This is a genomic window from Gilliamella sp. B2828 (assembly GCF_026537125.1).
Lineage (GTDB): Bacteria > Pseudomonadota > Gammaproteobacteria > Enterobacterales > Orbaceae > Gilliamella.
This window is the reverse complement of record NZ_JAFNMU010000001.1, coordinates 342,026-399,696: the sequence shown is the minus strand read 5'-3', so window position 1 is coordinate 399,696 and position 57,671 is coordinate 342,026. Positions and strand designations below refer to the sequence as shown.

Annotated in this window: 51 protein-coding genes, 1 tRNA gene and 1 other RNA gene (2 of these 53 running past the window's edge); 26 read left to right on the top strand and 27 right to left on the bottom strand. The window is 35.7% G+C overall.

The genetic code is table 11. The features are described 5' to 3' along the window. The 4 genes in view from J3U19_RS01765 to J3U19_RS01750 are tightly spaced (at most 14 nt apart) and all read left to right on the top strand, a layout consistent with a single transcriptional unit that may run on beyond the window. Positions 1-535, top strand: partial view of a metal ABC transporter substrate-binding protein gene (locus tag J3U19_RS01765; RefSeq protein WP_267345292.1) — the 3' portion only. The gene continues 311 nt to the left of window position 1, outside the view; 535 of the gene's 846 nt are visible here — the last part of the coding sequence; its start codon lies beyond the left edge, outside the window; its stop codon occupies positions 533-535. Further along, positions 532-1,410 (top strand): manganese/iron ABC transporter ATP-binding protein, encoded by an 879-nt coding sequence (locus tag J3U19_RS01760; RefSeq protein WP_267339362.1) that lies wholly within the window; start codon positions 532-534, stop codon positions 1,408-1,410. The genes J3U19_RS01765 and J3U19_RS01760 overlap by 4 nt, the downstream gene beginning before the upstream one ends. Positions 1,411-1,424: 14 nt before the next feature. Continuing rightward, positions 1,425-2,294 (top strand): metal ABC transporter permease, encoded by an 870-nt coding sequence (locus J3U19_RS01755; protein ID WP_416380265.1) that lies wholly within the window; start codon positions 1,425-1,427, stop codon positions 2,292-2,294. Continuing rightward, a complete protein-coding gene (locus J3U19_RS01750; RefSeq protein WP_267345274.1) occupies positions 2,291-3,127 on the top strand; it encodes a metal ABC transporter permease in 837 nt (278 codons plus the stop codon). Before J3U19_RS01755 ends, J3U19_RS01750 begins: the two co-directional genes overlap by 4 nt. A gap of 65 nt (positions 3,128-3,192) precedes the next feature. Here J3U19_RS01750 and dnaB read toward each other — a convergent pair whose 3' ends face one another. From dnaB to J3U19_RS01735, 3 genes are read right to left on the bottom strand one after another with little or no spacing between them, the layout of a single operon-like run. Beyond that, the gene (gene dnaB, locus J3U19_RS01745; RefSeq protein ID WP_267339365.1) at positions 3,193-4,617 is read right to left on the bottom strand and encodes a replicative DNA helicase; all 1,425 of its coding nucleotides are present in this window, start codon (positions 4,615-4,617) and stop codon (positions 3,193-3,195) included. A gap of 43 nt (positions 4,618-4,660) precedes the next feature. Next, positions 4,661-5,452 carry a tRNA pseudouridine(38-40) synthase TruA gene (truA, locus tag J3U19_RS01740; protein ID WP_267339366.1) on the bottom strand — a complete coding sequence of 264 codons (792 nt, stop codon included), beginning with the start codon at positions 5,450-5,452 and terminating at the stop codon, positions 4,661-4,663. Beyond that, positions 5,439-6,473: an aspartate-semialdehyde dehydrogenase gene (locus J3U19_RS01735; RefSeq protein ID WP_267339367.1), complete on the bottom strand. Its 1,035-nt coding sequence runs from the start codon at positions 6,471-6,473 to the stop codon at positions 5,439-5,441. Before J3U19_RS01735 ends, truA begins: the two co-directional genes overlap by 14 nt. Before the next feature lie 294 nt (positions 6,474-6,767). On the opposite strand from J3U19_RS01735, the gene J3U19_RS01730 reads away from it, so the two are divergent. After that, on the top strand, positions 6,768-7,814 hold the full coding sequence (locus tag J3U19_RS01730; protein WP_267339368.1) for a LacI family DNA-binding transcriptional regulator: 1,047 nt from the start codon (positions 6,768-6,770) through the stop codon (positions 7,812-7,814). A 68-nt stretch (positions 7,815-7,882) separates the two neighbouring features. Here J3U19_RS01730 and truB read toward each other — a convergent pair whose 3' ends face one another. From truB to J3U19_RS01670, 12 genes are all read right to left on the bottom strand, one after another. After that, positions 7,883-8,785 carry a tRNA pseudouridine(55) synthase TruB gene (truB, locus tag J3U19_RS01725; RefSeq protein WP_267345273.1) on the bottom strand — a complete coding sequence of 301 codons (903 nt, stop codon included), beginning with the start codon at positions 8,783-8,785 and terminating at the stop codon, positions 7,883-7,885. Positions 8,786-8,852: 67 nt separating this feature from the next. Beyond that, positions 8,853-9,230, bottom strand: coding sequence for a 30S ribosome-binding factor RbfA (gene rbfA / locus J3U19_RS01720; RefSeq protein WP_267339370.1), 378 nt, complete (start codon positions 9,228-9,230; stop codon positions 8,853-8,855). Between the two features lie 65 nt (positions 9,231-9,295). Then, a complete protein-coding gene (gene infB, locus J3U19_RS01715) occupies positions 9,296-11,989 on the bottom strand; it encodes a translation initiation factor IF-2 (RefSeq protein ID WP_267345271.1) in 2,694 nt (897 codons plus the stop codon). 17 nt (positions 11,990-12,006) lie between these two features. Next, positions 12,007-13,482 (bottom strand): transcription termination factor NusA, encoded by a 1,476-nt coding sequence (gene nusA, locus J3U19_RS01710; RefSeq protein WP_267339372.1) that lies wholly within the window; start codon positions 13,480-13,482, stop codon positions 12,007-12,009. 16 nt (positions 13,483-13,498) lie between these two features. Next, positions 13,499-13,960 (bottom strand): ribosome maturation factor RimP, encoded by a 462-nt coding sequence (rimP, locus tag J3U19_RS01705; protein WP_267345269.1) that lies wholly within the window; start codon positions 13,958-13,960, stop codon positions 13,499-13,501. Positions 13,961-14,152: 192 nt separating this feature from the next. Beyond that, positions 14,153-14,229, bottom strand: a tRNA-Met gene (locus J3U19_RS01700). Positions 14,230-14,437: 208 nt separating this feature from the next. Further along, positions 14,438-15,244, bottom strand: coding sequence for a tryptophan synthase subunit alpha (trpA, locus tag J3U19_RS01695; RefSeq protein WP_267345268.1), 807 nt, complete (start codon positions 15,242-15,244; stop codon positions 14,438-14,440). Beyond that, a complete protein-coding gene (gene trpB, locus J3U19_RS01690; protein WP_267345266.1) occupies positions 15,241-16,434 on the bottom strand; it encodes a tryptophan synthase subunit beta in 1,194 nt (397 codons plus the stop codon). Before trpB ends, trpA begins: the two co-directional genes overlap by 4 nt. 21 nt (positions 16,435-16,455) lie before the next feature. Further along, the gene (gene trpCF, locus J3U19_RS01685) at positions 16,456-17,838 is read right to left on the bottom strand and encodes a bifunctional indole-3-glycerol-phosphate synthase TrpC/phosphoribosylanthranilate isomerase TrpF (RefSeq protein WP_324123810.1); all 1,383 of its coding nucleotides are present in this window, start codon (positions 17,836-17,838) and stop codon (positions 16,456-16,458) included. A gap of 14 nt (positions 17,839-17,852) precedes the next feature. Next, complete coding sequence (gene trpD / locus J3U19_RS01680) at positions 17,853-19,484, bottom strand: bifunctional anthranilate synthase glutamate amidotransferase component TrpG/anthranilate phosphoribosyltransferase TrpD (protein ID WP_267345265.1); 1,632 nt, start codon at positions 19,482-19,484, stop codon at positions 17,853-17,855. After that, complete coding sequence (locus J3U19_RS01675; protein WP_267345263.1) at positions 19,484-21,046, bottom strand: anthranilate synthase component 1; 1,563 nt, start codon at positions 21,044-21,046, stop codon at positions 19,484-19,486. Before J3U19_RS01675 ends, trpD begins: the two co-directional genes overlap by 1 nt. A gap of 343 nt (positions 21,047-21,389) precedes the next feature. Next, positions 21,390-23,690: a tetratricopeptide repeat protein gene (locus J3U19_RS01670; protein ID WP_267345262.1), complete on the bottom strand. Its 2,301-nt coding sequence runs from the start codon at positions 23,688-23,690 to the stop codon at positions 21,390-21,392. 320 nt (positions 23,691-24,010) lie between these two features. On the opposite strand from J3U19_RS01670, the gene J3U19_RS01665 reads away from it, so the two are divergent. Both J3U19_RS01665 and J3U19_RS01660 read left to right on the top strand, forming a co-directional pair. Continuing rightward, positions 24,011-24,919 carry an SPFH domain-containing protein gene (locus J3U19_RS01665; protein WP_267333377.1) on the top strand — a complete coding sequence of 303 codons (909 nt, stop codon included), beginning with the start codon at positions 24,011-24,013 and terminating at the stop codon, positions 24,917-24,919. A 120-nt stretch (positions 24,920-25,039) separates the two neighbouring features. Further along, the gene (locus J3U19_RS01660; RefSeq protein ID WP_267345261.1) at positions 25,040-25,504 is read left to right on the top strand and encodes an NfeD family protein; all 465 of its coding nucleotides are present in this window, start codon (positions 25,040-25,042) and stop codon (positions 25,502-25,504) included. 49 nt (positions 25,505-25,553) lie between these two features. On the opposite strand, the gene yqfB is transcribed toward J3U19_RS01660, so the two are convergent. The 8 genes from yqfB to dapD all read right to left on the bottom strand — a co-directional run bounded on the left by yqfB (position 25,554) and on the right by dapD (position 36,672). Further along, positions 25,554-25,868 carry a N(4)-acetylcytidine aminohydrolase gene (gene yqfB / locus J3U19_RS01655; protein ID WP_324123809.1) on the bottom strand — a complete coding sequence of 105 codons (315 nt, stop codon included), beginning with the start codon at positions 25,866-25,868 and terminating at the stop codon, positions 25,554-25,556. Positions 25,869-25,897: 29 nt separating this feature from the next. Next, entirely contained in the window at positions 25,898-27,565 is a 1,668-nt protein-coding gene (locus J3U19_RS01650; RefSeq protein WP_267345260.1) for a bifunctional metallophosphatase/5'-nucleotidase, read from the bottom strand. 263 nt (positions 27,566-27,828) lie between these two features. Further along, positions 27,829-29,976 (bottom strand): carbon starvation CstA family protein, encoded by a 2,148-nt coding sequence (locus J3U19_RS01645; RefSeq protein ID WP_416380324.1) that lies wholly within the window; start codon positions 29,974-29,976, stop codon positions 27,829-27,831. Between the two features lie 303 nt (positions 29,977-30,279). Further along, the gene (gene btsR, locus J3U19_RS01640) at positions 30,280-30,999 is read right to left on the bottom strand and encodes a two-component system response regulator BtsR (RefSeq protein ID WP_267339381.1); all 720 of its coding nucleotides are present in this window, start codon (positions 30,997-30,999) and stop codon (positions 30,280-30,282) included. Continuing rightward, on the bottom strand, positions 30,993-32,693 hold the full coding sequence (locus J3U19_RS01635; protein ID WP_267339382.1) for a sensor histidine kinase: 1,701 nt from the start codon (positions 32,691-32,693) through the stop codon (positions 30,993-30,995). Before J3U19_RS01635 ends, btsR begins: the two co-directional genes overlap by 7 nt. A gap of 53 nt (positions 32,694-32,746) precedes the next feature. Then, entirely contained in the window at positions 32,747-35,020 is a 2,274-nt protein-coding gene (bglX, locus tag J3U19_RS01630; protein WP_416380333.1) for a beta-glucosidase BglX, read from the bottom strand. 231 nt (positions 35,021-35,251) lie between these two features. Further along, positions 35,252-35,743: a YajQ family cyclic di-GMP-binding protein gene (locus J3U19_RS01625; RefSeq protein ID WP_267339384.1), complete on the bottom strand. Its 492-nt coding sequence runs from the start codon at positions 35,741-35,743 to the stop codon at positions 35,252-35,254. A 104-nt stretch (positions 35,744-35,847) separates the two neighbouring features. Further along, on the bottom strand, positions 35,848-36,672 hold the full coding sequence (gene dapD, locus J3U19_RS01620) for a 2,3,4,5-tetrahydropyridine-2,6-dicarboxylate N-succinyltransferase (protein ID WP_267339385.1): 825 nt from the start codon (positions 36,670-36,672) through the stop codon (positions 35,848-35,850). A gap of 215 nt (positions 36,673-36,887) precedes the next feature. Here dapD and J3U19_RS01615 point away from each other — a divergent pair, with 215 nt between their 5' ends. Genes J3U19_RS01615 through J3U19_RS01600 form a run of 4 tightly spaced genes read left to right on the top strand, consistent with a single transcriptional unit; the run spans position 36,888 to position 38,664 of the window. After that, positions 36,888-37,370: a prepilin-type N-terminal cleavage/methylation domain-containing protein gene (locus J3U19_RS01615; RefSeq protein ID WP_267339386.1), complete on the top strand. Its 483-nt coding sequence runs from the start codon at positions 36,888-36,890 to the stop codon at positions 37,368-37,370. After that, entirely contained in the window at positions 37,328-37,942 is a 615-nt protein-coding gene (locus J3U19_RS01610) for a prepilin peptidase-dependent protein (protein ID WP_267345259.1), read from the top strand. Before J3U19_RS01615 ends, J3U19_RS01610 begins: the two co-directional genes overlap by 43 nt. Continuing rightward, positions 37,911-38,348 (top strand): DUF2509 family protein, encoded by a 438-nt coding sequence (locus J3U19_RS01605; protein ID WP_267339388.1) that lies wholly within the window; start codon positions 37,911-37,913, stop codon positions 38,346-38,348. The genes J3U19_RS01610 and J3U19_RS01605 overlap by 32 nt, the downstream gene beginning before the upstream one ends. Continuing rightward, positions 38,341-38,664: a type IV pilus modification PilV family protein gene (locus J3U19_RS01600; protein ID WP_267339389.1), complete on the top strand. Its 324-nt coding sequence runs from the start codon at positions 38,341-38,343 to the stop codon at positions 38,662-38,664. The genes J3U19_RS01605 and J3U19_RS01600 overlap by 8 nt, the downstream gene beginning before the upstream one ends. 32 nt (positions 38,665-38,696) lie before the next feature. Here J3U19_RS01600 and J3U19_RS01595 read toward each other — a convergent pair whose 3' ends face one another. Continuing rightward, positions 38,697-39,470 carry an alpha/beta fold hydrolase gene (locus J3U19_RS01595; RefSeq protein WP_267345258.1) on the bottom strand — a complete coding sequence of 258 codons (774 nt, stop codon included), beginning with the start codon at positions 39,468-39,470 and terminating at the stop codon, positions 38,697-38,699. A 137-nt stretch (positions 39,471-39,607) separates the two neighbouring features. Between J3U19_RS01595 and J3U19_RS01590 the strand changes: the two genes are divergently transcribed. The 15 genes from J3U19_RS01590 to J3U19_RS01520 all read left to right on the top strand — a co-directional run bounded on the left by J3U19_RS01590 (position 39,608) and on the right by J3U19_RS01520 (position 55,934). Next, the gene (locus J3U19_RS01590; RefSeq protein ID WP_267345257.1) at positions 39,608-41,548 is read left to right on the top strand and encodes an exoribonuclease II; all 1,941 of its coding nucleotides are present in this window, start codon (positions 39,608-39,610) and stop codon (positions 41,546-41,548) included. 190 nt (positions 41,549-41,738) lie between these two features. After that, positions 41,739-41,975: a YecH family metal-binding protein gene (locus tag J3U19_RS01585; protein WP_267339392.1), complete on the top strand. Its 237-nt coding sequence runs from the start codon at positions 41,739-41,741 to the stop codon at positions 41,973-41,975. Positions 41,976-42,129: 154 nt separating this feature from the next. Beyond that, positions 42,130-42,795 (top strand): hypothetical protein, encoded by a 666-nt coding sequence (locus J3U19_RS01580; protein WP_267339393.1) that lies wholly within the window; start codon positions 42,130-42,132, stop codon positions 42,793-42,795. A gap of 17 nt (positions 42,796-42,812) precedes the next feature. Continuing rightward, the gene (locus tag J3U19_RS01575) at positions 42,813-44,375 is read left to right on the top strand and encodes a glucan biosynthesis protein G (protein ID WP_267345256.1); all 1,563 of its coding nucleotides are present in this window, start codon (positions 42,813-42,815) and stop codon (positions 44,373-44,375) included. 18 nt (positions 44,376-44,393) lie between these two features. After that, positions 44,394-46,751, top strand: coding sequence for a glucans biosynthesis glucosyltransferase MdoH (mdoH, locus tag J3U19_RS01570; RefSeq protein ID WP_267345255.1), 2,358 nt, complete (start codon positions 44,394-44,396; stop codon positions 46,749-46,751). A 66-nt stretch (positions 46,752-46,817) separates the two neighbouring features. Further along, on the top strand, positions 46,818-47,792 hold the full coding sequence (epmA, locus tag J3U19_RS01565) for an elongation factor P--(R)-beta-lysine ligase (RefSeq protein WP_267339396.1): 975 nt from the start codon (positions 46,818-46,820) through the stop codon (positions 47,790-47,792). Between the two features lie 2 nt (positions 47,793-47,794). Next, positions 47,795-49,141 (top strand): DNA recombination protein RmuC, encoded by a 1,347-nt coding sequence (gene rmuC / locus J3U19_RS01560; protein WP_267339397.1) that lies wholly within the window; start codon positions 47,795-47,797, stop codon positions 49,139-49,141. Positions 49,142-49,292: 151 nt separating this feature from the next. Continuing rightward, positions 49,293-49,538, top strand: coding sequence for an exodeoxyribonuclease VII small subunit (gene xseB / locus J3U19_RS01555; protein ID WP_267339398.1), 246 nt, complete (start codon positions 49,293-49,295; stop codon positions 49,536-49,538). Beyond that, the gene (gene ispA, locus J3U19_RS01550) at positions 49,531-50,400 is read left to right on the top strand and encodes a (2E,6E)-farnesyl diphosphate synthase (protein WP_267339399.1); all 870 of its coding nucleotides are present in this window, start codon (positions 49,531-49,533) and stop codon (positions 50,398-50,400) included. The genes xseB and ispA overlap by 8 nt, the downstream gene beginning before the upstream one ends. Before the next feature lie 15 nt (positions 50,401-50,415). Then, positions 50,416-52,278, top strand: a complete 1,863-nt coding sequence (dxs, locus tag J3U19_RS01545) for a 1-deoxy-D-xylulose-5-phosphate synthase (RefSeq protein ID WP_416380332.1) — start codon at positions 50,416-50,418, stop codon at positions 52,276-52,278. Between the two features lie 7 nt (positions 52,279-52,285). After that, positions 52,286-52,570, top strand: coding sequence for a cell division protein ZapA (gene zapA / locus J3U19_RS01540; protein WP_267339401.1), 285 nt, complete (start codon positions 52,286-52,288; stop codon positions 52,568-52,570). A 65-nt stretch (positions 52,571-52,635) separates the two neighbouring features. After that, positions 52,636-52,817: non-coding RNA, 6S RNA (gene ssrS, locus J3U19_RS01535), on the top strand. A 32-nt stretch (positions 52,818-52,849) separates the two neighbouring features. Then, the gene (locus tag J3U19_RS01530; protein ID WP_267339402.1) at positions 52,850-53,395 is read left to right on the top strand and encodes a 5-formyltetrahydrofolate cyclo-ligase; all 546 of its coding nucleotides are present in this window, start codon (positions 52,850-52,852) and stop codon (positions 53,393-53,395) included. Positions 53,396-53,731: 336 nt separating this feature from the next. Continuing rightward, complete coding sequence (locus J3U19_RS01525; RefSeq protein WP_267345254.1) at positions 53,732-55,195, top strand: catalase; 1,464 nt, start codon at positions 53,732-53,734, stop codon at positions 55,193-55,195. 571 nt (positions 55,196-55,766) lie between these two features. Beyond that, complete coding sequence (locus tag J3U19_RS01520) at positions 55,767-55,934, top strand: hypothetical protein (protein ID WP_267345253.1); 168 nt, start codon at positions 55,767-55,769, stop codon at positions 55,932-55,934. 151 nt (positions 55,935-56,085) lie between these two features. On the opposite strand, the gene J3U19_RS01515 is transcribed toward J3U19_RS01520, so the two are convergent. The 3 genes in view from J3U19_RS01515 to rnr are tightly spaced (at most 14 nt apart) and all read right to left on the bottom strand, a layout consistent with a single transcriptional unit that may run on beyond the window. Next, positions 56,086-56,700, bottom strand: coding sequence for a hypothetical protein (locus J3U19_RS01515; protein ID WP_267345252.1), 615 nt, complete (start codon positions 56,698-56,700; stop codon positions 56,086-56,088). A gap of 14 nt (positions 56,701-56,714) precedes the next feature. After that, positions 56,715-57,467, bottom strand: a complete 753-nt coding sequence (rlmB, locus tag J3U19_RS01510) for a 23S rRNA (guanosine(2251)-2'-O)-methyltransferase RlmB (RefSeq protein ID WP_267339406.1) — start codon at positions 57,465-57,467, stop codon at positions 56,715-56,717. Continuing rightward, positions 57,468-57,671, bottom strand: partial view of a ribonuclease R gene (gene rnr / locus J3U19_RS01505; RefSeq protein ID WP_267345251.1) — the end only. It continues 2,259 nt past the right edge of the window; the window shows 204 of its 2,463 coding nt (coding positions 2,260-2,463); its start codon lies off the right edge, out of view; its stop codon occupies positions 57,468-57,470.

Sequence of the window (57,671 nt, the reverse complement as noted above, 5' to 3'; positions counted from 1 at the left end):
AGGTAATCCAAATCCTCATGCATGGATGTCACCAACACTTGCCTTAACTTATATTGAAAACATTCGAGCCGCCCTTGTTAAGTATGATCCTAAAAATGCTTCTGTCTATAATAAAAATGCGCAGAATTATGTTGCTAAAATTAAAGTACTTGATGCCCCATTGCGTGAGCGTTTAGCTAAAATTCCAGAAACGCAACGTTGGTTAGTAACAAGTGAAGGAGCCTTTAGCTACCTTGCTCGTGATTACAATTTAAAAGAAGCGTATTTATGGCCAATTAATGCCGAACAACAAGGTACGCCAAAGCAAGTTAAAAATCTTATTGATTTAGTTAGATCGAATAAAATTCCAGTTATTTTTAGTGAAAGTACCATTTCTGATAAACCCGCGAAGCAAGTCAGTAAAGAAACAGGAGCGAAGTATGGAGGTGTGCTTTATGTTGATTCGCTTTCCAAAAAAGAGGGGCCTGTTCCAACCTATATTGACCTTTTGAAGGTTACGGTTGAAACCATAGCTCAAGGATTTGAAAAATCATGACACAAATATGCTTGAACGTTGATGATATTACAGTGACTTATAATAATAGTCACACTGCAATTCATAATGCCAGTTTCCGTCTTAATGGTGGTACCATTTGTGCTCTGGTGGGAGTGAATGGTAGCGGTAAATCCACATTATTTAAGAGTATTATGGGCATGATTCGTCCAACCCGAGGACAAGTAACATTTAATGATATTTCGGTTGCCCAAGCATTGAAGCAAAATATCATAGCTTATGTTCCGCAAACAGAGGAGGTTGATTGGGATTTTCCTGTTTTAGTTTCGGATGTCGTTATGATGGGTCGTTATGGTCATATGTCTTTTTTTCGCATCCCAAGTAAAGAAGATAAAAAACAGGTTGATATTGCACTCGAACGCGTCAATATGCTGGAATTTAAGCATCGCCAAATAGGTGAGTTATCAGGAGGTCAAAAAAAAAGGGTTTTTTTAGCGAGAGCTTTAGCACAACAAGGTAAAGTATTATTGCTTGATGAACCATTTACAGGCGTTGATGTAAAAACTGAAAATGCCATTATCGATTTGCTGAAAGATTTGAGAAAAGAAAATCATCTTATTTTAGTTTCTACCCATAATTTAGGCAGTGTGCCAGAATTTTGCGATCAAGTCGTGTTAATTAATCAAACCGTATTGGCTTTCGGACCAACCGAAACGACCTTTACCCCTCAAAATTTGATGACGACCTTCGGTGGTGCGTTACGTTATCTAAGTTTATCTGGCGAAAAATTACACCAAGATGAAGATCCTCGTAAGGTATCCATCTTAACCGATGATGAGCGTGCGGCAATTTTTTATGGAGAAGGTAAAGATGATTCACCACACCAAGATCTGTTGGTCGATGATCAGCAAAATTAAGCAAAAGGATGACAATAATGGAATTCTTTCTTGAACCATTTAGCTATAACTTTATGCTTAAAGCCATTTGGGTTAGTAGCATTGTTGGGGCTTCTTGTGCTTTTTTATCAGCGTTTCTTATGTTGAAAGGTTGGTCATTAATGGGCGATGCATTATCCCATTCGGTGGTCCCTGGTGTTGCAGGTGCTTATGCGCTGGGTTTACCTTATTCGATCGGCGCTTTTTTTACAGGATTACTTGCTGCCTTATCTATAACTTTCGTCCGTGCCCTTACTCGCTTAAAGGAAGATGCCATTATTGGCTTTATTTTCTCGACTTTTTTTGCAATTGGACTATTAATTATTTCACTAAATCCAACTTCAGTTAATGCCCAAACGATTATTTTTGGGAATATTTTAGGCATTGATGATAGTGATATGTGGCAGGTACAGATTATTATTTTGGTTTCTTTAATTTTGTTATTATTTTTTTGGAAAGATCTGTTAGTGGTATTTTTTGACGAAACCCATGCACGCTCAATAGGTCTAAAGCCATTACATCTCAAAATTCTTTTTTTCACTATTTTAAGTGCTTGTACCGTCGCAGCCTTGCAAACCGTTGGAGCGATTTTGGTGATTGCTATGGTGGTCACTCCCGGAGCAACAGCCTATTTGCTTACTAATCGATTTTCTAAACTGTTAATGATTTCCGTCGTAATTGGTGCGTCAACCAGCGCCATTGGGGCTTATTTTAGTTACTTTTTGAATGGTGAAACAGGGGGTGTTATTGTCACGCTACAAACTTTGGTTTTCCTAATGGTATTTTTGTTTGCACCAAAACAAGGTTTAATATCAAACCGTTTACGAATAAGGCAAAGCCGTTTGAATAACGGGGGAAATCTATGATAGATATATTGGAATATCTTTATTACCCTTTTACTCTTCCTCTTATGCAACGTGCTATTTTAGCTGCACTTTCAACAGGTATTGTTTGTGCGCTTCTTTCATGTTTTTTGGTATTAAAAGGCTGGTCTTTAATGGGAGATGCAATATCGCATGCCGTATTACCTGGCATTGTGCTTGCCTATTTAGCTGGTATTCCAATTATCCTCGGTGCATTTGCATCGGGATTATTGTGCTCAGTTGCCACTGGCTATATTAAAGAAAATAGCCGGATAAAAGAAGATACAGTAATGGGAATTGTGTTTTCGGGAATGTTTGCGTTCGGATTAGTGTTGTTTTCAAAAGTAGATACATCACAGCATTTAAATCATATCTTATTTGGCAGCGTGCTCGGTACCAGTTATGATGATTTAAAACAAATTATATTAATTGCAGCGATAATATCAACAATAATAATCATTAAGCGTCGTGATCTACTTCTGTATTGTTTCGATCCAGTACAAGCCAAAGTTGTCGGTTTATCTGTAAAATTATTACATTATGGTTTACTTTGTGTTTTGGCTTTAACTATCGTCAGCTCTTTAAAAACGGCTGGAGTGATATTAGTGATTGCAATGCTGATAGCACCTGGTATTATTGCATTTTCGTTGACTAAATGTTTTGAAAAAATGCTGTTGATAGCAGTAATTGTTTCGATATTTGCAACGGTTGTCGGTACGCTCATTAGTTTTTACTTTGACGCATCGTCCAGTGCGTGTATTGTAATTTTGCAAGCTGTTATCTTTCTTGCAGTACAAGTCTGCCAATTTATTATAAGAAAAAATATAACGCATTAATTAAGAATACATTATCTATAGCGTGAGTATAAGTGTGCTCACGCTACCTTTCTGATAATCGGCAATTATTCATCATCCATATATTTACTGGAATCGGCATAATTATCAAATCGAGAAAATTGACCTTGGAATTTTAAGCGAACTTTACCAATTGGTCCGTTTCTCTGTTTACCTAATATAATTTCAGCAATCCCTTTATGTTCAGATGCTTCATTATAAACTTCGTCACGATAAATAAACATAATTACGTCAGCATCTTGTTCAATGGATCCCGATTCACGTAAATCTGAATTAACTGGTCGTTTATCCGCTCGTTGTTCTAAACTACGGTTTAGCTGTGATAGCGCTACTACTGGTATTTGTAACTCTTTTGCTAACGCTTTTAATGAGCGAGAAATTTCGGCAATTTCTAAAGTTCGGTTTTCAGAAATATTGGGTACACGCATCAACTGTAAATAATCGACCATAATCATACTTAAACCTTTATGTTCACGATAAATACGTCTAGCCCGTGAACGCAATTCCATTGGTGTTAAACCTGATGAATCATCAATATAAATATTTTTCTTTTCGAGTAAAAGTCCCATCGTGCTCGAGATTCTTGCCCAGTCATCATCTTGCAATTGTCCTGTTCGAATACGTGTTTGATCAACCCGCGATAATGAGGCAAGCATACGCATCATTATCTGTTCAGAGGGCATCTCTAAACTGAATATTAATACAGGTTTTTCTTGCGTCATTGCCGCATTTTCGCATAAGTTCATTGCAAATGTGGTTTTACCCATTGATGGTCTGGCAGCAATGATGATTAAGTCTGAACTTTGTAACCCAGCGGTTTTTTTATCTAAATCAATATAACCTGTTGAAACACCTGTCACACCGTCATGTGGACGTTGAAATAGTTCTTCAATTTTAGCAACCGTTGCTTCAAGCACTTCAGTAATGCTTTTAGGACCATCGCCCTGCTTTGTTCGACTTTCAGCAATTTGAAAGATTTTACTTTCTGCTAAATCTAATATTTCAGTACTGTCTCGACCTTCTGTAGCATAACAATTATCTGCGATTTCATTTGAAGCACTGATTAATTCGCGCAAAATCGCCTGTTGTCGAATAATCTCACTATAAGCAACCACATTAATCGCACTTGGCGTATTTTTAGAAAGCTCAGCTAAGTAAGCAAATCCCCCCACATCCGTTAATAGATCTTTGCTTTCTAAGCTTTCTGATAAAGTAATTAAATCTATCGGTGTACCTTTGCTTATCAGCGAATGCATTTCAGAAAAAATCAGTTGATGATGGCGCGAATAAAAATCGCGATCCATAATCATTTCAGCAACCGTATCCCAACGTTGATTATCAAGCATCAAACTACCAAGCACAGCTTGTTCTGCCTCAATTGAATGCGGAGGCATCTTGATGTTATGTAGATTTGATTTTTTCGCCTCTTGATTTCTTGAATTTCTGTTTAAGCTTGTTTCATCTTTGTTCATTACGTTCATCTTTTTAATCTAATTCATCATTAAGCTTATTGGCTTACGCTAAAAATAATGGTCCTAATGCGAGATTAGGTATTTGATACTCACTAGGATAATCCACTTGTACTAAATATAAACCTTCAGGTTTTGCTGTTGCTGCTGCTTGAGTCCTGTCTTTTACGCGTAGAAGTTCATCAATCCATTTTGGTGGTTTATTGCCTACCCCAACTTCAAGTAAACTACCTACTATATTGCGAACCATATGGTGAACAAATGCATTCGCTTTGATATCAACGAGGATATACTCACCCTTCCTTATTACTTCAATATGATGAACATTTCTCCAAGGTGTTCGTGATTGACATTGTGCCGCTCTAAATGATGAAAAATCATTTTCACCTAATAGATATTGTGCAGCTTGATTCATCAATGTCTCATTTAAAGGTAAATAATAGTGCGATACACCTTTAGCTAAAATTGCTGGGCGATAACGGTTATTATAAATGATATAACGATAACGCCGAGCTGTTGCGCTAAACCGAGCATGGAAACTATCATCGACAACTTGAGACCAGCGAACAGCGATATTTACCGGTAAATGTGCATTGACCCCCATTGTCCAAGCTGTTTGGGATCGTCTAGCTTGGGTTTCAAAATGCACTACTTGTCCTGTCGCATGCACACCAGCATCAGTCCGACCTGCGCAAAACAAATTGATGGGTTCATTGGCGACAATCGACAAGGCTGATTCTAATTTTGCTTGGATAGAATCAACCGATTGCTGACGCTGCCACCCAAAATAGCCACTGCCATCATACTCAATTCCTAATGCAATTTTAGAGGTAGTCATTAATTAAGATCTCAAGGGTCTCAATCAACATTAATGCCCCTAAATAGCGGACATTGTCAGCTACTGACCAAAATTGAATTTGTTCATAATGCCCATAACTGTGTCGTAAATTAGCCAATTTAATTGTTAACTGAGATTCGGATTCAGGGCTAACTTCTGTTACTGGTGTTGGTAAGTTATCTTCATGTACTTCAACACCATATTCACCAAATCGCGCCATATCCAATTCAATAGGTAAACTGCTCGATACATTAATTGCTTGGGCAAGCCCATAAAATACTGGTACCACAACAGATTCGATCGATACAGGTAAATCATAATTATTAAGGACTTTGCGAATTTGGTTAATTTGTGATTTTTCACCTAATGCCATATCATCACGTTCATGTGATATTGGTAATAAATTAAAAGCCAATTGTTTATCAAATAACGCATTATCAACTGGCATGCCATTAAGCAAACGTGCACTTTGCCCTGCTAATTCATCAACACCAGGCTTACCATAGAGTGATGCTGGGATAAAACTGGTTGCATGTAAGTTAGTGAGTAAGTCAGTATCGGTTAACGATGCCACACAACGCAATAACTGGCATACTGTTGCGCTTGCTACAGCAACAATATTATCATTACGATATTCAGTTAACACATTGTTATTCACTTTTGGCACAATTAAAGGAATATGATCTTGAGTCGCAAAATAACCACTGGCATCAATAACAACACAACCAGAATCAGTCACTACTTGCGCATATTTTTCACTGGTCTCAGCCCCAGCAACAAAAAAGGCAAAATGACACTGACTCCAATCCATTTGTGCACCATCAATAACAGTTAAGTTTTTACCCGCAAAGCGAACAATTTCACCCGCGCTGTTATCACTTCCAACTAAATAAAGATTTTCAATTTGTAAATTATGTTTTTGTGCCTCGTCTGTTTGAACACAATGTTGTTGTAACAATTCAATTAGCGCAGAACCGACTTGTCCTGTCGCACCGACAATAGCAATATTCCATGCAGACATATTTAATAACCCAAATAAAAAAGTTTAGTGGTAATTATATCACTATATCGTAAATATAGCGGTAAAAGATATTTTGCCATGATATTGGCATTTGTTCTCGTTAGCCTCGTTCATATAAAAGGAATTGATTAGACTTGATTTTTAGAAAAACTTAACATTCATTTTTAATTATTTTTTTATTATCTCTAATAAATTTTTTGGAATATTGATCGACAAAAAAGATCTTTTCCAGTTACTAATTGAATAATCATCGCTAAATTAGACAATTATAAAACACATTCAAAATCATCTATTATGGCAAAAAAAACATTATCCACCATTGCTAAACAAGCCAATTTATCCATTGCTTCCGTGTCGAGAGTTTTAAAAAAACCGCATTTAACTTCTCCCATAACACAATCGAAAGTTTATCAAGCTATTGAAGAGCTCAATATTGATATTCATAAAAATTTTAAATCACGTAATGATCATCATGATAGTAATAAAATATTGGTACTCGACAATCAATTTATTACAAGAACACACATTAACTTTGGTTTAGAGCAAACATTGACTAAAGCGGGTTTTGTAACTTTTTACTTTCGTTTTCCCTATCATACGAGACAAGATATTCATTATCTAATTAAATATATTAGTCAACATTCTTTTGCGGGTATTTTAGTCATTAATGACGCACCTTATTTGCAGGAGCTGGAAAAGTTTAAAAAAGTTTTACCGCCTATTGTTTTAATTAATCACTTTTCCCTCAACTTTATATGTGTTCATTTTGATCATTTAGTAATTGGACATCAAATAACCCAATATTTATTAAGTAATTCTCATACTAAAATTGCGGTTCTATATAATGACAAAAATAAAGCCAGTTCGACGCTTTTCTTACAAGGTTATAAACAAGCTTTGTTAAGAGCAAATTTAATCGTTAACAAAGACTATCTTATTGAAGATTGTTTTACTTATGAGCATGGCAAAGCAGCAGTTAAACAATTAATAAATAGTAATAGTCCTCCTACTGCTGTTATCTGTTGTGATCATATCAATCTAAATTATTTAGATGAACAATGTCAAAAATCAGAGTTTTTTTCAACACATTATAATGTCATTTTAGGTGCATTACATCAGGCTAAGGAAAGTGAAATCCAATTGCCTAAACCGCTTACAATAACGTACCTTAGCCACTCAACAGATAGACAATATAATGAATTAGATAAACTAAGTCGAATTAATAAACCCCTGTATAAAATGGGGCAAGAAGCAGCAACATTGCTTTGCCACTATATATTAAATAAATTGGCATCAACTAAACATTACCATATTATTGATACTGAGGCATTTTTTTATTAAAAATTCAAACCATACCGTGTTAATATAATTCAATATAGTCTATTAATTCGATAAAGCATTATTAAACATTACGAAGTTGATATTAAGCGTTTTGGCGATAATTTATTAAACAGCTGTATACCTGCTCCAATGAATTGTTCATCTTGATAGATTCTTACCAATGTTTCGACTGGTTTACAATTATCAAGTTCAATTGTTCGCCCCAGTAAAATATCATTACCTTGAGCATGCGTCAGTATCACTTTTGGACAATCTTGTAATGGGCTATCAACAGCCATTAAGAATTGTTCTTTATCGATCATATCTTCTAATGTTTCTAATGTGACCATATTTTCAATAGGATAATTGGATACTTGTAAACGTCTTAAATAAATAACATGTGCACCACAACCAAGACGTTCACCCAAATCATCAACAATGGTGCGAATATAAGTTCCTTTTGAACAATGTATCTCTAACGTCAATTCATTTTTTTTATCATCAAATTGAATAAATTGATTTTTATATACAGTGATAGGCCTAGCTTGGCGTTCAATCACAATACCTTGACGAGCATATTCATAAAGTGGCTTACCTTGATGTTTTAATGCTGAAAACATGGTTGGTACTTGTAAAATATCACCACGAAAATGCGTCAAAGCTTGATTAATTTGTAATTCGGATACCTCAACAGGTCTGGTACACACAATCTGACCATCTGCATCAGAAGTGTCCGTTCGTTCACCAAGTTTAGCAATAACACGATAACACTTGTCAGAATCTAACAAGTATTGAGAAAATTTGGTTGCTTCACCAAAGCAAATTGGTAACATTCCCGTTGCTAATGGATCAAGCGCTCCGGTATGTCCTGCTTTTTTTGCTTTAAACAGTCGTTTTACTTTTTGCAGTGCATCGTTTGACGTCAGACCTTGTGGTTTATCTAGCAATAAAACGCCGTGAAGATCACGGCGAGTTTTTTTTATGTTTATCATCTTTTTATACTGAAACGTATAGTTAACCTGAAACTTCTTTACAAAAAATTAGAAGTTATTTTTAAAATTAATCTTTATGACGCTCGTTGTCTTGCTTAATAACATTAGTTACTAAATTAGACATATGCATACCTTTAACCAGAGACTCATCATAAAAGAATTTAATCTCAGGAATAATACGTAAGCTCATGGCTTTACCGATTAAAGTACGAATGTAGCCTTTAGCATCATTAAGCACTTTTAAACCCTGTTCAATAACTCGCGGATCTTCATCATTTAAAAAAGTCACAAAAACTTTAGCATAGGAAAGATCGCGTGAAATATCTACCCCAGAAACCGTCACCATACCTAAACGAGGATCTTTGATTTCCCGTTGTAAGATGATTGCAATTTCTTTTTGTAATTCATGTCCGACTCGAGATGAACGATTAAATGCTTTTGCCATATCTATTTTCCTTTAAATATAAATAAGCAAGGTCTAAACCTTGCTTATGAAAGACAGCGAAATGACTAAATCGTACGTTTGATTTCAATAGTTTCAAAGACTTCAATATCATCGCCAACACGAACATCATTATAGTTACGTACACCAATACCACATTCCATACCATTACGAACTTCGTTAACATCATCTTTAAAGCGACGTAATGATTCAAGTTCGCCTTCATAGATAACCACGTTATCACGTAATACACGAATTGGGTTATGACGCTTAACCACACCTTCAGTTACCATACAGCCAGCAATCGCACCAAATTTTGGTGATTTAAAGACGTCACGTACTTCGGCAAGACCAATGATCTCTTGTTTGTACTCAGGTGCAAGCATACCACTCATTGCTTGTTTCACTTCATCAATGAGATCATATATTACTGAATAGTAGCGTAGATCTAAGTTTTCTGTTTCAATAACTTTACGTGCAGATGCATCAGCACGTACATTAAAGCCTAAAATAATTGCATTAGATGCTGCTGCAAGTGATGCATCAGTTTCAGTAATACCACCTACACCTGAACCAATAATTTTAACTTTAACTTCATCTGTTGATAGTTTAAGTAATGAATCAGAAATTGCTTCAACTGAACCTTGAACATCGGCTTTTAAAACAATATTAAGTTCAGATACATCACCCTCAGTCATGTTGGTAAACATGTTTTCAAGTTTCGCTTTTTGTTGACGAGCTAATTTCACATCACGGAATTTACCTTGTCGATAAAGCGCAACTTCACGCGCTTTCTTTTCATCACGAACAACGGTTGCTTCATCACCTGCTGATGGCACACCAGATAGACCGAGAATCTCAACTGGAATAGATGGACCAGCTTCGGTCACTTCTTTACCTAATTCGTTACGCATTGCACGAATTCGACCATACTCAAATCCACAAAGTACTATATCACCTTTATGTAACGTACCTGATTGAACCAGTACAGTAGCAACAGAACCACGACCTTTATCGAGGAATGATTCAATAACTACACCACTTGCCATTCCAGTCTCGTAGGCAGTTAATTCAAGAACTTCAGCTTGTAATAAGATTGCTTCAAGTAGTTGGTCGATGCCTGTACCTGCTTTAGCCGAAACATGAACAAACTGAGTATCCCCCCCCCAATCTTCTGACATAACGCCATATTGGGCCAGTTCACCTTTTACGCGCTCAGGATCGGCTTCTGGTTTATCAATTTTATTTACAGCAACAACAATTGGCACATTCGCAGCTTTAGCATGCTGAATAGCCTCAATAGTTTGTGGCATCACACCATCATCAGCTGCAACGACAAGCACCACAATATCGGTCGCTTTCGCACCACGGGCACGCATTGAAGTAAATGCCGCATGACCTGGAGTATCTAAGAAAGTGATTTCACCATTTGCGGTTTTAACATGGTAAGCACCGATATGCTGAGTTATACCACCTGCTTCGCCTGATGCGACCTTCGCTTTACGAATATAATCAAGTAACGATGTTTTGCCGTGGTCAACGTGCCCCATAATGGTCACAACTGGAGCTCGTGCAACCTTTTCTGCTCCAGTATCACGATCGCTCATAAGCGATTCTTCAAGCTCATTTTCACGACGAAGCACAACTTTATGTCCCATTTCTTCAGCAACAAGCTGAGCGGTTTCTTGATCGATAACTTGGTTAATGGTTGCCATTGCGCCCATCTTCATCATGGTTTTAATGACTTCTGAACCTTTAACAGCCATTTTATTGGCTAATTCAGCAACCGTAATCGTTTCACCAATCACAACATCACGATTAACCGCTTGCACTGGTTTATTAAAGCTTTGTTGCAATGCACTTTTACCTTTCTTTTTATGACCACTTCGAGTAACTGCACGCGCTTCTTCACGTTCAGCTTTGCCTTCAGAAAGTTTACTGCCTTTTTTCTGTTTAGTTTGTTTAGCGTTGCGACCACGCCCACGAGCGCTTTCGACTTCACGATCAGTATCATCTTCAGCCGCTCTCGCATATTTTGAAGTCGTCACGTGATAATCTTCATCATCCGGATTATCACTCACTTCAGTATCACTATATTGTTCGGCTAATTTACGTGCTTCTTCTGCCATACGTTTAGCATCTTCTTCAAGTTTACGACGATTTTCTTCTTCTGCTTTTCGTTTAATTTCGTTAGCTTCGGCTTCTAAACGTGCTTTCTCTTCCTGTGCTTTTTTCACTTTAGGATCCACTGGGTGTGCTTGTTCAATTTTAGCTACTTGCTTAGTTTTTTCTTCTTCAGCCTGAGCTTGGGCCTGAATTTCAGCTTGCTTTTTCGCTTCTTCTTCACGTTTTCTGGCTTCTTCTGCGGCTGCTAATTTTTCTTTTTCTTCCGCTTCGTTACGTGCTTTCATTTCAGTTTCTTGTTTAATTTTTTCAGCTTCAAGACGAGCTTTCTCTTGCTGTGCTACGACTTCAGCAGGATCACGCTTGACAAAAGTACGTTTTTTACGGACTTCTACTTTAATTTCTTTGCTTTTACCACCAGCACTTGACACATTCAAAGTTGAATGGGTTTTACGTTGCAACGTTAATTTAGTCGGACCTTGCTGAGGATTTAAATGAGCAAGCAAAGCTTCTTTTTCCTTTTGTGTAACAGTATCTGATGCTGTTTTTTTAATGCCCGCATCGGCAAACTGTTGCAAAAGTGTTTGCACTGGAGTGTTTATCTCTTGAGCCAGTGTTTCGATTGATACTTTGGTCATGTATTACTTTCCCTCAATTATTCATTTGCAAACCAACAAATATTACGTGCAGCCATAATAAAATCGCCAGCTTGTTTGCTTGTTAAACCCTCAATATCGGCTAGATCGTCGGTACCTTGTTCAGCTAAATCTTCCAAAGTAGTTACGTCATGTTGTGCTAATTGATAGGCCAATTCTTGTGTCATACCCGCCAAATCTAATAAATCCTGAGCAGGTCTTTTATCACCACTAGTAGCTAATGCCATTGTGGTTAATGCATCCTTTGCTCGGCTTCTTAATGCTTCAACGAGTTCTTCATTGAGTTCTTCAATTTCAAGTAATTCATCAACTGGTACATAAGCAAGCTCTTCCAGTGAAGTAAAGCCTTCTTCAACTAACAGTTGTGCAAGATCTTCTTCAATATCTAAATGCTTCATGAAATTACTAATTGAAGCAAAAGATTCTGCATGATGTTTTTCTTGTAAATCTTCGGTACTCATAACATTTAATGTCCAACCCGTAAGTTGGGATGCTAAACGAATGTTTTGCCCATTTCGACCAATTGCCTGTGGCAACGTATCGGCATTCACGGCGACATCCATAGTATGCTTATCTTCATCAACAACGATTGACACCACATCTGCAGGCGCCATAGCGTTAATTACGTATTGTGCTGGATTATCATCCCACAAAACAATATCGATTCGCTCACCACCAAATTCATTTGATACCGCTTGAACTCGTGCACCACGCATACCGACACAAGCACCCACTGGATCAATACGACGGTCATTACTGCTCACTGCAATTTTTGCGCGCGATCCTGGATCACGAGCAACTCCTTTAATATCAATCATCTCTTCACCAATTTCTGGCACTTCGATACGGAATAATTCTTCCATCATCTCAGGGTTAGAGCGACTAATACAAAGTTGTGCTGGTTTATTATCTTGTTCAACGAGGTATAAAATACCACGAACACGGTCACCAATGCGAAAATTTTCACGTGGTAACATATCATGACGTAACATCATTGCATCAGCATTATTCCCTAAATCAAGAATAACACTATCACGGTTGGTTTTCTTAACAATACCGGTTACTATTTCACCAATGCGATTTCTAAACATGTCAATGACCATGGCTCGCTCAGCTTCACGTACTTTTTGTACGATAACTTGTTTAGCTGTTTGGGTAGTAATACGGTCAAATGCTACTGATTCGATCTGCTCTTGAACATAATCACCCAATTGTACTGATGGATCTTCGTATTGTGCTGCTTCTAATGTTATTTCTTTCGTTGGTTGAGTAACATCACTCACAACATGCCAACGACGAAATGTGTCATAATCACCTGTTTTATGGTCGATTTTTACAATAACGTCAATATCCACATTCTGTTTCTTTTTCGTGGCTGTTGCTAATGCTGTTTCTAACGCTTCAAAAATTTTGTCACGCGTTAGTGCTTTTTCATTTGATACTGCTTCAACAACAGCTAAAATTTCTTTATTCATCCTTTACACCCGTACTCTATTTAAGGTTAAAATTAGGTACTATGTTTGCTTTCTGTATATTAGTAAAAGCAAACACTTCATCATTATCTTCCACCGTTAATGTAATCATCTCATTATCAATGGATTTTATCCGACCTTTCCACTTGCGACGATTTGCAACAGGAATACGTAAACTAACAGTGACTTCTTCACCAATAAAACGTTGATAATGTTCAAGCGTAAACAGAGGTCTATCCATACCAGGAGATGAAACTTCAAGATTGTAGGCGTCTTTGATAGGGTCTTCAACATCAAGTACTGCGCTAATTTGTCGGCTTACATCAGCACAATTATCAACAGTTATACCGTTTTCACTATCTATATAAACTCGTAACACTGGGTAACGGCCACGAATGTATTCAACGCCAACTAACTCAAAGCCAAGTGCACTTACTGGTTCTTGAATGATATCAGTTAATTGCTGTTCTATATTAGCCAAACAAACCTCCACTGCAGAAAATAAAAAAGGGCATATAGCCCAACATTCTTTTTAAACTTACGCTTAAAATCACAACACGAAAAAAAACCTCGACATGCGAGGCTACATTTAAAAAACTCATTATAATGAAGCCACTTGAGTTGAACTTTCATGCAATAAAAGGGTTGATTGATTTATGGATGAAAATTTAAGTGGTTGCGGGGGCTGGATTTGAACCAACGACCTTCGGGTTATGAGCCCGACGAGCTACCAAGCTGCTCCACCCCGCGATAGATGACTGAGAATTATACTTCTTTTTGGATAAAATGCAACTTAAAATCACGCTAGTTTTATCAATTCTGCTTAAAGTTTATAAAAATAACCTACTACAACTTGGCTTATGCATTTAGATAAATTAAGCATAATTGGTTAACTCATATTGGTATAAAAAACCTATTTTAAAGTTTATTATACCAATGTGCGTTCATTAAATAATGATTACTTGATTGTCGCCTGTTTCATGATTTTAACAAAGTGAGCTAATTCGCTTAGCATTTTGTCTGTGTTATTCAGATTATGTTCAATAATTTTTACCGTAGCGGAACCAGCAATAGCCCCAGCAGCACCAGATTTAATGGCTTCACTCACTTGCAACGGTTCTGAGATACCAAATCCTTGAATCGCTGGCGGCGCGCCGTACTGAGTCAATTTTTGGATTAAATGCGTTAAAGGTTTATTGGCGCGATTTTCAATACCGGTTACACCAGCACGTGACACAAGATAGGTGTAACCTTTACCCAATTCAGCTATTTTTTTAATAACTTCGTCATCAGCATTTGGTGGGCAAATAAAGATTGGCGCAATCTTATATTTTTCTGCATGTTTGGTAAATTCTTGTGCATACTCAACCGGTAAATCAGCAATTAATACTGAATCTACGCCTGCTTTTGCACATTTCGCATAGAAGTTATCAATACCATTTTTAAAAACTAAATTAGCATAGATGAGTAAGCCAATAGGAATATCAGTATGATAGTTTCTAATTTGAGTTAATATTTCAAAACATTTTTCAACACTAATACCACCTTTAAAAGCGCGAATATTCGCATTTTGAATGGTTGGTCCATCGGCCATAGGGTCAGAAAACGGAATACCCAGCTCTAATGCATCCGCACCAGCATCAATTAAAGTTTGTATTATTTGTAAAGAGAGTTCTGGATTAGGATCCCCAACAGGAACAAAAGGAACAAATGCGCCCCGCTTTTCTTGATTTACTTTATCAAATAATTTTTGATAACGGTTCATTCAATTTCTCCTTTTGCTTTTAAAATATCATAAACAGTAAAGATATCTTTATCTCCGCGGCCCGATAGATTGACAATCAACAGCTGTTCTTTATTAGGATTTTCTTTGATCATCTTTAGTGCATAAGCTAAAGCATGCGATGATTCTAACGCAGGAATAATACCCTCATGACGCGACAACGCTTTAAAGGCATCTAACGCTTCATCATCGGTAATCGAAACATATTGCGCACGTCCGATACTATCTAAATAAGCATGTTGAGGTCCAACCGATGGAAAATCAAGGCCCGCTGATATCGAATACGACTCTTCAATTTGTCCTTCATCAGTTTGCATCATTGGCGATTTCATACCGAAGTAGATACCCAATTTACCATGTTTTAATGATGCACCATGTTCACCGCTTTCAATGCCGTGTCCACCCGGTTCAACACCAATTAAGCGTACTGATTTTTCTTCAATAAAATTCGCAAACATCCCAATTGCATTAGATCCACCGCCAACACAAGCAATCACGGCATCAGGCAAACGTCCTTCTTTTTCTAATATTTGCTGTTTGGCTTCGCGGCTAATCATCTGCTGAAATTCACGTACAATAGTCGGGAAAGGATGTGGACCTGCTGCGGTACCTAGCATATAGTGAGCTTTTTCATAACTTCCTGACCAGTCACGCAGTGCCTCGTTACAAGCATCTTTCAAGGTAGCTGAACCTGTTTCAACCGGAATCACGCTCGCCCCCATTAAACGCATTCTAAACACATTAGGCGCTTGCCGTTTAACATCTTTTGCGCCCATATAAATACGGCATTTTAAGCCAAGTAATGCACAGGCCAGTGCTGATGCAACGCCATGCTGCCCTGCACCGGTTTCGGCAATAATTTCGGTTTTGCCCATACGTTTGGCAAGTAACGCTTGCCCTAATACTTGATTGGTCTTATGCGCACCGCCATGTACAAGATCTTCACGTTTTAAATAGAGTTTCGTTTTAGTACCTGCAGTTAAGTTTTTACATAAAGTAAGCGCAGTTGGTCGACCGGCATAATTGACTAATAAATCATTAAACTCTTTTTGAAAACTTGGATCATGAATCGCTGATAAAAAAGCATCCTCAAGTTGCTCAAGCACAGGCATCAATATTTGAGGGACATACTGCCCACCAAACTCACCAAAATAAGGATTTAATTTTGACATAACTATTCCTTTTAACATTAATTAAATTTGTTCAAATACAGCTTGAATTTTGTGTTTATCTTTAATACCCGGCGAAATTTCGATACCAGAATTTAAATCCACCCCAATCACATTTGTAGCTAAAGCATTTTTTATATTTTGGGGATTAATGCCGCCGGCTAAAATCACATTAGTTAAATTTTGCTCTGCTAGTAGTGACCAATCAAAGCTTTTACCCGTTCCCCCAGCACCATGATCGAAAATGTAACGACTGACTAATGGGTTATTGTGTTCGGGGATGGTATTGCTGATACTTAATGCTTTCCAAATCTGACAATTTTTAGGTAATTTTTCACGTAATAATTGGATATATTGGTTATCTTCATCACCATGCAATTGAACAGCATAAAGTGAAAGTTGTTCGGCTATTTGACAAACTTGATCTATCGTTTCATTTTTAAACACACCTACCCAATTCAGCGGCGCAGCTGAAATGACTCTACGGGCATTTATTGGCGATAGATAACGAGGTGATTTTGGTGCAAATATTAATCCACCATATACCGCACCGGCTTGGTAAGCTGCTATCGCATCTTCAGTGCGAGTTAAACCACAAACTTTATTTTCACCCAGCATGACTTTACGAATCGCTAAGGTTAAATTAGGTTCTGACATCAGCGCGCTACCAATTAAAAAACCATTAGCAAACTGACTTAATTCTTTAACTTGATTATGTGTGTCAATCCCCGATTCGCTGATAATAATGCGATCATCAGGAATCGTTTTCGATAGATTTTTAACGCGATTTAAATCGACACTCAAATCACGCAAATTACGATTATTAATGCCTATCACTTTAGCACCAAGTGCAATTGCTCGTTCCACTTCGGCTTGCGTGCTTGCCTCGGTTAATATGCCCATATTGAGTTGATGAGCGATACGGCTTAAGTGACGATACTCATCGTCATTGACGACTGATAGCATTAATAAAATGGCATCGGCCTGATAATAACGCGCTAAGTAAATTTGATATTCATCAATAATAAAGTCTTTGCAAAGAACAGGCTGAGTTACCTCATTACGTACGATAGGCAAAAACTCAAAACGTCCTTGAAAGTATTTTTCGTCGGTCAACACCGAAATAGCCGAAGCATAATCTTTATACACTTTGGCAATAGTTGCAGGATCAAAATCATCCCGAATTAACCCTTTTGACGGTGAGGCTTTTTTACATTCTAAAATAAATGCTGTTTTAGTTTGATTCAATGATTGATAAAAATCACGATCACTAGGCTTCACATCCATTTTAAATGTTTCAAGCGGTTTTGATGCTTGCTGTGAGACTAACCAACTTTGTTTATCTTCGATGATTTTTTTCAATACGGTTGCCATTTCAACATTTTCCGTTAATGCTGCAATTGCCATATTTTTCTCCACTGTTATCTTGCCGCTAATTGCTGTAATAGTTGATAAGCTTTACCACTACGCATCATTTCAATCGCTTGTTTAGCATTTTGTTTTAAATCGGACTGACCAAACAAACTCATTAACATCGCAACGTTAGCGGCGATCGCTGCTTCATGAGCCGGTTTGCCATGTCCTTGTAAAATCGCAATTAACATATCACGATTCATCTCTGGCGTGCCACCTTCAATATCTTTTAATGTATATTGCTGTAAGCCAAAATCTTGCGGTGTTAACGTAAAGTAACGAATTTTGCCATTATGCACTTCAGCCACTTGCGTTTCACCATGAATCGCAACTTCATCCATTCCTGAACCATGTACCACATAGGCATGGGTATAACCTAACATAGTTAACGTTTCAGCAATCGGTTTGATTAAATCTGGGTGATATACCCCTAATAAAATTCGTTTAGGGCGAGACGGATTAATGAGCGGCCCTAGTACATTAAAAATTGTTCGAGTCTTCAATTGCTGACGAACCGGCGCGGCATGACGAAAACCTGAATGATATTGCTGAGCAAATAAAAAACATACACCAAGCTCATCCAACGCCTTACGCGAATCTTCGGCCGGCATATTTAATTTAATGCCTAAAGCAGACAACACGTCTGATGAACCTGATTTACTCGACACCCCACGGTTACCATGTTTAGCCACCTTATAACCTAACGCAGCAGCCACAAAGGCACTGGCGGTTGAAATATTAATACTGTTGGTGCCATCACCACCTGTTCCGACAATGTCGGTAAACGCATAATCTGGAATAGCAAAACTATCGGCATTTTCAAGCAGTGCTTGCGCGGCTCCTGCGATTTCATCTGGCTTTTCACCGCGAACTTTCATACTAATTATTGCTGTTGCCAATACCGTCGGTTCGATTTTACCTTGAATAATTAAGTTGAACAGTATTTTACTTTCTTGTTGGCTTAATACCTGTCCTAAATATAACTTATTGAGAATAGGTTGAATATTATACTCTTGCTTATCAATAATGGCTTCTTGTTTTGGTTGCGCTGTTTGTTGTGATGGATTAAGCGCCCACTCAATGGTTTGCTCAAGCAGTTTTACGCCTTGAATAGTTAAAATTGATTCGGGATGAAACTGAAAACCACACACCCGATCCTCATCATTACGCACCGCCATCACAATATTGTGACACAAGGCATTAATGGTTAGGGTTTTAGGAATATTTTCGCCTTTTAATGAATGATACCGCGCGACCGGTAATGGATTAGGTAAGCCTTTAAACATGGCTTGTTCATCGTGTTCAATAAGAGAAGCTTTGCCATGTAAAATATCACCCGCTGGTACAATGCTTCCACCATAAGACTCAACAATCGCCTGATGACCAAGGCAGATACCTATAATCGGTAATTTACCTTTTAGGCGTTTAAGTAATTCTGGCATACAACCTGCTTCACTTGGTGCGCCGGGTCCTGGCGATAACATCAAAATAGGATTTTGCATTTGTGAGAGTTTTTCAACTATCACATCAGCCGGGATCGTATTACGGTAAATCGTCACATGATGTTGGCTATTACGTAGTTGATCGACGAGGTTATAAGTAAAAGAATCAATATTATCAATAAATAAAATATTAGCCATTAGAATACACCTTCTACATTATGTGCTGCCATAATTGCTCTAACCACAGCGCGCGCTTTATTACGTGATTCGTCGGATTCAAATTGTGGTTCAGAATCTAAAACCACGCCGCCTCCTGCTTGAACAGTCGCTATGCCGTTTTCAACATAAGCACTACGAATCACAATACACGTATCAAGATCACCATTGGCAGTAAAATACCCTACTGCCCCACCATAGCTACCCCGTTTAACTTTTTCTGATTCGGCAATCAATTGCATTGCACGAATTTTGGGCGCACCGGTTAATGTCCCCATATTCATGGTCGCTTGATAAGCATGAAGTGCATCTAAATCTTCACGTAATTGACCAATGACTTTAGACACCAAATGCATCACAAACGAATAGCGATCAACTTTGAGTAAATCTTTAGTATATCGTGTACCTGGTTGACAAATACGTGCTAAATCATTACGAGCTAAATCCACTAACATTAAATGTTCTGCCAGTTCCTTCTTGTCGGTACGCATATCTAACTCTAAACGACTATCTAAATCATAATCAATGTCGCCATTAGCGGTTAAGCCTCGAGGACGCGTTCCGGCAATAGGATAGATTTCAACTTGATTGGTAGCTTTACTATATTTAAGCGCGCTTTCTGGTGAAGCACCAAATAACACAAAATCCTTATCTTGCATATAAAACATATAAGGGCTTGGATTATTAGTTTTAAGAAGTTGATAGGCAGACAAAGGCTTAGGACAAGGCAATGTAAAACGACGAGATGGCACTGCTTGAAATATTTCGCCTTGTTGAATCGCATCTTGCATCTTTTTAACTATGGTATTAAAGTCATCATCACTTTTATTACAATTAACAATAATATTGGCAAGGGATTGAGTAGGAATTGGCTTTATCGGTTGGTTTAACAAAGTTTGCAGCTCATCAATACGTTTAGCTAGACGTTCCACTTCTTTTGGATCAGCCGTGAAAGCGGTCGCTTTTAATATTGAAACGTGATTTTGATGATTAATTTCTAATAACGTTTCGGCTAAATAAAAACAAAAATCTTGGCAGCGCATATCAGTAGGGAGTTTAGGTAAATTTTCAAAACCAGCCACCAAATCATAACTAAATAGCCCGCCAACAAAAATCGCATCATGGCTTGCTTGTTTCGAATAATTCACAAGACTAAGTAGCGTTCTTAACGCATCAAAAACGGATAGCGATTTTAATCGAGAATCCTCATCTTGCATGGCATCAACTTGAGGAAACACCAATGTCAACTTTGACGTTTCAACTTCAACTTTCACAGTACTTGCTGAAAATGCATCGGCAAGTAAAGGTAACAACGTTTGCCCATTTGAAGTTAAAGCTTCAAATATCACCTGCTGATCGATTGCCGAAATGCGTAACGCACTATCCACAATCATCACACTTTTTATGCCTTGCTTGTTATCGATTTCGGCTGATTCAAGCAGCAATGTAGCTGGCCTGTCATGACATAATTGATAAAATACCTGAGTCGGATCTTGATAATAACCAATGGTTTTGGTTATCTGCGTTAATGTTGGCTTATTCATTGTTGACTCTCTATTTTTAAATTTTTATTTAAACTATGCATTTAATTATGAAAAACTAAAAACCCGCGCTAAGCGGGTTTTATAAACAAAGACAATGCTTTATCAAATCACCCGCCCAAAGTGATACGCCACCAACCAAAATTAGCGAATTTGCAAGCAATCAAATAACAGTATTGTGATTTCATGATTATTATTAATGTAAAATGAATGTTGTACTATTAAACTAGTTCATTGATGCAATGTCAAGTGAATATTTTGTGTGCAGAAATAAAATTTATTTTAGTATATCAATAGCAAGTTTAACCAAAGGATGCTATTTGTTATAAAGCATCCTTTGTAAAAATTAGCGCAATGGCATTTCGGATTGAATCACTTTAACCAACTTAGATCTTGGTTTTGACGAAATACGAAAGTGGTTAGTAATCCATAATTTATGATGTGCTTCACATTGCGGACCTAAATAAATCTTCTCAATATAATCTTCCACTGTTTTGTAATTAATAAATAAACTGCTGGCTTGAACATAATCTGTCGGCGCTTGAATTTTTTCATCGGCAATATTTGTGATATAAATCATTCGACATTCATCTTCATCTTCAAATGCAGCATGCTTGATTAAGCACGAGATAGGCATGACGGCTAAGGTAATTAATTGATCGAGAATAGAAAGATTTTTTATACTTCCGTTTTTATTTAATTTTTTTATTACTTGTTTTATTTGATTTAGTTTTTTTCTAATTGTTTGAATTTTAGCTTTTTCATCTAATTGAGTTAGGTAGTCATTCCATTTTTTTTCAATCTTAGATGCAGAACTTTCTCGGTGCTCCAGATAAAAAGAAAATTTATTACGTTTGGCAAGACTAATATATTCATTACTTGGATCAAAATACAAACAACGGAACAAAGGTAGATCATGAAAGGAGGATTGTGTTAACGGTTCGTTCTTCTCATTAGCATCAGTTTTATTATCAATAAAATCTTGTCTTGCCATTTTAACTGATGTGAATTTATTTAAATGATTAATACCATCAGGATTGATGCTTTGTTCAACATCGTCGCCAAAAAAATTTTGATTAAATACGACACTGACACTCGAGCCGACAATATTGTTTTCATTGCCATATAAACGAAATTGATTTAACGAATTATGATTAAATGAAAAACTGGCTAAAAAGCTTTTTATTTCACTATCCCTATCGGTTTTAATATCGAGCCAATTAGTCAGGATCTGATTTTCAGTGGGATCGTTCATAAAATCAACCACATTTAAACGAAAATCGCTAGGCTCATTTTTTAAAAGACTAAATAACACGCCGGGTCTGGTATAATGCGCAACCTGCCGTTCATATTGTTTCTCTTCACTTTTTAAGTTTTCATTTAATTTAAATGTAACCAGTAACTGCTCCTGAATATTTTGTGCTAATGTTCTGATATAACAAATGTAGTGAGTAACGGATTGCTCGCGTTTATTGGCATCGGCAAATAGTGAAGAAGCTTCATTCTTATCAATGACTGATAACATGATTTGAGCAATAATATAATATACAAATAAATCATTGGAATAAGACACTTTTAGATAATATTCTTCTGCTTTTTTTAAACTCCCTTCTGTTTTTTTAAAATAGATATTATCCCCTAAATAAAGATTCGCTATATTGGAAACAAAAGGATTAATACTATCACAACATTGTAAGAAACACTGACTGGCTTTGTTAAAAAGCTGTTTTTCAGTTTGATAGATAAGACCTAAATTCCATTGTGACCAAACATAAATTTCGGCATTATCCTGCTTTTTCACCCGTAAATAATGGCGTTCGGCCTGTTCGATATCCTGTTTTTTAAATTGGTAAATAAACGCTAAACAATATTGAGCCCTAGCATAAGCATCGGCATTATCCTGCCTTTTCACCCGTAAATAATGGCGTTCGGCCTGCTCGATATCCTGTTTTTCTCCTTGGTAAATACCCGCTAAATTAAATTGTGCCTTAGCATAAGCATCGGCATTATCCTGCCTTTGTACCTGTAAATAATAGTGTTCTGCCTGCTCAATATCCTGTTTTTCAACTTGGTAAATAAGTGCTAAATTCCATTGAGCCTCGGCATAAACATCAGCATTATCCTGCTTTTTCACCTGTAAATAATGGTATTCTGCCTGCTCGATATCCTGTTTTTTAAATTGGTAAATAAGTGCTAAACAATATTGAGCCCTAGCAAAAGCATCGGTATTATCCTGTTTTTTCACCCGTAAATAATGGCGTTCGGCTTTTTCGATATCCTGTTTTTTAAATTGGTAAATAAGTGCTAAATTACATTGTGCCCTAGCATAAGCTTCGGCATTATCTTCCCTTTCTACCTGTAAATAATAGTGTTCTGCTTGCGCTATGTTATTTTCATCTTGATATATCTGGGCTAATTTCAACTGAGCTTCGGCATATAATTTCGAATTACCTAGCTTTTCAACCTTTAATAAATGTTTGATTGCGGCTTCACTATTTTTTTTATCCAAAAAATAAATTTTGGCTAACTCTAATTGAGCCTTTGAAAATTCTTCATCGCCATCGTTTTTGGTGATTTTTTTAAAATCTGCAATTCTCTGCTCGATCGTTTGTTGTTTAATATTTTGTTCAACTATTTGCTCTTCCATTATTATTCCTATTCTGTTTTTCTTGTCATATTTAATCGTAGTAAACAATTAAACGACAGCCAGTATGTGCTCGGCTGGAATGATTCTTGTTGGTTAATATTAGCGCGTCGTTTAAATTAATAGACACAGTTTAGCGTTAAGTTAAAAAATCACCAAAAATTTAACAAGGGATAGAGCAAAAATATGACTAAAAATAAATTAGCTTCATAAAATCAATAATAAATAACATAAAGATTATTTATTAATAACTGGTCAAAAAATCTCATAGCCATTAGAATGCTTATACCGTCGAAATTCATATTACTAAGAGAAATTAATCTATGCCTATATTTTATATTTTTATCGGTATCATCGTGTTACTCGCACTAATCACCGTTTTAAAATGCATTACCATTGTTCCGCAAGGTTATCAATACACCATTGAGCGTTTTGGTAAATACACCCACACACTTGAACCGGGATTGAATATCATTATTCCTTTTATGGATGGGATTGGCCGTAAAATTAATATGATGGAACAAGTGCTTGATATTCCATCACAAGAAGTTATATCAAAAGATAATGCCAACGTACAAATTGATGCCGTTTGCTTTATTCAAGTGCAAGACGCAGCTAGAGCCGCTTATCAAGTCAATCAACTTGAACGTGCTGTGATTAATTTAATGATGACCAATATTCGTACGGTACTCGGCAGCATGGAACTTGATGAAATGCTATCACAACGTGATCACATCAACTCAAAATTACTTAGCATTGTTGATGATGCAACAAACCCTTGGGGCATTAAAATCACCCGTATTGAAATTCGAGATGTTCGCCCGCCGGCAGAACTTATTGCCGCGATGAATGCACAAATGAAAGCAGAACGTAATAAACGTGCGGAAATTCTGGAAGCTGAAGGTGTTCGTCAGGCAGCAATACTACGTTCAGAAGGTGAAAAACAGTCCGAAATATTAAAAGCCGAAGGTGAACGACAAGCCGCATTTTTACAAGCCGAAGCCCGTGAACGTGCGGCCGAAGCCGAAGCAAAAGCCACACAAATGGTGTCTGATGCAATTGCAGCAGGTAATATTAATGCAGTTAATTACTTTGTTGCACAAAAATATACTGAAGCGCTACAACAAATCGGATCGGCAGATAACAGTAAAGTCATTATGATGCCTTTAGATGCATCAAGTTTAATGGGCAGTATTGGTGGCATTGCGGAGCTCATTAAAAACTCTAAATGATGTCACAAGGTAGTTTCCGAATTGGTTGTATATATTTTCCAAGGTACTTTAAGTACAAGTTATTTTGGAATTAAATAAATACTTTTGCAATTTCAATTATGTAATTAGGTAAATTAAACGATGACTGATATTTTAACCGTTATTTATAATTCCCCTCATTGGGTATTTTTTATTTTAGGGGGAACATTATTAATTGCAGAATTGCTTGGTACTGGTGGCTACTCACTTTGGAGCGGCATCGCTGCAAATGTTGTTGGTCTTATTGCTTGGATTTTACCTCTGTCTTGGCCTGTTTTATGGATTTTATTTGCTATATTTACCTTGGTTTCAGCATATTTATGGTGGCTATGGCTTAAAAAGTCTGGGCAAAGCAAACCGAATAGCAACGAAATTAATCAGCCACAACAAGATTTAATTGGTATTAAAACCCTTGTTACCGACGCCATTATCAATGGCTCAGGCCGAGTCAAAATCAAAGACGGCACTTGGCCAGCACAATGTAATATTAATTTACCGGTTGGTCATGCTGTTGAAGTTATCGCGGTTAATGGTCTAGTTTTAACGGTACAACCAAAAAAAAACTAGTCACATTTTGCTTTTTACCAGTAAAAAAACGCGCCTAAGGCGCGTTTTTTTAGACCGATAATAACTGGAAAGCAATGATAACAAACTGTTGTTCGTTAGGATAAATGTCACTAATGATTTTTTTCAGTTCAGTTAAGCTCATATTTTCTTGCTTAGCCTGTTCTTCAGTCAATTGATTGAGTGTTACAGGCGTCACATTAGTAATTTTTATACTACAAAAATATGCATCCGTTTCAAAAAGGCCCACTCGCAACGTATCACCCACCTTAAAATGTGATTCACTTTTATCACGAATAGTAATCGTTTTTAAACCTGCCAAAATATCCGATTTAAAACGTTGGTAAAACGTTATATCATTTTTCACAACGATCATCCTTTTTATTAAACGAGCGGTTAAGGTTTGATACCGATCACTTGCCAATTATGGTTAGATTCATCAGTAATTTTACCTTTTTTGACGTCTGTAATATATTTTATCGTCATATTACGGATAGTGCCTTGTTCATCACCAAAAGCGGTTCGTGAATCCCAAGTTGGTTCAACACGTCTTCCTTCTAATGGTCCACCTTTTTTGACTAACATTTCGTAACGATAAGCGTTCATACCTAATTTCAGCTTCATATCCGCAGTGATAGCCTGACCATTAAGCAATGTTAAATTTTTAATTCGCTCACCAACCGGTTGAGTTAAATCAATAGTATATTTGACCCCACCAAACATATCGTAAGTCATATATTTTGACGCACCACGAATGGGATCATATTGATAATTTTTATCGCCCGGTTGTACTTGGGCAAAATAAGCAGCAGACCATTCCATATAGTCTTTAAGGTCTTGACCGGTAACTTCGAATATACTGATTTCACCAGCGGTATATTGATAATTATTGGCGATATCTTTACGCGTAATTGGACCTTTATTCAGTATTGCTTTTTTATTATCAACCAACACAGAAGTCACATCCGCACCGCTATAATATAATTGAACAGCGTTGAGTAAATGGGTTATCCCTGTTTCTTCGAGGTAAATCGCAGGAATACCATGAATCATTTGCTGGGGAACCAAATCACGATCGGTTTCACCAATAACCTGATTGGCTATTTCTCTTAATTGTTGATGATAAGGCGCATAGATTTTTTCAATTGCCGGATCGGCAGCATACGATTTAACTGGCTGTGTTTCGGCTTTTTTATTCACTAAAGAGGTTTTGTTCTTTTCAAGATCAAAGGTTAAATCTACCACCGAAACCACGGTACCATAACGATGCGGTTCAGTAATCAAAACATTATTGATCACTTTTTCACTTATATTTTGATGATTATGCCCAGCTATAATCACATCGATATCGGGCACTTGGTTAGCCACATCAGCAACGCCGGTTCCTGGTTTATTGTTTTCATTATCCACCCCCATATGGGTAACTAAAACAATAGCATCAACATGTTGTTGTTTTAACGTTTCAACTTGTTTTTGTATTTCTGGAATTGGCATAGTGAATTCCATTTGTTTCACATAACCTGTTTTATCTTCATATTCAGGTACAAATGGTGTCGTTGCCCCAATAAAACCAATTTTTACGCCATCTTTTTCAATAATGGATGTAGCGGGTAAATAGGCTTTACCTGAGTCTTTATAAAAGATGTTCGCTGCTAATGTTTTACCTTTAAATTCAGCAACGATTTTATCAACAACTGGCATGCCAAAATTAAATTCATGGTTACCTAATACCATAATGTCATATTTCATAGTATTAAGAGCCTCAATAGCTGGATGATTTTTCACATCGTGAAAACGTTCAATTTGGTTATCTTGAATGATATCACCCGCATCAACCAAAATAACATTGGCATGATTGCTACGATATTGATTCACAAAGGAAGAAATTTGAGCATAAGAGCCAGAAAAATCCGCCTTGTCGGTACCGTAATCCCAAGGTAACATGCGACCATGGACATCTGTTGTTGCGAGAATCGATACATTAATCTGTTTTGCCAATACGTGAAATGAACTGCTAAATATTAAAATGCTACACAATGAGAGTAGCTTTTTGTTAATGCGCATTTTTATCTCCTATCAATATTCTGCACATTTTAAATTTTAATAAATAAAGTAGAGTCAAGATATGATATTTTTCATATTTATAATTTTCATCCTCAACTCACAGTAACTTATTTAGTAAATAGGCGTCTATTGGTATTTGACTGTAATTGTGATAAAAAAAATGCCCATCAATCTTTATTGAAAGATGAGCATAAGATAGGCAATTTAAAACTTATTAATAATCTTAAGAAACCTAATTAATAAGGCATCCTATCAAATAATAATTAGTGTGACATAGAGATTTTAACGCCACCTTTCGGAATTGGTACATAAGCGGTTTCTTTATCTGTTCTATGTTTGTTATTACGAACTTTAAGCACAGTTCTGATACCAAAGAAGATGATACTATAAACAACCAGCAAAAATAGTATACTTAAACCCGCATTAGTATAATTATTAATCACAATATGGTGCATATTATCAATTTGCTGAGAAGTTAGCGAGTTACCATCAGCAATGCGACGATTGTACTCGTTAGCTAAATAGAAGAATCCTTCCAATTGAGGATCATTACTAAACAGTTTTAATACTAATGCCCATGTAGTACAAATTAATAACCAAACGGCTGGAATGATTGTTACCCAGACGTATTGAGCTCGTTTCATCTTAATTAATACAACTGTCGCTAACACTAACGCTACAGCCGCCAACATTTGGTTAGAGATACCAAATAATGGCCATAAGCTCTTCACACCCCCTAATGGATCGACGACGCCTTGATAAAGCAAATACCCCCATAAACCAACACAACCAAGCGTACCAATAAAACCAGCAACGAGTGAATCGGTTTTCTTCAAGAAAGGCACATAATTACCTAATAAGTCTTGTAGCATAAAGCGACCTGATCGTGTACCTGCGTCCAATGCAGTTAAGATAAATAACGCTTCAAATAAGATCCCAAAATGGTACCAAAAGCCCATATTTGCACCAGGAAGAATTTGATGGAAAACATGCGCAATACCTACAGCTAAAGTAGGCGCCCCACCAGCACGATTTAAAACCGATGGCTCACCAATGTCTTTCGAAGTTTGCATGATTTGTTCAGGTGAAATGACAAATCCCCATGAACTAACCGTTGCAGCAGCATGAGTAGTGACATCTTTCAATTGAGCCATAATCATAGGCGCATCCTCTGTTCCGAGTTTATGCAAATCTGGCATGGTAATACCTAACGCAGATGGCGGGGTATTCATTGCAAAATAGAGACCCGGCTCAATAATGGACGCTGCCACTAAAGCCATCATTGCCACAAAAGATTCCATCAGCATTGCACCGTAACCAATAAAACGAGCATCGTTTTCATTAGCCAATAATTTTGGTGTAGTACCTGAGGAAATCAATGCATGGAAACCTGAAACAGCACCACAAGCAATCGTGATAAATAAGAATGGGAATAGCGAGCCTTTCCAGACAGGACCGGTACCATCGACATATTGGGTAACATCAGGCATTTTTAAATCAGGATTTAAAATAACAATACCTATTGCTAAACCCACAATTACGCCAATTTTTAAGAAAGTAGCTAAGTAATCGCGTGGTGCTAAAATCAACCAAACAGGTAACATGGCAGAAACAATTGCATACCCTACAAGAACATAAGTAATTGTGGTCGCCTTGAAAGTTAACGCTGGTCCCCAATAAGGGTCATGCGCAATAACCCCACCATACCATATTGATAAGATTAATAATATTATACCAATAATTGAAACTTCCAGTACTCGTCCCGGTCGTAGCAATCGCATGTAAATCCCCATAAATAAAGCAATTGGTACTGTTGAACAGACGGTAAATACGCCCCAAGGACTTTCAGCTAATGCTTTAACCACAATTAATGCTAATACTGCAAGTATAATTAGCATAATTAAAAAGCAACCAAATAAGGCGATAGTGCCAGGAAAAGCCCCCATTTCTTCTTTGATCATTTCACCTAATGATGAACCATTACGGCGTGAAGATAAAAATAGAACCATAAAGTCTTGCACAGCACCAGCAAAAACGACCCCAGCAAGTAGCCATAGTGTGCCCGGTAAATACCCTACTTGTGCAGCAAGAACTGGACCAACTAGAGGTCCTGCACCAGCAATGGCAGCAAAATGGTGACCAAACAAGACATATTTGTTAGTTGGCACATAATTTAAACCATCATTATTAATCATTGCAGGAGTTGCGCGGGTAGGATCTAATTGCATAACGTTTGATGCAATATACAAACTGTAATAACGATATGCGACAAGGTAAATTGATACTGATGCAGCAACAATCCATAGCGCACTAACATGTTCACCACGCCTTAAAGCAACCACAGCAAGGCAACATGCTCCAATAAGAGCTAAGATTAACCATGGAATGTGCTTAAAGACTTTATTATTCATGATCATTCTCTTCAAAAATCCAAATTAATTAGTTTGATATTTAAGTCCATCAAAACAAAGGCTATTTAACAATGACGGTAAATGATTAATAGGAATCTTCTTCATAAATAAAAGATTAAATTATCATTTTTCAATGACTTAATTTATCAACTAAAGGTCCTTTATGTTGGAGAACATAGTAAGTTTTAATGTATAAAAATAGTAATATTATTTAAGTTTTAGGTTGGATTAAGACTATGAGTGGTCAAAATTAGACATTAAGCGGTAAAATAAACATCAATCAATAGGCTTTTAAGTCAGTTGTTATAGCCTTAACAAGGCTTTAAGAAATTTTAGGTAACGGCGACTAACCGGAACAGAAATATCATTGATAAAAATTACATCTACACCGCCAGCATCATTAAAACGGATTTCTTTAAGTTTTTTTAAATTAACAAGATATTGTCGATGGCAGCGAATTAAAGGTGTTTTGTCTTCAAGTGTTTTTAAGGTTAATTCTGTGTAATATTCATTATTGGATTGATTGAAAACATAAATCCCACTGATTTTCGATGAAACATAAAAGACATCCTCTAGGTTTAATAAATAAATTCGATTATGCCCAATGCATGGAATGTATTTTAGATTCTGATTTATCTCTTCTGATTCATTGATCTTTCTTGATAAGCTTTGATGATGTAAACGATGTAAAGTTTTATTTAATCTTTCTTGCTCAACAGGTTTAAGGAGATAATCAAAGGCTTGTTCTTCAAATGCCTTGATAGCAAATTCGCCATAAGCCGTTAGAAATACGATCCTAGGCATGGTTTGTGGGTTAAGCATAGATAACATTTCAATGCCGTTTATTTTTGGCATTTGGATATCCAAAAAAACAACATCAGGTTGCAGACGATGAATTTCACGTATTGCTTCCATAGCATTATTACACTCAGCAATAATAGAAATTTGAGGATCGTTTTCTAATAAACAACGTAAATTTTCGCGTGCGGGTAATTCATCATCAACAATAATAACTTTTAGCATTGAACCTTCGTATCCTTTTGCAACGGCAAGATTAACATCACTTTCGTATATTCATCCGATTTACATTCTATCTTGATACCGTATTTTTCACCATAACGAATCTTGATCCGTTTATCGACAAGATTTAGACCTAATCCATGGTTATCTTTTTTATTTTCACAATAATTACCTGCATTATCAATAATTTCTATTATTATTGATTGACTCTTGTCATAAGCACGTATAATTACTTTTCCTACTCCGATCAATTGTGAAGTACCATGTTTTATTGCATTTTCAACAATGGGTTGTAATGAAAACGCCGGCAATTGTACACATTCTAATTCGGATGGGATATCAATTTCGATAGTCAATTGATCCATAAATCGCATTTTTTCAATTTGTAGGTAGGCGTTAACATGCTCAAGCTCATCTTTTAAAGTGACTATTTCTTCGGTCATTTTTAAGTTTTTTCGAAAAAACGTAGATAAATTTTGCACTAATTGCGAAGCTTGTGTTTTATCACGGCGAATGACTGCAAGCAAAGTATTTAAAGCATTAAATAAAAAATGAGGATTCACTTGCGCATGCAGTAATTTAATTTCTGTTTTGGAAAGCAGTTGTTTATAGTATTCATACTTACCGGCTAGAATTTGTGCGGATAATAGGCTGGCTATACCTTCTCCGAGAGTTCGATTTATTGAGCTAAATAAGGTATTTTTTGCTTCGTACAGTTTAATGGTACCAACAACAGTATTATTTTCACCTCTCAGTGGTATAACGAGTGTTGAACCTAAGCGACAACCTTTACTTATGGAACATTGATAAGGTTGATGTGCACCATCAAGATATTGTACTTCATTCCTTTCAATCGCCTTAAAAGTGCTATTAGAGGTTATTAGTGTTCCTGGTTTATGATGATCATCCCCAATACCTATAAAAGCTAATATTTTTTCTCGATCAGTAATTGATACCGCACCAATATCAAGTTGCTGATAAATGATTTGAGCAACTTTAGTACTATTGCACTGGTTAAAACCATCGCGCAACAAACCTTCAGTACTAACAGCAATTTTTAATGCTCTGGCTGAAAAAGCTGAAGTATATCTATCAAATATTGCCCGTCTATCTAATAAAATCCGCATGAACATCGCCGCTCCAATACTATTGGCAATTATCATCGGTGCGGCAATACTTCTAACTATATGCAAAACGACATCAAAGGGTCGAGAAATGGCTAGCACTATTGTCATTTCAAGTGTTTCAACCAATAATCCTAAAATACCAACTAAAAAAGGATTGTAGATAAGATCGACCCGTCCTTTTTTCATTAATAAGTAGTGAATCAGACCACTTAATAAACCGGTTAAAATAGTTGATAACATACAACTTTCAGCAGTAATACCGCCCATTAAATAACGATAAAATCCACCTGTAATACCAACAAGTAATCCAACAATTGGTCCACCAAGAAGTCCTCCCAAAATAGCGCCTATCGCTCGCGTATTGGCAATCGTGTCTTCAATATGCAAGCCAAAATAGCTTCCCATAATACAAAATAAAGAAAAGATACAATAACAAACTAGTTTGTAAGGTAAATGTACAGTAACTTGCATAAGAGGAATAACAATTGGTGTTTTACTTAGCAAATAAGCAATCACTAAGTAAACACACATTTGTTCTAGTAGCTGTAAGACAAGATCAAATTCGAACATAATATTGCTACCAAATCGAAACGGTCAAAAAATTTCGATAAAAGATTGCCGATTTATTTATCTAATAAAGAAAATGTCTGTTTATTCTGAGTTGTCGAGTCAAAACCAACGAACACATTAAATTTACCCGATTCGGCAACATATTGCATTTTATCATTCCAAAATTTTAACATGTCATATTTGATGACAAATTTTACTTGACCTTTTTCATGCGGTTTTAACGTAATATTGTCAAAACCGACAAGCTGCTTGACAGGACGGCTGACCGATGCAGTAATATCTTGTAAATACAGTTGTACTGTTTGTGTTCCTGATCTTTCGCCAATGTTTTCAACATTAGCAGTGACAATAATCTCACTGTTCTTAGTCATTTCAGTATTGGACAGAACAAAATCAATGTTAAAATTGGTATAACTCAAACCGTAACCAAATGGGAATAATGGTTCGTTAGGGCTATCAAAGTAGGAAGTTGTATATTTACCCATATTTTCAATTCCCCTAGGTCGCCCCGTGTTTAAATGGCTATAATAAACAGGGATCTGCCCAACATTAAGAGGAAAAGAGATAGGTAATTTTCCCGAAGGGTTATAATCACCAAATAATACATCAGCGATAGCATTACCTCCTTCTGTGCCTAAATACCATGTTTCAAGCATAGCATCAGCTTGGGCATACTCTTCGTTTAATGTTAATGGACGTCCATTCATTAAAGCAATCACTAATGGTTTACCTGTCGCTTTTAAAGCTTTAATTAACTGTTTTTGGCTAATTGGTAAAGATATATCTGTTCGGCTTGATGACTCGTGCGCCATACCTTGAGCTTCACCAACAAATGCAATTATGACATCGGCTTTTTTTGCTTTTAGAACCGCTTCATCTATCATTTTATCCGCAGGTCGATTATCAAATTTGGTCGTTTGTTCATATAAATTTAAAAAGCGATATAAATTAGCATCATTTGATAGATTTGCTCCAAAGGCATAATTTACTGAATGGACATTATTCACCGCATGTTTAATGCCTTCTAGTGGTGTTACCGCTAAATCAGCTCGACCTGCCCCTGACCAACTACCCAAAATATCACGTTTTGAATCAGCTAACGGACCCACCACAGCAATCTTTGCATTTTTAGAGATTGGCAAAATGTTATTGCTATTTTTTAATAAGACAATACTACGACGAGCAACTTCTCTTGCTTCTTGACGATGCAAACGGTTATCAGCAAACATGGTAGTGCTATCTAAGTGAGGATCTAAATTTCGGTGAGGATTATTAAATAATCCCATATCATATTTAAGTTCGAGTACATGACGACAAGCCTGATTAACTTGAGCTTCAGTAACTGCACCTTCTTTAATCAATTCGGGTAAAAATTGTAAAAAATATTCATCGTTCATGCTCATATCAATCCCGGCATTAATAGCAACACGCACGGCATCTTTCGGATCGCTTGCCACACCATGATTAATAAGTTCGCGTATTGCACCATGGTCACTCACTACAACACCATTAAAATGCCACTTATCACGAAGTATTTCCGTTAAGAGCCAGTGATTAGCTGTTGCTGGAATACCATTAACACTGACTAACGCAACCATAACAGCACGGCTACCTGCATCAATAGCCGCTTTATAAGGCACCAAATATTCTTGGAACATTTTACGTTCACTCATGTCAGTACTGTTATACTCACGTCCCCCTTCAACAGCTCCATAAAGAGCAAAATGCTTAACCGAAGTCACTAACGATTTTTTATCTGCCAACGATTGTTTTTGCATCTTTTCTACAAAAATCCGTCCAGCTTCTGACGTTAAATAAGGATCTTCCCCAAAACCTTCAGAAACACGCCCCCATCTTGGATCTCGGGTAATATCAACCATAGGAGCCCAAGTAATATTTAATCCATCGGATGTGGCTTCATCAGCCGAGACGTCAGCCACTTTACCAATGGCATGACGATCCCAAGTTGCGGCTATGCCTAAATTGATAGGAAATACTGTTCTATGACCATGAATTATATCAAAACCCAGTAATAGTGGAATTTTATTGGGGGATTTTAAAGCGCGATCTTGCATCTGTGATAGATCAGGTTCGACAATGGTATTAAATATTCCCCCAATCTCTCCTGCTTCAATTTCATCGAGCGTCTTGCTAAGTGTCTGTTCATCACCCACACTAATTAAACGCAGTTGACCAACTTTTTCTTTAATGGTCATTTTGGATAATAGATCATCAATAAAGCGTTTTTTTTCTTCGCTTTGAGTTTGTTGTGCTAACAGACTCCCAGAAAAGGCGATAAGAAATAAAAGTGTCGCTATTTTTTTTATCATAATATTTTTTATTTAAGAGGATAGATTAATGAATAGCATAACGCATTCATTGAAGAAAATCTTACTTTATAAGCATTGATTTTCATATTTAAGACGCTTTAGCAATGGTTATTTTAAATTTTTATACTAAAACGTATAGTTAACCTCAAACTTTTTGACAACAATAAATTTATTTGTTAAAGGTTAACTTTGTCGACTAACGTCGACAAAAATGAACATTAATTTTGATTAGTCTCTAAAATTAGTAAACTGGAATGGTTGTCCAAATTCTCCATTTCGCACTAAAGTCATAGTAGCTTGTAAATCGTCCCGAGATTTACCCGTAACTCGTACTTGCTCACCTTGCACTTGAGCCTGTACTTTTATTTTGCTATCTTTAATGGTCTTTACAATTTTCTTGGCTAACTCTTTATCAATTCCTTGTTTAAGCTTAACAGTCATACTGTACAGTTTACCACTGTGTTCCATTTCTTCTGGAATTTCTAAAGCACCGCCATCAATACCACGCTTGGCTAACTTATCACGTAAAATATCGAGCAATTGTTGTACTTGGAAGTCAGATTGACTTGTCGCTTTGATTGTTTCATTTTTTTCATTTAATTCAAACGATGCTTCAACGTTTTTGAAATCCCAACGGGTTGCCAATTCTCGTGTAGCATTTTCAACGCCGTTTTTAACTTCAGGCATTTGTATCTCAGAGACAATATCAAAAGAAGGCATAAACTCTCCTCTTATAATGGTTATAAAAATAATTAGATTTAAGAATGAATAAAATATCAGCCGCCTTTCTAATTAGGCGGCATGTAAAGACGATGACAGCTAAATTAATCGATAGTACGTAGTAGTTCGTTAATACCTACTTTACCTAATGTTTTTGCATCTACTTTTTTAACAATGACTGCACAATATAGGCTATATTTGCCATCTTTAGTGGGTAAGTTACCTGACACTACAACTGAACCTGCTGGTACACGACCATAATGGACTTCACCTGTTGCACGATCATAAATTTTAGTGCTCTGTCCAATAAATACGCCCATTGAGATTACACTACCTTCTTCAACAATCACACCTTCAACGATTTCACTACGTGCACCAATAAAACAGTTATCTTCAATTATTGTTGGATTAGCTTGTAATGGTTCTAATACACCACCAATACCCACACCACCTGATAAATGGACATTTTTACCAATTTGTGCACAAGATCCAACTGTTACCCAAGTGTCAACCATAGTACCTTCATCAACATATGCACCAATGTTAACATAAGATGGCATTAAAACGGTGTTACGTGCCACATAAGCACCTTTACGCGCAATAGCGGATGGCACAACACGAAAACCTTCTTGCTGGAATCGAGCTTCATCATAATCGGCAAATTTTAATGGTACTTTATCGTAATAATTCGTTGCACCACCATTAATAAGTTGGTTTTCATTAATACGGAAAGAGAGCAACACCGCTTTTTTTAACCATTGATGAGTCACCCAATTGCCATTAATCTTTTCCGCAACACGCATCTTACCGCTGTCTAATAAAGCGATACATTGATTAATTGCGTCACGTGTTACTGCATCAACATTTGATGGAGTGATTTCTGCGCGGCGTTCAAAGGCTGCGTCGATAATAGTTTGTAATTGTTGCATCTCGAGTTTCCTTTACTTATAAGTCCGTTACTAAATATAAAATGGATAAACAGTATAATATAATCTTCCTTGCTTTTTAAGTGGTTTGTCATCGCCAATAAGTTCAGTGAGAAAAAAATACAATTTATTTGGAACAAATCACACAGATTTTTCCTTCCTAAAAAACATTTGTAGAGTAAATTGTACAATTATCCATATCAGTTTTAAGCACAAAAATGATTATGCATGCTCAAGGTTTTTCATTACTCGAACTTTTAATAGTTATAGGCATTAGCTCTATTCTTGCAACTGTGGGAATTCATCATTGGAAAGCTATTCAACTTCGTAATGAATTAGTTTCAACAACACAACAATTGGCTTACTTTTTAAATGAAGTTCAGGTAAAAGCTTATACCGAAAATCAAAATTATAAACTTTTTGTTTTTTCATCTCCTTGGTGTTTAACCATTACATCCGAAGAACGCCCCACATCTTGTAAACAAGGTGCATTGCAATTTATCAAACCAAATAATACTGTAAAAATTAGTGGATTAACTGAAAAAAAACATATTTATTTTTGGGGAAGACGCAATATGGCACAATCATTTTCCTTAGAGCTATCTAATGAAATTGGTAAAAGTAAAGTTTTTGTCTCATACCGTGGGCGTATTCGATTTTGCCAGTTGAACAGTTATTTACCGAGTTTACCGCCATGTTAAAGGCGTTAGGATTTTCATTATATGAAATGTTAATTAGCATTACTTTAGTAAGTTTGATTGTGATAGGGATAACATCTTTTTATAATAAATTACAACAAAATACATTGCATCATTACCAATTAATGCATTTGCAACAAACTATTAAGCAAGCATTAGTTGGTTTATCAAAAGACATCAAACGAGCGGGATTTATTGCCGATGATCCAACTAAAATGAAAAAAAGTGCTTTTGAAATAGTTGGCTCTCTAAACTGTATGATTATTCGATATGATAGTGAAATTCGCCATGATTGGATCGACGATCCTTGGAACTTAAACAATTCGGATATATTTACTTACCGTTTCAAAAATAATAATGTTGAATACAGAACTGGAGCAGTAAATTGCAAAGAGACCAAATGGGAAAAATTATTCGATCCTGCTGAAATTAAAGTAACAAAATTTGATATCAAACAGAAAAATAACACAATTGAATTATCAATTGGAGCTGAATTAAAAAAACACAAACATGTTAAATATCAAATAACAAAAATAATCAAAAATGAAAATCTATTTAAGACTGCATCAGAATAATGAAAATGGTTTTAGCGCTATTATCATGGTCGTTATTTTAATGGTCATTGGATTATTCTTATTAACGAATTTTAATCTATTACTGATTTCTTGGCAGAAAACTGTTGTTATGGAAAATCGCTATTATCGACAGTTTAATCAAGCAAGTTCAGCATTGAATTGGGCTTTAACACAGGATTGGCAAACACCAACAAAACATTGGCAATGCTTAACAGACTCAAAATACCATTTAAAAGCTTGTGTAAAAAAATCACTGCTAAAAGTAGATAATTATCAACTTTTACGAAGTGAAGCTGATGGTTTCTTTTTATATTCGCTTGCACATTTAAATGGCACAAAACTTGTTGTAGAAAAAGGTCATTGGTTAGATTACTGTCCGGAGAAAAGAAGCAGTGATTGTGAATAATAAAAATATTATGGGATTTAGCTTAGTTGAAGTAATGATAGCAAGTTTACTATTTTCAATTGTCATTCTTGGTTTTACAGGTTATCAACAATCACTAATTTATCAATACCATTATCTTTCTAATCAGTTACAAGCAGAACAAATAGCGTTTGAACTGCTTGAAAGTTATCCCGAGATTACCAACGATATTATTCCAAATGATTGGCAATATACGCTAAAAAGTGAACAATATAACATCAGATGCAAAATGATTTTTGTTACTGTGACACCAATGAATTATAAGTCAGTCAATCAACAACGGTTATTTTGCCATTAACTGCCAAAATTTTACCATAAAAAACACAAAAATTATCCGGAACTCAATGAGCAATTCAACCAATCCTGTAAAAGTTGTAAAACTTCCTGTGTTTTTTCAGCATGCACGTTATGCCCTGCGCCAGAAATAGTTACAATTTCAGCATGGGGAAATTGAGCATAAATAGTATTTTGATATTTCTCAGCTAAATAAACCGAATTTCCTCCACGAATAAATAATATCGGTTTTAAACATGGCGCATTAGCTGGTATGATTTGCCAGTCGCAAATGTTTGCGTATTGATCATTGATGGCATTTAAATTAAATAGCCAATGTTGATTTTTATAAGATTTTAATAAAAAAAGACAAATTGCGTCAGTAATACCCGCTTCTCGCATAACTGCCATAATTTGCTTTCTATCGGTAATCTGGTTATTAAGGCAATACATTAAAGATCGTAATATAATCGCGTTAGGTGATCCATTATATTTTACTGGCGCGATATCAATCACAACTATTTTTTGGATGAGATCAGGGATAACTTGTGATAATTGCATCGCTACTTTTCCCCCCATAGAATGCCCAATCAAAATGATATCTTTTAATTGAAGTTCGCGACAAAGGTCAGCCACATCTTGCGCCATTGCGGGATAACTTATTTGGTCTGACCAAGGTGATTGGCCATGATTACGCAAATCAACTTGTAATGTTAGATATTCAGATACTAGACCGCCAGCCAGCTGATTTAAATTATCTAAGCTACCAAACACGCCATGCAGAAAAACAACAGGTTGCCCTTTACCTTGCAATTTATAATTTAATTTCATCTTTCAACTTAGTATTTTATATTTAAATATGAATAATATATGGTTAATGCTAAATTCACCAACAATTAATTCAATAACAACAATCTTCATAACTATGATAAAATATTAAAACAGTTTTTAAAAAAGTGTTAAATCGTATGTTTCATAATAATCCGCTACTTGCACAACTTAAGCAAGAACTTCATCAACAAACACCACGTATTGAAGGTACTGTCCGAGCCCATGAGAAAGGATTTGGTTTTTTAGACGTCGACAATAAAACCAGTTATTTCATTACAGCTAATAAAATGAAAACCGTGTGCAATGGCGATAAAGTATCTGGAACAGTAATTGAAAATGGTGATAAAAAGTTTTTTGAACCTGAATCACTAATAGAAAGTCCCTTACAAAGATTTATAGGAAAAATCGGTTTTCAAGAACAAACAATGGTTATTTATCCTGAAAACATGCCTTCAAATTTAGCCATTCGATGTAAAAATAATAAACAGATTCAAGAGAATCTCAAAGATGAAGATTGGGTAGTCGCCACATTGATTTCTCATCCTCTAGAAGAAGGTAAAAATCATTTTTTAGCAGAAATTACGCATTTTGTGGCTGAAAATGGTTCAATTTATCTACCTTGGTTAAAAACTTTAGCCCGACATAATTTAGAATCAAATCCCCCACAATCGGATACATTAACCATTGATGAAAATGAACTGATTAATCGTCAAGATTTAACCGATATAAACTTTTTTACCATAGATAGTGAATATACAGAAGATATGGATGATGCCATTGCCATTTCAAAAGACGAGCAAGGTAATTACCAACTTAAAGTCGCTATTGCCGATCCCACAGCGTATATTTCACAAGACAGTCAATTAGATAAGATCGCTAAACAAAGAAGCTTCACAACTTATTTACCTGATTTTAACATTCCAATGCTACCTGAAGAGTTAGCCAATGACCTTTGTTCTTTAAAAGAAAACCAAAAAAGACCGGCGTTAGTATGCAATATTAATATCGATGTAAACGGTAATATAGATGAAAATAGCATCATTTTTATGACAGCATTTATCGAATCAAAAGCAAAGCTTTCTTATAATAATGTTTCAGATTTCTTAGAAAATGCTGATGAATTGCTATCTAATAACGCAACATTACCCGAGCAACTGAATTCATTGTTAGATTTGGCAAAAACAAGAACTATCTGGCGACAAAACAATGCACTTGTTTTCAAAGACAGCAATGATTATCGTTTTGTGCTTGATGAAAATCGTCATGTCAAATCTATCAATAAAGAATCTCGTCGTATTGCCAGTCAAATTGTTGAGGAAGTAATGATCATTGCCAACCAAGCCTTAACATTGCAATTTATTAATAAAATCGGATTTGGTATATTCAATATTCATTCAGGTTTTGACATTAAATTTATTGATCAAATTTTGAAAGTTCTCACCAATCATGGTATTGAGGGATTTAATAAAGAATCATTATTGTCTTTCGATGGATACATTAAATTACGACGAATGATCGATAATGATGCGTTTTTATCAGCTCGGCTCCGTAAATGTCAAAGTTCGGCCGATTTTTCAATTGAACCACAACCTCATTTTGGCTTAGGATTGAATGCTTACGCTACTTGGACATCACCAATACGCAAATATGGGGATATGGTTAATCATCGTTTAATTAAAAATTATTTACGTTCACATTCTTTGAATAAACCCGACAACGAGCAGCTAAAGATCATCAATGAAAGACGTAAATTATTACGCTATGCTGAACGAGATATCGCTGAAAATCTTTATGTTCAATACTTATCAGATAAAATTGGTGATAACTTTGTTGCGGAGATTGTCGATATCAACCGCGGAGGTGCTCGTCTGCGTTTAACGGATATTGGTGCATTTGTGTTTTTACCACTCTCAATGATTCATCCAACTCGAGAAGAAGTGGTTTCATTTCCTGATGAGGGCGTCATTAAAATTAATAATAATATCTGTTATAAACTTGCCGATACCCTTACCGTTAAAATTCACCAAGTTAAAAAAGAGAATCAATCAATAATTGTTAAATTAGTTACCGATAAATAATGGCATAAAAAATTGAATTCACAATAATCTTGTTGATTTTGCAACCCCTGATATTACATAGGGGTTGCCTAACTAATAATTGATGATATTTTAACGCTCAACCTCTTTTTTTTCTTAATAATATCTGATATCTTTCTTCATCCATTAAAATATTTTTATCAACTAAAATAAACAAGATTCAGAGGGTGCTATGTTATCAATTCATGGACATGAAGTCTTACAAATGATGGCTGGTAATAACTATACAGAATCATCTCTTCTTCAAGCCATTGAAACAAAATTTGGGAAAAATGCTAAATTTCACACTTGCTCTGAAGCTAATATGAATGCAGAACAACTCATCTGCTTTTTAAAGTTAAAGGGTAAATTCAAACCTGCTAATAATTCTGGATTTACAGTCAACGAAACAAAAATCTGTCGTCATTAACTTTGTAAGATATTAGTGACTGTTCATAATGCTTTTTTTTACACATTTGAATTAATCGTATGGTGTATTTAATAGAATATGAGTATATAATTTCGCGCAGATATTAGCCTGCCCTAAAATTACAACTCGAAAAATATATTCATGGAATTTATATATGAAATTAAGTAATATTTTTATATGCGCAATTGTTCCTATTTTTATTGCCAGTTGTGCGCATAAATCGGTTACATCCGTTAAAAATGTAGAACCTTCACAGACTGAAACGGATCGATTATCTGTACTAATGCAAAAAACAGAATCGAATAACCCATATGTGATTGATGCAAAAGATCAATTACAAAAACTGGTTCAATCAAAAAATTTTAACGAATACATTTCAAATGAAGGTATCCTAGACTGTGTTAATGACAAGAACCAATCAGCGTGTGTTTTAAATTTTTATCTTCATCAATATTATAAATTAAAATATGATTTTCAAGTTAAAAAAATTATTGAAAATAATCAAATAGAGCACAAAATTGAATTAAGCAAAATCAATACTACACAAGCGAATATCAACAACTATTGTGACCTTTCAGCTGATTTTATTGCAGCTATTTATACAAACAATAATAACAAAACTTCTACTTTTCAGACGTTATTCAAAATGAATAAAGAAGACTTATCAATTTTACATACTAAAATTCTCAAGGATAACTATACTCACTTTTTGATTGATGAAAATCCAAGTATTCTTCAAGAAATGAAGGCAGAATTTATGGAAAAGTGTCTGAATGATCCTAAGAATAACATTATCAATTATCTAAATATTTTCCGTTAACCCGAATGCGAGTTTTTATGTATAATTTATTACCAATCAGTCAGTTTAGTAAAACAGTAACTTGCAAAATGCTTTGCTTAGTTTCAGCTCTTTGTATTAGTTTTTCTTCATCAGCTTTTTCGTTTAACGATGTTATTACTAAAGCAGAAAAACTATCAAAGAAAAGTTATGTACAACCATCTAAAAACATACCAAATGAGTTAGCGGCTTTACAATTTGCTGATTATCAGAAAATTCAATTTAATCATGAAAAAGCTTATTGGAATGACAAAAAAAATCGTTTTAAATTAGAGTTTTATCATGAAGGGATGTATTTTGACACCCCCGTTCAAATCAATGAAATTGTCAATAATCAAGTTAATGAAATTAAATACGACCCAAGTTATTTTGATTTAAGTCAAGCAGGATTAGAAAATCTAGACACAAAAAAACTTGGATTTGCCGGATTTAAGGTTCATTATCCAATAAACAATCCAACTAAAACCGATGATGAAATTTTTACAGCGCTTGGAGGCAGTTATTTCCGAGCAGTAGGAAAAGGTCAACGATATGGATTGTCCGCTCGAGGATTAGCCATTGATACCGGAGAGATGACTGGTGAAGAGTTCCCTCGTTTTAAGGAGTTTTGGCTCGAAAGACCATTGCCTAAACAAAAACATTTAGTCATTTATGCTTTACTTGACTCACCTCGCGTAACAGGCGCTTATAAGCTCATTTTAGTACCAAGTATAGATACAACAATAACGGTTGAAGCTAAAATATTTTTCCGCGATTCGGTAAAAAAACTCGGTATCGCCCCTTTGACAAGTATGTATTTATTTGGTCCAAATCAGCCATCTCCTTTATTAAATTATCGACCAGCAATGCACGACTCTAATGGGTTATCTATTTTATCTAACAGTGGTGAGTGGATATGGCGACCATTAAATAATCCAAAACGCTTATCTTTTTCATCATATAGTTTTGATGCTCCTAAAGGTTTTGGATTGATTCAACGAGATAACGGATTTGAGGATTACCAAGATCTTGATGATCATTATGAACTGCGCCCTAGCGTGTGGACAGAAATTTTAGGCAATTGGCAAAAAGGTCGTGTTGAATTGGTTGAAATTCCAACTGCTGATGAAACAAATGACAATATCGTTTCTTTCTGGGTACCTGAAAAACATTACAAAGCCGGTGATAGTCTTGATATTAAGTATCGATTGCATTATTCATTAAATGAAAAGCAACGTTATCCAGATAATGTAGCTAGAGCAATTAGCACTCGATTATCATTAGGTGATATAAAGCAGGCAAATTTAATCCGTAAACTTGATGGTTCAAACGCTTATGTTATTGACTTTGCCGGTCCTAAATTATCAGAACAAGAACCGGTCAGAGCAATATCAAGCATTAATAACGGATCGATTGTGAGTTCTGAGGTACAATATAATTCAGTCACAAAAGGCTGGAGAGTTCTTATACGGTTCAATGTTCAAGACAATAAAAAACCAACGGATATTCGTGTTCAATTAGCTTCAGAGAAAACGAATGAGATTTTATCTGAGACATGGAGTGGTCAATATCCAGGGCAATAACGATAATAAGATAACATAATGAAAAAAGATTACTTTGCTACACTTTCTGGCGCTGATGATTGGCGTCAGAAATTAAAAAACAATGAAATTGCACCAAATGATACTGAATTTCTGAAATATCGCCTAAATCAAATTGGCGATACATCAAATTACATTGATGAAAGAAATCAGCAACCCAGTTACCCTAAAGTTGAACGAGTTTCGATTCAACCACAAACATGGAATAAACGCTATAAAGCTAATTTCAAAGATAAAGTTAATCTCATTGCGGTTATCCGTCGCTTAATAATGTTTGCACTAATTGTGATTCAAACCTATTTCGGAACGACTTATCTATCGACATTATTGCCTTATCAAAGTTGGGAAAAAATCAATTTTATGGCTAATTGGGTAAATAATCCTAAATTAGCCATATATAGCATCATTCCATATATTATACAAGGGTTTATTATTTTTCTGTTTGCTATTTTGTTTGCCTGGATTTCAATAGGCTTTTGGACCAGTATTATGGGACTGATTTTAGCTGTAATAAAAAAAGACCGTTATACTATTGAGATCCCAAAAGATGCAACGAAACACATTGATGCGAAACATCGTACAGCATTAGTTATGCCAATTTGTAATGAAGATGTAGCACGAGTTTTTGCGGGATTACAAGCAACCTATCAATCTTTAGTTGAAACCGAGCATGCTGATTACTGTGATTTTTATATTTTAAGCGATACGAATGATCCCGATCTTTATGTAAATGAATTAAAAGCATGGTCAGATTTTAATGCTCAAAAGGAGAATAACGGATGTAATATTTTTTACCGACATCGTAAACGTCGAGTAAAACGTAAAAGTGGTAATATCGATGACTTCTGTCGACGCTGGGGACATTTATATGAATATATGTTGATACTTGACGCTGACAGCATCATGACGGGTGATTGTATTTTAAAGATGATTGCCATGATGGAAATGACACCTAAAGCGGGCATATTACAGTCACCGCCGAAATCAGTTAGAATGAAGACACTGTATGGTCGAATCCAACAATTTGCCAATCAGATTTACAGTGATATCTTTTGTGCTGGTACTCACTTTTGGCAACTCAGCGAAGCTCAGTATTGGGGACACAATGCCATGATTCGCTTAAAACCTTTTATTGAACACTGTATTTTATCCCCACTTCAAGAACGTAAAGGACCAATTCACATTTTGTCTCATGACCTTGTTGAAGCTACATTGATGAGACGCGCTGGCTATGGAGTTTGGATCGCCTATAATATGAATGGAAGTTACGAAGAACTACCAGGCAATATGATAGAAGATCTTAAACGAGATAACCGTTGGTGTATGGGTAACTTAATTAATTTAAAATTGCTTTTTAAAAGTGGGATCACTTTAACTCATAGAGTAATGTTTTTAACTAGTGGGATGGCTTATATTTCATCTTTATTGTGGTTGATATTTTTATTCTTTTCAACGCTTCTTCTATTAGTTTTTAACTTATCCGATCAACAATATTTTTTCCAACCTAATCAATTTTATCCGACATGGCCAAGATGGGATGAAAATTTAGCATTACAATTGTTATCTACAACGATGGTATTATTATTTGCACCAAAATTCTTTAGTTATGGCATTATCATCGCTCGCACAGGAGCTAAAGATGTGGGTGGCATTTTTAAACTTACCCTATCGATATTTATCGAAATGTTATGGTCGATGATATTAGCCCCAATACGTATGATATTCCACAGTAAATTTGTGGTTAAAGCATGGTTAGGCAGCAAAATTCAATGGAAGTCACCTTCAAGAAACGACGATGCCCTAACATGGGGAGAGTCTTTTTATTTTTGTTGGACTCTTTCTTTATTAGGCATTGTTTGGCTTGGTGTGATTATTTGGTTAAATCCTCAGTTTACTTATTGGTATATCGCTATTCTAATTCCACTGACTATTTCGCCTTTAGTGATCAGAGTTTCAGGATTATCAAGTATTGGAATAAAAGCCCAAAAACTCGGTCTATTTTTAACTCCAGAAGAAACTCATCCTACGAAAGTCGTAACCAATACGGGAAAATGTCTAGTTAAAACAGAAGCGAATATTGTTGAACACGGTTTTATCATGGCTTTAGTTGATCCCATTTACAATGCTTTAGCTTGCGCATTGTCTACTTCTCGTCATTTACCAAACATAAAAATTGAGCAAAGACGTCTTGAGATAATTGAGCAACTCAAACAAGTTGATTTAGAAAAAATCAATAAAGAACAACAATTAACAATTTTAGAAGACCCAATAATTCTTTCTGAATTACATCAGCATATTTGGCAGCAGCAAGAAAAGTACGACAATTTATTCACTTTATGGCAAAATGAACGTCAATAATAAAAAATAGGGCTTAAGCCCTATTTTTCTTTTTCAGTAATTTATCAAAATCCATGGATATTTTTTATGACTTGGCAACCTTCCGCATCTATCAATAATCTACTTAAGCGCGCAAAAATTATTTCACAAATACGACAATTTTTTACCGATCGATGCATATTGGAAGTCGAAACGCCAACTTTAAGCCAATATGCTGTTACTGATGTGCATTTAAGTTCTTTCTCTACTACTTTTTTTAGACCCGGTGAATTCGATCAACAACTTGGGCGAAAGATGTCATTAATTACTAGCCCTGAATATCACATGAAGCGTTTATTAGCTGCGGGCAGTGGTCCAATCTATCAGATATGCAAATGTTTTCGCAATCATGAAGAGATCAGCGATTTTCATAATCCTGAATTTACTATGCTCGAATGGTATCGAATTCAGTTTGATATGATGCAAATGATCAATGAAGTTGATGATCTATTACAAACAATTTTGGATTGTGAACCAGCGGAACGTATCTCTTATCAAAAAGCGTTTCAACGTCATCTTAATATTGATCCCTTAGAGGCTGATTATGCAACATTAGTGAACACTATTAATCAGTTAAATATTGGAATTAAAACAGAAGAGTTCGATAAAGATGGTTTATTGCAATGTTTATTTACTTTTGGTGTAGAGCCACATATTGGTCATGATAAACCGATTGCCGTGTATAACTTCCCTGCTTCACAAGCAGCATTAGCTGCAATTAACAGCGAAGATCATCGTGTTGCTGGTCGCTTTGAATTTTATTACAAAGGTGTAGAGCTTGCGAATGGTTTTAAAGAATTAACAAATCCACAAGAACAAAGGCTGCGTTTTGAACAAAACAATCAAGATAGGCTCAATCTTAATCTACCTCAACAAGAGATCGATATTGAGCTATTAGCTGCAATGGAAAATGGTCTACCTGACTGTGCCGGAGTGGCAGTAGGTTTAGATCGTTTGATCATGTTAGCGCTTGATTCAATGAAACTTGATGATGTAATTTCATTTACCTTTGAAAGGGCCTAGCGATGATAAGTCATTTAGGACTAATTGAGTGGATCGCCATTGTGCTTGGATTAGTATCCTTAATTCTCTTAATTTTATTGATTAAATCACTGCTGGTTATTAGTAATTCAAATCAACTATTTAATTTACAACTTTCTCAGTTAAAACAAGAGAATCAAACATTAACTAATGAAGTAAATCAGCTTGAAAGTGAATTAAACGAACATCGACAACAAAATATCGAACAATTTGCTACTATTAGTGAACTAAAAACACGTTTAGAAGAAACGCGTAATGCAGCTCATGAACGCCAGACAGTACTAGAGCAAAGTGAACAACGACTTACCACTCAGTTTGAAAATTTAGCGAATCGTATATTTGAGCACAGCGGTAAAAAAATTGAACAACAAAATAAACAAAGCCTTAATTTCTTATTATCGCCATTAAAGGAACAATTAGAAAGCTTTAAAAAGCAAGTCCAAGATAGTTTTGGCGAAGAAGCAAAAGAACGCCATACGCTTACTTATGAGATCCGTAATTTACAGCAATTAAATCAACAAATGACTAAAGAGGCATCCAATCTTACTAACGCTTTAAAAAGTAACAATAAGATCCAAGGAAATTGGGGAGAGTTTATACTTAGTCAAATACTTGATAATTCCGGTTTAAGATTGGGTCATGAATATGATACTCAGGTTAATTTAACCAATGAAAATAACCAACGTCTTCAGCCTGATGTCATCGTACATCTACCTCAAGGGAGAGATGTGGTTATTGATTCTAAAGTGACGTTGGTTGCCTATGAACGTTATTTTAATAATGACGAAGAATTCATAAAAAGCAAAGCATTATCCGATCATTTAACTGCGGTACGTAACCATCTAAAGCAACTTAGTCAAAAAGATTATCATAAGTTAATTGGTATTAATTCTTTAGACTATATATTAATGTTTATTCCAGTAGAACCGGCATTTTTATGTGCCATTGATCATGATCCATCATTAATCAATGATGCACTCAAAAATAACATTATGATTGTCAGCCCAACCACCCTTTTGGTTGCCTTACGCACGATTCATAATTTGTGGCGTTATGAGCACCAAAATCGTAATGCTGAGCTAATTGCAGATAAAGCAAGTAAATTGTATGATAAAGTCCGCGGTTTTGTGGAAGATATGGAAAATCTAGGTAATACCCTTGATAAAGCTCAACAAACTTATCAAAATTCTATTAATAAACTATCCAAAGGTCGCGGTAATATTATAGGTCAAATTGAGCAATTTAGAGAATTAGGAGTTGAAGTTAAAAAACCTATTAATCCAGACATAGCATCATTTTCTGTAGATAATCTTAACAAAAATAAAGATTAATGATTTACCGTGATGGCTAACCAATGAAATCAACCTTGTTGATTTTTTGTCAAGAAGTTTCAGGTAGTGCATATGTTTGAGTATAAAAAACATCTTAATTCACTTTACTGAAAATACGTGTATACTCATTTTGTACAACAAGGAATAAAATATGGCTAAAAAACAAGTTACTGAACCAAGTTTTGAAGAGACCCTTAAACAACTTGAAATCATCGTTGCACAATTAGAAAATGGCGATTTACCATTAGACGAAGCATTGAATGAGTTTGAAAAAGGTGTTAAATTAGCTAAATCGGGTCAAAAGCAATTACAACAAGCGGAACAACGCATTCAGATATTATTATCTGAAAATAGTGATGCAGAACTATCTGAATTTTTAACCGATAATAATGAATAATTTAAAACCATTACAAGAGCGGATTAATACGTTCTTAGCGACATATATTACTCAGTTCCCTTCTTCTAAATTGCAACAAGCTATGAGTTATAGCTTGTTAGCCGGCGGTAAGCGAATTCGTCCAATACTGGTCTATTTAACTGGACAAATGTTCAATTGTCCGTTATCAAGATTAGATGAGGCTGCTGCTGCAATTGAGATGATACATACTTATTCATTAATTCATGACGATTTACCTGCAATGGATAATGATAACCTTCGACGCGGAAAACCTACATGTCATATTCAATATGGACATGCTGAAGCGATACTTGCTGGTGATGCATTACAATCATTAGCTTTTAGCTTATTATCTGAAAGCCAATATCTGAATAATCAAGTTAAAATTGATATGATTGCTGAACTTGCTAATGCTAGTGGGTTAACGGGTATGTGCTTAGGACAGTCTCTTGATTTGCAAGCAGAGCACCAAACTATTACCTTGGAACATTTACAAAAGATCCACAACTACAAAACTGGGGTATTAATTAAAACAGCGGTTCGATTAGGTGCGTTTGCCAGTGGCGAGATAAGCAAACCATATTATCCCTTGCTTGATAGTTATGCTCAAGCAATTGGACTTGCCTTCCAAATACAGGATGATATTTTAGATGTTATTGGTGAACAAGCTATTATGGGCAAACCTAAAGGCTCCGATATTATCCATGAAAAAAGTACTTACCCTGCTTTATTAGGTCTACAAGCAGCTATAGACATGACAAAACAGTTATACGATCAGGCTATCGATAGTCTCAATCAAATACCTTATAATAGCCAACAACTACAAGATCTTGCTAGTTTTATTATAAATCGAAATAGTTAACATAATGGCTTAATGATAAAAATGAATTTGGATAATTATCCCTTATTAAAAAAAATTAATTTCCCAGAGGATTTGCGGTGTTATCCTCAATCTCAACTGCCTGAAATTTGTCGTGAACTAAGGCAATTTTTGTTAAATTGTGTGAGTAAATCCAGTGGACATTTAGCATCAGGACTGGGGGTGGTTGAATTAACAGTAGCACTGCATTATGTTTACCACACTCCTTTTGACAAAATTATTTGGGATGTTGGCCATCAAGCTTATCCTCATAAAATTTTAACTGGTCGGCGTGATCAAATGCTCACAATACGGCAAAAAGGTGGACTTCATCCATTTCCACACCGTAATGAAAGCGAATATGATGTTTTAACAACAGGTCATTCTTCGACTTCTATCAGTGCCGCATTAGGTATTGCTATTAGTGAGCAAAAAAAACAATCTGGGCAGAAGGTAGTGGCAATTATTGGTGATGGTGCCCTTACCGCTGGTATGGCTTTTGAAGCAATGAATCATGCTGGGCATATTAAACCCAACATGTTAGTTATTGTTAACGATAATGATATGTCAATTTCAGAAAATACTGGTGCACTTAATCAACATTTAGCTCAAATACTATCAAGTAAAACCTACACCGCTTTCCGTGAAAGCGGCAAACGAGTGCTTGCTAATATTCCACCATTGAAAGAACTATTAAAAAAAACCGAGGAACATTTAAAAGGCTTAATGACGCCGGCAATTTTATTTGAAGAACTTGGCTTTAATTATATTGGTCCTGTTGATGGACATGATGTTGAAAGTTTGGTAACCACTTTACAAAAAGTTCGGCAATTAAAAGGCCCACAATTGCTTCATGTTATTACTCAAAAAGGTAAAGGTTATGCACCAGCAGAACAAAATCCAACTTTGTGGCACGGTGTACCGAAATTTAATCCTAATGATGGAATATTGCCAGCAGCTAACCAAATTACACCAACCTATTCACAAGTTTTTGGTGATTGGTTATGTGAAATGGCACGCCATGATAAACAACTAATGGCTATCACTCCAGCAATGAGCGAAGGTTCAGGTATGACTAAGTTTGCCAATCTTTATCCTGATCAGTTTTTTGATGTGGCCATCGCTGAGCAACATGCAGTGACGCTTGCTGCTGGTTTTGCTATTAGTGGTTTAAAACCGGTCGTTGCAATTTATTCAACTTTTTTACAACGTGCTTATGATCAAGTTATTCATGATGTTGCCATTCAGAACTTACCAATTTTATTTGCTATAGACAGAGCCGGTATTGTTGGTGCTGATGGTGAAACCCACCAAGGGTCATTTGATCTAAGCTTCATGCGTTGCATACCTAATTTTGTCATAATGACGCCAAGTGATGAAAATGAGTGCCGACAAATGCTTTATACAGGTTATTTGCATAATGGTCCTGTAGCTGTGCGATATCCTCGCGGTGAAGGTAAAGGTGTGCAATTAGAGCCACTAGCAACCATACCAATTGGAAAATCAAAATTATGCATCGAAGGTGAAAATATAGCTTTACTCAATTTTGGCACATTACTACCTGAAGTTTTACAGGCTGGTAAAAAAATTAATGCTACAGTCATAGATATGCGTTTTGTTAAACCATTAGATGAAAAAGTCCTTTTGCACATTAGCCAAACTCATAATATACTTGTCACTGTAGAAGAAAATAGCATTAAAGGCGGTGCAGGAAGTGGCGTCTGTGAATTTTTATTATCTAAAAAAATAAAATGTGATATTTTAAATATTGGATTACCAGATAAGTTTATTCCTCAAGGATCTCAAAATGAGATAAGAAAAGAGATGGGATTAAACGGTGAACACATTATAGAAAAAATTAATGAATTTATAAATCAATAGGTTAAATATGGAAACTCAAGCTGTCACTATTCAAATTTTTGGACGTACATTAAAATTCAATTGTCCGGTTGATGAAGTTGACGCACTAACCAATGCTGCAAAAGATTTGGATGAGCGATTATCTCATTTGCGTGAAAAATCTCCACAAATAGGTAGTGAACAACTAATCATGACCGCAGCGCTTAATATTTCTTATGAATTAACAAAGGAAAAAGAAAAAAGTAACGAATTTAGCCATAGACTAAAAATGCTGCAACAATTGCTTGATTCTGCTTTGAATACCAACAATTAATGTTTTTATTTGTAAATTTGATAAAAACCTCCTTGTATCATTTGTTAAATTCTGTAATATTATATGCATCTCTGGGATGTTCGCGATGTGGGTTAGTCCCCTGAGCCGATATTCTTTATATTAGAACGATGTGACTTTTGATTGGTGTGTATGCCTTACTCGTAAGGAAACCTAAAAATCGAAACATGTTGTTCACCTTGAACCTTGGGTTCAAGGGTTACGACCCTAAACGACATCTTGGAGTGTTTTTATCTTGTTTTATTCTCACAGTGATAACTGATGAATATTAGACAGACTATACGCCAAAAAAGACGTCAACTCTCTCCAATTGAACGCGTTAATGCGCAGCATGCTATTTATCAACAAATCCTCCAACACCAAGATATAAAATTAGCCCAAAATATAGCTATATTCCTATCAGTTGATGGTGAAGTCGATACTAAATCAATTATAGAATATTTATGGCAACAAAATAAATCTGTCTATTTACCCGTTATACATCCATTTGTTTCTACGCATTTACTTTTTTTAAAATATACCCCACAAACCTCTTTAATTAAAAATAAATTCAATATACTGCAACCAACTCTAAATGTTCTTAATGTATTACCTCATCATAAATTAGATATCATTTTTACGCCACTGGTTGCTTTTGATGAAAGAGGATATCGTATAGGTATGGGCGGAGGATTTTATGACCGCATGTTAGCGAATTATCAAAGCCAGAAAATTTTGCCTATCGGCCTAGCTTTTGCCTGCCAAAAAGTACCACATATTGATAACCAACCATGGGATATCAAGCTTCCCGAAATCATCTACGCTTAATCTTATCGAAAAGTAATATTGCCAATAATTTAGCAAAACAGAGCATTATTATGCCTAGTTTTCTGATATAATTATCAGCATGAACCAATTGCATTACTATTAGCTGTAAAACTGAGAGAATGAATTTGTGACACCATTATCGACAATTTGAAGCTAGTTTTTTAACTTGGTTTGTTGGTTTAATTCGTTATCTCACTATGCATATTTTTTTATTTCTGCGCTTTTAACACGCATTACCGTTCCAGTTTTTTGTTTTAGTAACGTTATATTCAGATCTCAATTAGGTAAGTAATTAGTTTACTTAAAACGTTTATATAATAAAAAAGGAGTATTGCAATGTCAGAAAAAAAAGTCTTAACCACCAATAATGGGGCACCTATCGCCGATAATCAAAACTCACGCACGGCAGGTCCACGTGGTCCTGTTTTGATTGATGATTTTCAACTCATCGAAAAACTTGCTCAATTTAACCGCGAGAACATTCCGGAGCGCCGTGTACATGCTAAAGGCTCAGGCGCACATGGAACTTTTACGGTCACCAAAGATATTACCCAATATTCATATGCCAGTATTTTCGCCAATGTTGGCAAACAAACTCCAGTATTTGCTCGATTTTCAACTGTGGGAGGGGAAAGAGGCTCATCTGATACGGCTCGAGATCCGCGTGGATTTTCGATAAAATTCTACACCGATCAAGGTAACTGGGATATTGTCGGCAATAATACACCTGTGTTTTTTATTCGTGATGCACTCAAATTTCCGGATTTTATTCATACCCAAAAACGCGATCCGAAAACCAACTTAAAAGATCCACAAATGATGTGGGACTTTTGGTCTTTATCACCGGAATCATTGCATCAAGTCACTATTTTATTTTCTGACCGTGGAATTCCAGATGGTTATCGTCATATGCATGGTTTTGGTAGCCATACTTATAGTCTTATCAATAAAGATGGTATACGAACTTGGGTTAAATGGCATTTTAGAACTGAACAAGGCATTAAAAATATTCATCCAAAAGTTGCTGCTGAAATGGATGGTACTCATCCCGATTCAGCACAAGAAGATTTATTTAAGGCAATTGAACGAGGTGATTATCCAAAATGGCGACTTTATATGCAAGTAATGACCGAAGAACAGGCCAATAATCATCCCGAGAATCCATTTGATGTCACTAAAGTTTGGTCACAAAAACAGTATCCCTTAATGGAAGTAGGTGTGATGGAACTTAACCGTAATCCAGAAAACTATTTTGCCGAAGTTGAACAAGCGGCATTTGAGCCAAGTAATATCGTACCGGGTGTTGGTTTATCACCAGATAAGATGTTACAAGGACGAGTTTTTGCTTACGCCGATGCGCACCGCTATCGTATAGGTACCAATTATCAGCAGTTACCAATTAATGCGCCAAAATGTCCAGTTCACAATTATCAACGTGACGGTTCAATGCGTTTTTACAGTGTAGATAATGCACCTAATTATGAACCTAACAGCATCGATAGTGCACCAAAACAACAACCACAATATGCCGAACCACCAATGCATGTACCATCAACGGATGCTATGGATAGGTATGATCATAGGGTCGATAATGATTACTATTCACAACCGAGAGCTTTGTTCAATTTAATGCATCCCGATCAAAAACAGTTGCTTATTGACAATATTGTCGGCTCAATGAAAAGTGTTGATCGCGATATTCAAATTAGACAACTTCAACACTTCTATAAAGTTCATCCTGATTATGGTTCAGGTATTGCTAAAGGATTAGGTATTGATGTTGATTTAATCAAAAGTTAATGCATCAAATAATAATACCAGCTAAATTTAGCCGGTATTATTTTATTAGGTAATATGAGTCAATTTAACTCCGCTGATTAATAGTCAATATAACTGATTGTTATGGCGAAGACGACATGAGTGAAAATATTTATTTTAATGATAATTAAACAACCAATACCTTTGGTATTTTCCTTTTTAAAGAAGTGACAAATCCAAATAGTATTGGTAAATACAAGAAAGGTAATTTATTTCAATTAAGGAAAATAAAATAGCGCTGCAAAGGTTTGTAGAATTTATTAATTCTGATGATGTACAATTATCCTAAGAAGTAATATCTGAAGATGAAATATTTTATGCCCAACAAGCTCAGATACATTAAAAGAATCCACAGACTACGTATAAATTCTCAATATAATGCGAACAACATTCATTGATATTCAGTGGAAATTAGAGCAAGTTGTTGCAGAACAAATTAGCGTTTTGTTTATGGTTTAAAATAGTTGGACAGGGAGACAAAGCAATTGACAGCAACAAATCAAATTGACGTGTATCCTTAAAAAAGTGAAATATATATCCCTAATAATGCATTATGAACTTACTGTTTTTGTGCTTGTGTGGCATTGATGATAAAACCTTTATTACGACTATTGAAATTACGGGTATACATCTTTTTTGTAAAAAAGCATCAATTTTATTGCGTACTGTTCGTACACTAATTTGGAAATTTATCGATAGCATTTCGACCGTTAAAGAATAGTCAATTGAAATAAATTTGCTACCTAGTTGGTATTTTTGCAAATACAAATTGCAAAATTTATAGAGTGGGAATTTTTAAACAAAGGGAATAAAAGAAGCAAAAAATGAATCCTATCTAAAGGATTCATTTAATTATTTTTATAAAAATACCATTAACTATGTTTGTTTCGTTTTTGGATAGCAGTTATTAATGGACGATGACATTTGTAGATCATATCTGACGGAATCATAATCAGTTCAGCAATAGGTACTGCCCAGTTTGGGATTTCGGTGTTATCAAAATTTTTTTCATCAATAGATACATCCACGGCATAACGTTCAGTTTTAGCAAATAATTGTTGTTTTTTTGCAATATCATTGTCATCTGCATCACAAAGCATTCGACAATTATCCAATACTGTTTGGGCAAAAACTTCTGGCCAATTTTCGGGTACATTTTTTAACGTAACTAATTCAGAAAGGTACCGAAGCATGTCACGAAATAATAACAAATAGACCATTTGTAAATTGCGACCTGATAAATTGGCGAGTTGTTCATCGGTTAATTGATCATTTATAACACTTGGCCCCCATTTAAAAAACAAGGTATCCTTATACAAATTGATAATCGGTCTGATGGCTTTGTATTGTGTTCTTACTACATTATCAATTTCGCGTGAAATTTGGATAGTAGGATAACCAACATTATTACGACCATGAAGATCTCGCCCTGAAAGCGCAGAAATTTCTTTTTTGATTGGTAATAGTTTTTTAAGCAATCCTAGCATATTACTCCTACTTACTATTTGTTCTTCTGGCGCACAATTTCAAATAAACAAACACCTGTCGCGACCGATACATTAAGCGAAGAGACAATACCTGACATTGGAATACTCACTAATTCGTCACAATGTTCTTTTGTTAAACGACGCATTCCCTCACCTTCTGCCCCCATAACCAAAGCTAATGACGTCGGGGTCGATGATTGATAAAATTCAGTTTGATAAAGTGTTCTATCAGCTTCACCAGCGGTACCAACAATCCAAACTTGGTATTCATCTTGTAGCATCCGCATGGTGCGGGCTAAATTTGTTACTCTCACAACTGGAATGCTTTCTGCTGCACCACAGGCTACTTTTTGAGCAGTAGAATTAAGAGGTGCTGAGCGATCTTTTGGAACGATAATAAAACTTACACCTGCTGCGTCGGCAGTACGAATACATGCCCCTAAATTATGAGGATCAGTCACGCCATCCAAAATTAAGATAACAGGATTGGATTGCTGCTCCATCAGTAGTGGAATGTCATTTTCTTGATAACCACGATTTGGTTTAACCATAGCTAAAATGCCTTGGTGAACACCATTTTTGGTTTTTTCATCCAACCACTGACGATTCGCTATTTTAACTGGCAATCCCAGTTGTTCTAATTGATGAACAAGGGCAATTAGACGTTTATCTTCACGCCCTTTAATAATAAATACCTCAATAATTCTTTCCGGTGAGCGCGCTAATAATGCTTCAATAGCGTGCATACCATAAACTGTTTCACTCATTTATTTGCTACTCTTTGTCTTTTTATTCGTAATTTTTTTACTGGTCGATTTTAATGTACTGTTTTTCTTTGTTCTCTTTTTATTTTTGGTTTTAGCTTTAGTTTTTACTATCGCTTTTGGTTTCCCGTTGCTTTTTGTTTTATTTTCAGCTTTAGTGCTAGCATTATCGCTTCTTTTTTTACTGGATGATTTTTTAGCTTTTCG

Excerpts from the sequence above, each read along its gene's own strand:
- J3U19_RS01760 (WP_267339362.1), top strand. The coding sequence starts at position 532 with ATGACACAAATATGCTTGAACGTTGATGATATTACAGTGACTTATAAT.
- J3U19_RS01750 (WP_267345274.1), top strand. The coding sequence starts at position 2,291 with ATGATAGATATATTGGAATATCTTTATTACCCTTTTACTCTTCCTCTT.
- dnaB (WP_267339365.1), bottom strand. The coding sequence starts at position 4,617 with ATGAACAAAGATGAAACAAGCTTAAACAGAAATTCAAGAAATCAAGAG.
- truA (WP_267339366.1), bottom strand. The coding sequence starts at position 5,452 with ATGACTACCTCTAAAATTGCATTAGGAATTGAGTATGATGGCAGTGGC.
- J3U19_RS01735 (WP_267339367.1), bottom strand. The coding sequence starts at position 6,473 with ATGTCTGCATGGAATATTGCTATTGTCGGTGCGACAGGACAAGTCGGT.
- J3U19_RS01730 (WP_267339368.1), top strand. The coding sequence starts at position 6,768 with ATGGCAAAAAAAACATTATCCACCATTGCTAAACAAGCCAATTTATCC.
- truB (WP_267345273.1), bottom strand. The coding sequence starts at position 8,785 with ATGATAAACATAAAAAAAACTCGCCGTGATCTTCACGGCGTTTTATTG.
- rbfA (WP_267339370.1), bottom strand. The coding sequence starts at position 9,230 with ATGGCAAAAGCATTTAATCGTTCATCTCGAGTCGGACATGAATTACAA.
- infB (WP_267345271.1), bottom strand. The coding sequence starts at position 11,989 with ATGACCAAAGTATCAATCGAAACACTGGCTCAAGAGATAAACACTCCA.
- nusA (WP_267339372.1), bottom strand. The coding sequence starts at position 13,482 with ATGAATAAAGAAATTTTAGCTGTTGTTGAAGCAGTATCAAATGAAAAA.
- trpA (WP_267345268.1), bottom strand. The coding sequence starts at position 15,244 with ATGAACCGTTATCAAAAATTATTTGATAAAGTAAATCAAGAAAAGCGG.
- trpB (WP_267345266.1), bottom strand. The coding sequence starts at position 16,434 with ATGTCAAAATTAAATCCTTATTTTGGTGAGTTTGGTGGGCAGTATGTC.
- trpCF (WP_324123810.1), bottom strand. The coding sequence starts at position 17,838 with ATGGCAATTGCAGCATTAACGGAAAATGTTGAAATGGCAACCGTATTG.
- trpD (WP_267345265.1), bottom strand. The coding sequence starts at position 19,484 with ATGGCTAATATTTTATTTATTGATAATATTGATTCTTTTACTTATAAC.
- J3U19_RS01675 (WP_267345263.1), bottom strand. The coding sequence starts at position 21,046 with ATGAATAAGCCAACATTAACGCAGATAACCAAAACCATTGGTTATTAT.
- J3U19_RS01670 (WP_267345262.1), bottom strand. The coding sequence starts at position 23,690 with ATGGAAGAGCAAATAGTTGAACAAAATATTAAACAACAAACGATCGAG.
- J3U19_RS01665 (WP_267333377.1), top strand. The coding sequence starts at position 24,011 with ATGCCTATATTTTATATTTTTATCGGTATCATCGTGTTACTCGCACTA.
- J3U19_RS01660 (WP_267345261.1), top strand. The coding sequence starts at position 25,040 with ATGACTGATATTTTAACCGTTATTTATAATTCCCCTCATTGGGTATTT.
- J3U19_RS01650 (WP_267345260.1), bottom strand. The coding sequence starts at position 27,565 with ATGCGCATTAACAAAAAGCTACTCTCATTGTGTAGCATTTTAATATTT.
- J3U19_RS01645 (WP_416380324.1), bottom strand. The coding sequence starts at position 29,976 with ATGAATAATAAAGTCTTTAAGCACATTCCATGGTTAATCTTAGCTCTT.
- btsR (WP_267339381.1), bottom strand. The coding sequence starts at position 30,999 with ATGCTAAAAGTTATTATTGTTGATGATGAATTACCCGCACGCGAAAAT.
- J3U19_RS01635 (WP_267339382.1), bottom strand. The coding sequence starts at position 32,693 with ATGTTCGAATTTGATCTTGTCTTACAGCTACTAGAACAAATGTGTGTT.
- J3U19_RS01625 (WP_267339384.1), bottom strand. The coding sequence starts at position 35,743 with ATGCCTTCTTTTGATATTGTCTCTGAGATACAAATGCCTGAAGTTAAA.
- dapD (WP_267339385.1), bottom strand. The coding sequence starts at position 36,672 with ATGCAACAATTACAAACTATTATCGACGCAGCCTTTGAACGCCGCGCA.
- J3U19_RS01615 (WP_267339386.1), top strand. The coding sequence starts at position 36,888 with ATGATTATGCATGCTCAAGGTTTTTCATTACTCGAACTTTTAATAGTT.
- J3U19_RS01605 (WP_267339388.1), top strand. The coding sequence starts at position 37,911 with ATGAAAATCTATTTAAGACTGCATCAGAATAATGAAAATGGTTTTAGC.
- J3U19_RS01595 (WP_267345258.1), bottom strand. The coding sequence starts at position 39,470 with ATGAAATTAAATTATAAATTGCAAGGTAAAGGGCAACCTGTTGTTTTT.
- J3U19_RS01590 (WP_267345257.1), top strand. The coding sequence starts at position 39,608 with ATGTTTCATAATAATCCGCTACTTGCACAACTTAAGCAAGAACTTCAT.
- J3U19_RS01585 (WP_267339392.1), top strand. The coding sequence starts at position 41,739 with ATGTTATCAATTCATGGACATGAAGTCTTACAAATGATGGCTGGTAAT.
- J3U19_RS01580 (WP_267339393.1), top strand. The coding sequence starts at position 42,130 with ATGAAATTAAGTAATATTTTTATATGCGCAATTGTTCCTATTTTTATT.
- J3U19_RS01575 (WP_267345256.1), top strand. The coding sequence starts at position 42,813 with ATGTATAATTTATTACCAATCAGTCAGTTTAGTAAAACAGTAACTTGC.
- mdoH (WP_267345255.1), top strand. The coding sequence starts at position 44,394 with ATGAAAAAAGATTACTTTGCTACACTTTCTGGCGCTGATGATTGGCGT.
- epmA (WP_267339396.1), top strand. The coding sequence starts at position 46,818 with ATGACTTGGCAACCTTCCGCATCTATCAATAATCTACTTAAGCGCGCA.
- rmuC (WP_267339397.1), top strand. The coding sequence starts at position 47,795 with ATGATAAGTCATTTAGGACTAATTGAGTGGATCGCCATTGTGCTTGGA.
- xseB (WP_267339398.1), top strand. The coding sequence starts at position 49,293 with ATGGCTAAAAAACAAGTTACTGAACCAAGTTTTGAAGAGACCCTTAAA.
- ispA (WP_267339399.1), top strand. The coding sequence starts at position 49,531 with ATGAATAATTTAAAACCATTACAAGAGCGGATTAATACGTTCTTAGCG.
- zapA (WP_267339401.1), top strand. The coding sequence starts at position 52,286 with ATGGAAACTCAAGCTGTCACTATTCAAATTTTTGGACGTACATTAAAA.
- J3U19_RS01530 (WP_267339402.1), top strand. The coding sequence starts at position 52,850 with ATGAATATTAGACAGACTATACGCCAAAAAAGACGTCAACTCTCTCCA.
- J3U19_RS01525 (WP_267345254.1), top strand. The coding sequence starts at position 53,732 with ATGTCAGAAAAAAAAGTCTTAACCACCAATAATGGGGCACCTATCGCC.
- J3U19_RS01520 (WP_267345253.1), top strand. The coding sequence starts at position 55,767 with ATGAACTTACTGTTTTTGTGCTTGTGTGGCATTGATGATAAAACCTTT.
- J3U19_RS01515 (WP_267345252.1), bottom strand. The coding sequence starts at position 56,700 with ATGCTAGGATTGCTTAAAAAACTATTACCAATCAAAAAAGAAATTTCT.
- rlmB (WP_267339406.1), bottom strand. The coding sequence starts at position 57,467 with ATGAGTGAAACAGTTTATGGTATGCACGCTATTGAAGCATTATTAGCG.